This window comes from Cytobacillus firmus, assembly GCF_023715565.1.
Classification (GTDB): domain Bacteria; phylum Bacillota; class Bacilli; order Bacillales; family Cytobacillaceae; genus Cytobacillus; species Cytobacillus firmus_C.
Window position 1 is genome coordinate 1 of the sequence record NZ_JAMBOJ010000028.1, and the last position, 57,671, is coordinate 57,671.

General features: G+C 40.0%; 55 protein-coding genes, 2 pseudogenes and 1 riboswitch (1 of these 58 running past the window's edge). Of the genes and pseudogenes, 19 read left to right on the top strand and 38 right to left on the bottom strand.

Going from position 1 to position 57,671, the window contains the following annotated elements:
* Positions 1-352: 352 nt before the first annotated feature.
* Positions 353-1,570, top strand: a complete 1,218-nt coding sequence (locus M3205_RS12720; RefSeq protein WP_251170258.1) for a NupC/NupG family nucleoside CNT transporter — start codon at positions 353-355, stop codon at positions 1,568-1,570.
* Between the two features lie 47 nt (positions 1,571-1,617).
* On the opposite strand, the gene treC is transcribed toward M3205_RS12720, so the two are convergent.
* The 5 genes from treC to M3205_RS12745 form a co-directional block, all read right to left on the bottom strand.
* Positions 1,618-3,303 carry an alpha,alpha-phosphotrehalase gene (treC, locus tag M3205_RS12725; RefSeq protein ID WP_251170259.1) on the bottom strand — a complete coding sequence of 562 codons (1,686 nt, stop codon included), beginning with the start codon at positions 3,301-3,303 and terminating at the stop codon, positions 1,618-1,620.
* A gap of 45 nt (positions 3,304-3,348) precedes the next feature.
* Entirely contained in the window at positions 3,349-5,025 is a 1,677-nt protein-coding gene (locus tag M3205_RS12730) for a glycoside hydrolase family 13 protein (RefSeq protein ID WP_251170260.1), read from the bottom strand.
* A 90-nt stretch (positions 5,026-5,115) separates the two neighbouring features.
* Positions 5,116-6,519, bottom strand: coding sequence for a PTS system trehalose-specific EIIBC component (gene treP / locus M3205_RS12735; protein ID WP_251170261.1), 1,404 nt, complete (start codon positions 6,517-6,519; stop codon positions 5,116-5,118).
* A gap of 274 nt (positions 6,520-6,793) precedes the next feature.
* On the bottom strand, positions 6,794-6,961 hold the full coding sequence (gene tatA / locus M3205_RS12740) for a twin-arginine translocase TatA/TatE family subunit (protein ID WP_251170262.1): 168 nt from the start codon (positions 6,959-6,961) through the stop codon (positions 6,794-6,796).
* A 102-nt stretch (positions 6,962-7,063) separates the two neighbouring features.
* On the bottom strand, positions 7,064-7,798 hold the full coding sequence (locus M3205_RS12745) for an NAD-dependent deacylase (protein ID WP_251170263.1): 735 nt from the start codon (positions 7,796-7,798) through the stop codon (positions 7,064-7,066).
* A gap of 149 nt (positions 7,799-7,947) precedes the next feature.
* Between M3205_RS12745 and M3205_RS12750 the strand changes: the two genes are divergently transcribed.
* The 6 genes from M3205_RS12750 to M3205_RS12775 all read left to right on the top strand — a co-directional run bounded on the left by M3205_RS12750 (position 7,948) and on the right by M3205_RS12775 (position 12,314).
* Positions 7,948-8,361 (top strand): YkvA family protein, encoded by a 414-nt coding sequence (locus M3205_RS12750; RefSeq protein WP_251170264.1) that lies wholly within the window; start codon positions 7,948-7,950, stop codon positions 8,359-8,361.
* Between the two features lie 77 nt (positions 8,362-8,438).
* A riboswitch (TPP riboswitch) is annotated at positions 8,439-8,547 on the top strand.
* Positions 8,548-8,659: 112 nt separating this feature from the next.
* Positions 8,660-9,658 (top strand): ABC transporter substrate-binding protein, encoded by a 999-nt coding sequence (locus M3205_RS12755; RefSeq protein ID WP_251170265.1) that lies wholly within the window; start codon positions 8,660-8,662, stop codon positions 9,656-9,658.
* Between the two features lie 14 nt (positions 9,659-9,672).
* Positions 9,673-9,966, top strand: coding sequence for a thiamine-binding protein (locus M3205_RS12760; protein ID WP_251170266.1), 294 nt, complete (start codon positions 9,673-9,675; stop codon positions 9,964-9,966).
* Positions 9,963-10,730, top strand: a complete 768-nt coding sequence (locus M3205_RS12765) for an ABC transporter permease (RefSeq protein WP_251170267.1) — start codon at positions 9,963-9,965, stop codon at positions 10,728-10,730. The genes M3205_RS12760 and M3205_RS12765 overlap by 4 nt, the downstream gene beginning before the upstream one ends.
* On the top strand, positions 10,727-11,476 hold the full coding sequence (locus M3205_RS12770) for an ABC transporter ATP-binding protein (RefSeq protein WP_251170268.1): 750 nt from the start codon (positions 10,727-10,729) through the stop codon (positions 11,474-11,476). The genes M3205_RS12765 and M3205_RS12770 overlap by 4 nt, the downstream gene beginning before the upstream one ends.
* Before the next feature lie 97 nt (positions 11,477-11,573).
* Positions 11,574-12,314, top strand: coding sequence for a hypothetical protein (locus M3205_RS12775; protein WP_251170269.1), 741 nt, complete (start codon positions 11,574-11,576; stop codon positions 12,312-12,314).
* 35 nt (positions 12,315-12,349) lie between these two features.
* On the opposite strand, the gene M3205_RS12780 is transcribed toward M3205_RS12775, so the two are convergent.
* The 5 genes from M3205_RS12780 to M3205_RS12800 all read right to left on the bottom strand — a co-directional run bounded on the left by M3205_RS12780 (position 12,350) and on the right by M3205_RS12800 (position 16,877).
* Positions 12,350-13,219, bottom strand: a complete 870-nt coding sequence (locus M3205_RS12780) for a carbohydrate ABC transporter permease (RefSeq protein ID WP_251170270.1) — start codon at positions 13,217-13,219, stop codon at positions 12,350-12,352.
* Positions 13,216-14,193 (bottom strand): carbohydrate ABC transporter permease, encoded by a 978-nt coding sequence (locus M3205_RS12785; protein ID WP_285886302.1) that lies wholly within the window; start codon positions 14,191-14,193, stop codon positions 13,216-13,218. The genes M3205_RS12780 and M3205_RS12785 overlap by 4 nt, the downstream gene beginning before the upstream one ends.
* A gap of 61 nt (positions 14,194-14,254) precedes the next feature.
* A complete protein-coding gene (locus M3205_RS12790) occupies positions 14,255-15,547 on the bottom strand; it encodes an ABC transporter substrate-binding protein (protein WP_251170271.1) in 1,293 nt (430 codons plus the stop codon).
* A 210-nt stretch (positions 15,548-15,757) separates the two neighbouring features.
* Complete coding sequence (locus M3205_RS12795; RefSeq protein WP_251170272.1) at positions 15,758-16,366, bottom strand: hypothetical protein; 609 nt, start codon at positions 16,364-16,366, stop codon at positions 15,758-15,760.
* Positions 16,341-16,877, bottom strand: a complete 537-nt coding sequence (locus M3205_RS12800) for an RNA polymerase sigma factor (RefSeq protein ID WP_251170273.1) — start codon at positions 16,875-16,877, stop codon at positions 16,341-16,343. The genes M3205_RS12795 and M3205_RS12800 overlap by 26 nt, the downstream gene beginning before the upstream one ends.
* A gap of 689 nt (positions 16,878-17,566) precedes the next feature.
* On the opposite strand from M3205_RS12800, the gene M3205_RS12805 reads away from it, so the two are divergent.
* Positions 17,567-21,865, top strand: coding sequence for a S8 family peptidase (locus tag M3205_RS12805; protein WP_251170313.1), 4,299 nt, complete (start codon positions 17,567-17,569; stop codon positions 21,863-21,865).
* A gap of 50 nt (positions 21,866-21,915) precedes the next feature.
* Here the strand turns inward: M3205_RS12805 and abc-f are convergent, their stop codons facing one another.
* The 6 genes from abc-f to M3205_RS12835 form a co-directional block, all read right to left on the bottom strand.
* Positions 21,916-23,679 (bottom strand): ribosomal protection-like ABC-F family protein, encoded by a 1,764-nt coding sequence (gene abc-f, locus M3205_RS12810; protein ID WP_251170274.1) that lies wholly within the window; start codon positions 23,677-23,679, stop codon positions 21,916-21,918.
* Positions 23,680-24,013: 334 nt separating this feature from the next.
* A complete protein-coding gene (locus M3205_RS12815; RefSeq protein WP_251170275.1) occupies positions 24,014-24,214 on the bottom strand; it encodes a hypothetical protein in 201 nt (66 codons plus the stop codon).
* Between the two features lie 128 nt (positions 24,215-24,342).
* A complete protein-coding gene (locus M3205_RS12820) occupies positions 24,343-24,465 on the bottom strand; it encodes a YjcZ family sporulation protein (protein ID WP_076256871.1) in 123 nt (40 codons plus the stop codon).
* A 45-nt stretch (positions 24,466-24,510) separates the two neighbouring features.
* Positions 24,511-24,615: a YjcZ family sporulation protein gene (locus tag M3205_RS12825; RefSeq protein ID WP_076256869.1), complete on the bottom strand. Its 105-nt coding sequence runs from the start codon at positions 24,613-24,615 to the stop codon at positions 24,511-24,513.
* A 176-nt stretch (positions 24,616-24,791) separates the two neighbouring features.
* Positions 24,792-26,348 carry a flotillin family protein gene (locus M3205_RS12830; protein ID WP_251170276.1) on the bottom strand — a complete coding sequence of 519 codons (1,557 nt, stop codon included), beginning with the start codon at positions 26,346-26,348 and terminating at the stop codon, positions 24,792-24,794.
* Between the two features lie 15 nt (positions 26,349-26,363).
* Positions 26,364-26,885: a hypothetical protein gene (locus M3205_RS12835; RefSeq protein WP_251170314.1), complete on the bottom strand. Its 522-nt coding sequence runs from the start codon at positions 26,883-26,885 to the stop codon at positions 26,364-26,366.
* A 292-nt stretch (positions 26,886-27,177) separates the two neighbouring features.
* Here M3205_RS12835 and M3205_RS12840 point away from each other — a divergent pair, with 292 nt between their 5' ends.
* Together M3205_RS12840 and M3205_RS12845 are read left to right on the top strand one after the other, a co-directional pair.
* Positions 27,178-27,480 carry a hypothetical protein gene (locus M3205_RS12840; protein ID WP_251170277.1) on the top strand — a complete coding sequence of 101 codons (303 nt, stop codon included), beginning with the start codon at positions 27,178-27,180 and terminating at the stop codon, positions 27,478-27,480.
* A gap of 82 nt (positions 27,481-27,562) precedes the next feature.
* Entirely contained in the window at positions 27,563-28,369 is an 807-nt protein-coding gene (locus M3205_RS12845) for a glycerophosphodiester phosphodiesterase (RefSeq protein ID WP_251170278.1), read from the top strand.
* A gap of 40 nt (positions 28,370-28,409) precedes the next feature.
* On the opposite strand, the gene M3205_RS12850 is transcribed toward M3205_RS12845, so the two are convergent.
* Together M3205_RS12850 and M3205_RS12855 are read right to left on the bottom strand one after the other, a co-directional pair.
* Positions 28,410-29,870, bottom strand: coding sequence for a UDP-N-acetylmuramoyl-L-alanyl-D-glutamate--2,6-diaminopimelate ligase (locus tag M3205_RS12850; RefSeq protein WP_251170279.1), 1,461 nt, complete (start codon positions 29,868-29,870; stop codon positions 28,410-28,412).
* 224 nt (positions 29,871-30,094) lie between these two features.
* Positions 30,095-30,835, bottom strand: coding sequence for a protein-glutamine gamma-glutamyltransferase (locus tag M3205_RS12855; protein WP_251170280.1), 741 nt, complete (start codon positions 30,833-30,835; stop codon positions 30,095-30,097).
* Positions 30,836-31,063: 228 nt separating this feature from the next.
* Here M3205_RS12855 and M3205_RS12860 point away from each other — a divergent pair, with 228 nt between their 5' ends.
* From M3205_RS12860 to M3205_RS12870, 3 genes are all read left to right on the top strand, one after another.
* Positions 31,064-32,500, top strand: coding sequence for a carbon starvation CstA family protein (locus M3205_RS12860; protein ID WP_251170281.1), 1,437 nt, complete (start codon positions 31,064-31,066; stop codon positions 32,498-32,500).
* Positions 32,501-32,660: 160 nt separating this feature from the next.
* The gene (locus M3205_RS12865) at positions 32,661-32,783 is read left to right on the top strand and encodes a 3-methyladenine DNA glycosylase (RefSeq protein ID WP_251170282.1); all 123 of its coding nucleotides are present in this window, start codon (positions 32,661-32,663) and stop codon (positions 32,781-32,783) included.
* A gap of 14 nt (positions 32,784-32,797) precedes the next feature.
* On the top strand, positions 32,798-33,064 hold the full coding sequence (locus tag M3205_RS12870; protein WP_251170283.1) for a hypothetical protein: 267 nt from the start codon (positions 32,798-32,800) through the stop codon (positions 33,062-33,064).
* A 66-nt stretch (positions 33,065-33,130) separates the two neighbouring features.
* Here the strand turns inward: M3205_RS12870 and M3205_RS12875 are convergent, their stop codons facing one another.
* On the bottom strand, positions 33,131-33,700 hold the full coding sequence (locus M3205_RS12875) for an HAD-IA family hydrolase (protein WP_251170284.1): 570 nt from the start codon (positions 33,698-33,700) through the stop codon (positions 33,131-33,133).
* A 192-nt stretch (positions 33,701-33,892) separates the two neighbouring features.
* Between M3205_RS12875 and M3205_RS12880 the strand changes: the two genes are divergently transcribed.
* Entirely contained in the window at positions 33,893-34,126 is a 234-nt protein-coding gene (locus M3205_RS12880; RefSeq protein ID WP_251170285.1) for a helix-turn-helix domain-containing protein, read from the top strand.
* Between the two features lie 154 nt (positions 34,127-34,280).
* Entirely contained in the window at positions 34,281-34,613 is a 333-nt protein-coding gene (locus M3205_RS12885) for a hypothetical protein (RefSeq protein ID WP_251170286.1), read from the top strand.
* Between the two features lie 298 nt (positions 34,614-34,911).
* Here the strand turns inward: M3205_RS12885 and M3205_RS12890 are convergent, their stop codons facing one another.
* From M3205_RS12890 to M3205_RS12900, 3 genes are read right to left on the bottom strand one after another with little or no spacing between them, the layout of a single operon-like run.
* A complete protein-coding gene (locus M3205_RS12890; protein WP_251170287.1) occupies positions 34,912-35,640 on the bottom strand; it encodes an exonuclease domain-containing protein in 729 nt (242 codons plus the stop codon).
* The gene (locus M3205_RS12895) at positions 35,640-36,620 is read right to left on the bottom strand and encodes a DUF294 nucleotidyltransferase-like domain-containing protein (protein WP_251170288.1); all 981 of its coding nucleotides are present in this window, start codon (positions 36,618-36,620) and stop codon (positions 35,640-35,642) included. Before M3205_RS12895 ends, M3205_RS12890 begins: the two co-directional genes overlap by 1 nt.
* Positions 36,621-36,654: 34 nt before the next feature.
* Positions 36,655-37,923, bottom strand: a complete 1,269-nt coding sequence (locus tag M3205_RS12900; protein ID WP_251170289.1) for an ammonium transporter — start codon at positions 37,921-37,923, stop codon at positions 36,655-36,657.
* A 266-nt stretch (positions 37,924-38,189) separates the two neighbouring features.
* On the opposite strand from M3205_RS12900, the gene M3205_RS12905 reads away from it, so the two are divergent.
* A complete protein-coding gene (locus M3205_RS12905) occupies positions 38,190-38,381 on the top strand; it encodes an alpha/beta-type small acid-soluble spore protein (protein WP_251170290.1) in 192 nt (63 codons plus the stop codon).
* A 157-nt stretch (positions 38,382-38,538) separates the two neighbouring features.
* On the opposite strand, the gene M3205_RS12910 is transcribed toward M3205_RS12905, so the two are convergent.
* From M3205_RS12910 to pobA, 10 genes and pseudogenes are all read right to left on the bottom strand, one after another.
* Positions 38,539-39,552: a COX15/CtaA family protein gene (locus M3205_RS12910; RefSeq protein ID WP_251170291.1), complete on the bottom strand. Its 1,014-nt coding sequence runs from the start codon at positions 39,550-39,552 to the stop codon at positions 38,539-38,541.
* 160 nt (positions 39,553-39,712) lie between these two features.
* A pseudogene (gene menC / locus M3205_RS12915) lies at positions 39,713-40,795 on the bottom strand (o-succinylbenzoate synthase).
* 18 nt (positions 40,796-40,813) lie between these two features.
* Positions 40,814-41,620 (bottom strand): GNAT family N-acetyltransferase, encoded by an 807-nt coding sequence (locus tag M3205_RS12920; protein WP_251170292.1) that lies wholly within the window; start codon positions 41,618-41,620, stop codon positions 40,814-40,816.
* Between the two features lie 565 nt (positions 41,621-42,185).
* A pseudogene (locus tag M3205_RS12925) lies at positions 42,186-43,337 on the bottom strand (IS3 family transposase).
* A gap of 108 nt (positions 43,338-43,445) precedes the next feature.
* Entirely contained in the window at positions 43,446-43,970 is a 525-nt protein-coding gene (locus tag M3205_RS12930) for an aromatic-ring-hydroxylating dioxygenase subunit beta (RefSeq protein WP_251170293.1), read from the bottom strand.
* The gene (locus M3205_RS12935; RefSeq protein ID WP_251170294.1) at positions 43,967-45,319 is read right to left on the bottom strand and encodes an aromatic ring-hydroxylating oxygenase subunit alpha; all 1,353 of its coding nucleotides are present in this window, start codon (positions 45,317-45,319) and stop codon (positions 43,967-43,969) included. The genes M3205_RS12930 and M3205_RS12935 overlap by 4 nt, the downstream gene beginning before the upstream one ends.
* Positions 45,320-45,377: 58 nt before the next feature.
* Positions 45,378-46,682: a TRAP transporter large permease gene (locus tag M3205_RS12940; protein ID WP_251170295.1), complete on the bottom strand. Its 1,305-nt coding sequence runs from the start codon at positions 46,680-46,682 to the stop codon at positions 45,378-45,380.
* Positions 46,672-47,244 carry a TRAP transporter small permease gene (locus tag M3205_RS12945; protein WP_251170296.1) on the bottom strand — a complete coding sequence of 191 codons (573 nt, stop codon included), beginning with the start codon at positions 47,242-47,244 and terminating at the stop codon, positions 46,672-46,674. Before M3205_RS12945 ends, M3205_RS12940 begins: the two co-directional genes overlap by 11 nt.
* Before the next feature lie 20 nt (positions 47,245-47,264).
* Positions 47,265-48,320 carry a TRAP transporter substrate-binding protein gene (locus M3205_RS12950; protein WP_251170297.1) on the bottom strand — a complete coding sequence of 352 codons (1,056 nt, stop codon included), beginning with the start codon at positions 48,318-48,320 and terminating at the stop codon, positions 47,265-47,267.
* A gap of 288 nt (positions 48,321-48,608) precedes the next feature.
* A complete protein-coding gene (pobA, locus tag M3205_RS12955; RefSeq protein ID WP_251170315.1) occupies positions 48,609-49,829 on the bottom strand; it encodes a 4-hydroxybenzoate 3-monooxygenase in 1,221 nt (406 codons plus the stop codon).
* A gap of 131 nt (positions 49,830-49,960) precedes the next feature.
* Here pobA and M3205_RS12960 point away from each other — a divergent pair, with 131 nt between their 5' ends.
* Positions 49,961-50,737: an IclR family transcriptional regulator gene (locus tag M3205_RS12960; protein ID WP_251170298.1), complete on the top strand. Its 777-nt coding sequence runs from the start codon at positions 49,961-49,963 to the stop codon at positions 50,735-50,737.
* Positions 50,738-50,762: 25 nt separating this feature from the next.
* Positions 50,763-51,542, top strand: a complete 780-nt coding sequence (locus M3205_RS12965) for an IclR family transcriptional regulator (RefSeq protein WP_251170299.1) — start codon at positions 50,763-50,765, stop codon at positions 51,540-51,542.
* Between the two features lie 56 nt (positions 51,543-51,598).
* Here M3205_RS12965 and M3205_RS12970 read toward each other — a convergent pair whose 3' ends face one another.
* Positions 51,599-52,651: a TRAP transporter substrate-binding protein gene (locus tag M3205_RS12970; protein WP_251170300.1), complete on the bottom strand. Its 1,053-nt coding sequence runs from the start codon at positions 52,649-52,651 to the stop codon at positions 51,599-51,601.
* A gap of 97 nt (positions 52,652-52,748) precedes the next feature.
* Entirely contained in the window at positions 52,749-54,524 is a 1,776-nt protein-coding gene (locus tag M3205_RS12975; protein ID WP_251170301.1) for a thiamine pyrophosphate-requiring protein, read from the bottom strand.
* Positions 54,525-54,682: 158 nt separating this feature from the next.
* Between M3205_RS12975 and M3205_RS12980 the strand changes: the two genes are divergently transcribed.
* On the top strand, positions 54,683-55,594 hold the full coding sequence (locus M3205_RS12980) for a LysR family transcriptional regulator (RefSeq protein WP_251170302.1): 912 nt from the start codon (positions 54,683-54,685) through the stop codon (positions 55,592-55,594).
* Between the two features lie 70 nt (positions 55,595-55,664).
* On the opposite strand, the gene M3205_RS12985 is transcribed toward M3205_RS12980, so the two are convergent.
* The 4 genes in view from M3205_RS12985 to dmpG are tightly spaced (at most 51 nt apart) and all read right to left on the bottom strand, a layout consistent with a single transcriptional unit that may run on beyond the window.
* Positions 55,665-56,513, bottom strand: coding sequence for a DODA-type extradiol aromatic ring-opening family dioxygenase (locus M3205_RS12985; RefSeq protein WP_251170303.1), 849 nt, complete (start codon positions 56,511-56,513; stop codon positions 55,665-55,667).
* Between the two features lie 38 nt (positions 56,514-56,551).
* Positions 56,552-56,737, bottom strand: coding sequence for a 4-oxalocrotonate tautomerase (locus M3205_RS12990; RefSeq protein WP_251170304.1), 186 nt, complete (start codon positions 56,735-56,737; stop codon positions 56,552-56,554).
* Positions 56,738-56,788: 51 nt separating this feature from the next.
* Entirely contained in the window at positions 56,789-57,577 is a 789-nt protein-coding gene (locus M3205_RS12995; protein WP_251170305.1) for a 2-keto-4-pentenoate hydratase, read from the bottom strand.
* Positions 57,578-57,592: 15 nt separating this feature from the next.
* Positions 57,593-57,671, bottom strand: partial view of a 4-hydroxy-2-oxovalerate aldolase gene (dmpG, locus tag M3205_RS13000; protein WP_251170306.1) — the final stretch only. Its footprint extends 947 nt past the window's final position; the window shows 79 of its 1,026 coding nt (coding positions 948-1,026); its start codon lies off the right edge, out of view — the gene reads right to left on this strand; its stop codon occupies positions 57,593-57,595.

Below are 57,671 nucleotides of genomic sequence, written 5' to 3' on the forward strand. Positions count from 1 at the left end.
TGATCCGCTGGTACAAGTTCGTCTAGTGCAATCATTTCAATTTGATCTCGTTGAATTGGATTATGTTTAGAAAGCATATTAATCACCTCAAGCATTGTATTACTTCTATTTTAAATCAAAAAAGACTCCCGACAAGTACGATTTTCATCGAGTTTGTCGACAGTCTGAGATGAGCACTGTGCTCATCTTTTTTCGTTTATCCCCCTCATTTATTTCATGCATAGTTTTTCATGAATTTATTCCTTTTGCACATAATACAACTATTGTATTTACAAACAGTTTCACAAGGGAATAGGATTACTGATGTTGGTTAATGCCGGGAAAAACTACTACATAGTGAAGAGGTGTAAACATGAATTTTATTTGGGGGATATTCGGAATCATTGTCGTTTTAGGAATAGCCTTCCTGTTTTCCAGCAATAGAAGAGCGATAAGTGTAAGAACAGTTGCGGGAGGGCTTGCCATTCAACTGATCTTCGCCTTTCTCGTTTTAAAGTGGGAAGGCGGCAGAAAGGGATTGGAATGGCTCACAATGAAGGTAAACGATATAATCAATTATGCCAACCAGGGAATAAATTTCTTATTTGGCGGTCTTTTTACAGATGAATCGGGAATTACCTTCGTTTTCGCTCTTCAGGTTTTGCCTGTTGTAATCTTTTTTTCATCACTGATTTCCGTCCTCTATTACTTAAGGATTATGCAATTTTTCATTAAAATCCTCGGCGGGGGACTGGCTAAGCTTCTTGGTACTAGAAAAGCGGAATCCATGTCGGCAGCAGCCAATATATTCGTAGGCCAGACTGAGGCTCCGCTTGTAATCCGCCCATTTATCGCCAATATGACAAAATCCGAGTTGTTTGCAGTCATGACAGGAGGCCTTGCTTCTGTGGCAGGATCAGTTTTGATCGGGTATTCCTTATTGGGTGTGCCTCTTGAATATCTGCTGGCAGCAAGCTTTATGGCTGCACCTGCCGGTTTGGTCCTGGCCAAAGTTATGCTTCCGGAAACGGAAGATAAAGAAGAGCCTAAAGAATTTGAGATGGAAGTGGATAGCGATTCTGCAAATGTCATTGATGCAGCGGCAAAAGGAGCAAGTGTCGGACTAGAGCTCGCTTTAAATATCGGCGCAATGCTGCTGGCCTTTATTGCTTTGGTTGCTTTAATTAATGGTCTTCTTGGATGGGTTGGAGGGTTATTCGGGCTGGAAGGCTTGACGCTCGAAATCATACTTGGATATGTGTTCTCTCCGCTCGCGTTTGCTATAGGAGTTCCATGGTCAGAAGCCGTACAGGCAGGAAATTATATTGGTCAGAAGTTAATTTTAAATGAGTTTGTTGCTTATTCTGCTTTTGCACCGGATATCCCGACTTTATCTGATAAAACGGTGGCAATCGTAAGCTTCGCCCTTTGCGGATTTGCAAACATTTCCTCATTGGGCATCCTGCTGGGAGGACTTGGCGGATTGGCCCCGAACCGGAGGCAGGACATTGCTCGGCTTGGTTTAAAGGCAGTTGCTGCGGGTGCCCTGGCATCTATGCTAAGTGCCGCCATAGCCGGAATGCTGTTTTAATGAACTATGAAATATGGAAAATCCCCCCGCAGGCCGGGAGGATTTTTTTATTTCTTTAAATAATAGATAACCGATTCATATGGCCTTAACTGGATAGTCTCCGCAGCAGTAGGTGACTGCTTGTAATTGGCAAGTAAAATATCTGCTTTATATTTATCTGCTTGAATGTGTTCAGGAAGGGTAAAGGATGTTTCTTTCCCATAAAAATTATTTACGACCAACAATTTTTCATTATCACCATTTCGAACATAAGCAAATACATCAGGATGATCCTCTGAAATCAGTTCATAGTCGCCATAGGTGATAATATCGTACTGCTTGCGAAGCTGGATCAGCTTTTTATAATGATAAAATATAGAATTCTCGTCCTTCAATGCTTTTTCGGCGTTGATTTCCCTGTAATTGGATGCAACATGAATCCATGGCGTCCCTTCGGTGAATCCGGCATTTTCAGAGCTATCCCACTGAACCGGTGTCCGGGAGTTATCGCGCGATTTGCTTTTGAGAATATTAATAATTTCTTTTTCTGCCATTCCCTTTTCCTTAAGGATAGAATAAACATTCAATGATTCCACATCTCGATATTCATCTATACTATCAAAGCCCGGGTTCGTCATGCCAAACTCTTCACCCTGATAAATATATGGAGTCCCCTGCATCATATGAATGGCTGTCGCCAGCATTTTTGCAGATTCGCGGTGATATTTTTTGTCATCACCATATCTTGATACAATCCGGGGCTGGTCATGATTGCACCAAAATAAAGCATTCCAGCCTCCGCCCTTGTGCATTTCTTTTTGCCATTTCGATAATATCTGCTTTAAGGCCTTAAAATCAAATTCAGCGAGTGCCCATTTCTCCCCATTTGGGTAATCCACTTTCAAATGATGGAAATTGAACGTCATGCTTAATTCTTCCCGCTCAGGGTTGGAATATTTTATACAATGATCAATTGTAGTGGATGACATTTCCCCGACTGTCATACTGTCGTACTTTGAGAAGACTTTTTCATTCATTTCATGGATGAATTCATGAACACGCGGGCCGTCTGTATAGAACTTCCTGCCATCCCCCGGAGGTACAGTACCATCATCATCCGGAAAATCCTGATCTTTAGAAATAAGATTGATTACGTCAAGTCTAAAGCCATCCACACCTTTTTTAAACCAGAATTCCATCATGTCATACACTTTGCTGCGCAGTTCTTCATTTTCCCAATTGAGATCTGCCTGTGTAACATCAAATAGGTGAAGATAGTATTGTCCGGTTGCTTCATCATATTCCCATGCATTCCCGCCGAATTTGGATTCCCAGTTTGTCGGCTCGCTTCCATCTTCCTTTGGGTCTTTCCATATATAAAAATCCCGATACGGATTGTTTTTGGATTTTTTTGCTTCCTGAAACCATTCATGTTCAGTGGATGTATGGTTCACAACAATGTCCATAATGATTTTTATGTCACGATTATGGGCTTCTTCAAGAAGCTTATCAAAGTCTGCCATTGTTCCATATTCCTCATGGATGCTGAAATAGTCGCTGATGTCATATCCGTTATCACGCTGCGGAGATTTATAAATGGGTGTCAGCCAGACGACGTCCACACCTAATTCCTTTATGTAATCAAGCTTGGCAATAATTCCAGGAATGTCTCCAATTCCATTTCCTGTCGTGTCGTTAAAGCTTTTCGGGTAAATTTGATAGACTACTGCTTTTTTCCACCATGGTTGTTTCATTTAGAATCACCCTGTTTCAGTTTATTTAGAATAATACTTTTCTTTTTAGCTGTTAAAGAGAACCACCTGAGTTTCGTATGGACGAAGTTTTATGGTTCTGTCAATTTGTATTTCATTGTAATTCCCAATCAGCTGTTCAAATTTCTTCTCCCGGAGGTTTGCAGGGAGTTCTGCTTCGGTGTTTCCTCCATAGAAGTTGCACATGACGAGAAGAGTCTGATTGCCCAGTGATCTTGTATAGGCGTAGACTTCAGGATGCTGATCAAGTATAAGATTATACTTTCCGTATATAATAATTTCATTTTTCTTCCTGAGTTCAATAAGCTTTTTATAATAATGAAAAATAGAGTCAGGGTTTTTCATGGCCTTTTCGACATTAATGTCTTTAAAGTTAGGATTTACTTTTATCCATGGAGTTCCTTCCGTAAATCCACCGTGCCTGGAAGAATCCCATTGCATGGGAGTTCTTGCATTGTCACGCCCTTTTGCATAGATGGCCTTCAGTGCTTTTTCCTCTGTCCAGCCATCGTTAAGAGCTTCTTTATAAAAGTTGAGTGTTTCTATATCTCTGTAATCATCAATGCTTGAGAAACGGACATTCGTCATTCCAATTTCTTCGCCCTGATAAATATATGGAGTTCCCTTCATCATATGCAGCAAAGTTGCCAGCATCTTTGCTGACTTATCCCAATACTCTCCATCATTCCCGAATCTTGAAACAGAGCGTGGCTGATCATGGTTATTAAAATAAAGACTGTTCCAGCCAACCTCATCCAATTCATTTTGCCATTTGGTCAGATTTGTTTTTAAATCAAATAGATCAAGGGGTTTAAGATCCCATTTGCCATTTGGCCCGTTATCAAGACTGACATGTTCAAACTGGAATACCATATTTAACTCATTGCGTGATTCATCTGTATACTGCCGAGCCCACTCCGGATTCACACCAGGCATTTCACCGACTGTCATTACATCATACTTCGAAAGAGCCTTTTCATTCATCTCCTGAAGGTATTCATGAATTTTGGGGCCGTTTCGATAATACTTGCTTCCAGAAGCATATTTCTTCCCTGGCTTTGGTTCATCATCTGGTAGTCCCTCCACTTTGGAGATAAAGTTGACTACATCCATTCTGAACCCATCAATCCCTTTTTCAAGCCACCAGGTCATCATGTCGTAAATTTCATTTCTCAGTTTCGGGTTCTCCCAGTTGAGGTCAGGCTGTTTTTTTGAAAACAGATGCAAATAATATTCTCCAGTACTTTCGTCAAGCTCCCAGGCAGATCCGCCGAAATTGCTGCCCCAGTTATTCGGCTCCTTTCCATTTTTCCCTTCACGCCATATATAGTAGTCCCTGTATGGATTATTTTTCGATTTCCTTGCTTCGGAAAACCAGATATGCTCGTCTGAACTATGATTCACTACCAGATCCATAATGAGTTTGATGCCTCTTGTATGCAGCTCCGCAAGAAGCTCTTCCCAATCCTCCATTGTTCCAAACTCACGCATAATATCCTGATAATCACTGATATCATAGCCATTATCATCATTGGGTGATTTGTATACTGGAGAAAGCCACACCACATCAATTCCAAGATCTTTCAAATAATCAAGTCTTGAGATAATTCCATTTAAATCTCCTATTCCATCTCCATTGCTATCCATGAAGCTTCGAGGATAGATCTGGTAAACTACACTCTCTTTCCACCATTGTTTCTTCATAATGCAACCTCCGGTATATAAAAATATTGAGCATGCCTAAAAATGGCGATACCATGGAATCCTAGAAATCCATGGCATCAATCATTCTATTTAAGCTTTTTTAAATTTCGAGAAAGCTAAAGTTAATACAAACGGCACAACTAGAGCAATCCCCATTCCGATAAAGAATGCACCCCAGTTTTCCGCAAAGATGGAGAAGAATGCCGGTAATCCGCCTACACCAATTGACGGTGCCTTAACTCCATTAATAGTTATAAATATGCCTGCTGCAGCTGACCCAATAATCGCTGCAAAGAACGGATACTTAAAGCGAAGATTAACCCCAAACATCGCCGGCTCCGTTACACCCAGCCAAGCTGAAATAGAAGAAGTGAGCGCTAGCCCTTTCAGCTTTTCGTTCCCTTTGCTTAACAGCATGATGGCAAAAGCAGCTGAACCCTGTGCAATATTGGATAGTGCCACCATCGGCCACAAAAACGTGCCGCCAATGCTGCCGATTAGCTGAAGATCGACTGCCAGGAATGTATGATGCATGCCAGTGATAACAAGAGGTGCATATAATCCTCCGTAAATCAAGCCTCCAAGGGCCGGAACAGCATCAAAGATTCCGACAACCCCATTTGTAATCCAGCTGCCGATCGTGAATGTAATTGGTCCGATGGCAATAAAAGAAAGAAATCCGGTAATAAGCAAAGCGATTGGTGCGACAGTCAGAAGCTGAACCGCATCAGGGATTCTTTTTCGCAGAAATACTTCTATCTTAGCCAAAACATATGAAGCAAATAATACAGGCAACACTTGGCCCTGGTAACCTACTTTTTCAATTTCAAGACCAAATAAATTCCACTTCGGAACTTCTTCTGCTGCACCATAGCCCCATGCATTTAATAGATCAGGATGCACCAGCATCAAACCAAGCACCATACCAAGAAGCGGACTGCCGCCAAACCGGTTTACAGCACTCCATCCAATCAGCCCTGGAAGAAATACGAAAGCCGTGTTGGCAATCAGGTTAATGATGCTCGCCAGATCAGCCCAGTTTGTATAAACATCAACAAACGACTTATCATTGAAGAAAATATCAGGTGCTGTCATAATGTTGTTGATTCCCATCAGCAAACCAGCTGTTACGATAGCCGGGAGGATAGGAATAAAAATATCAGCCAGTGTTTTTATTCCACGCTGCAAGGGATTTAAGCTTTCGGCAGCTGCACTTTTTGTCTCTTCTTTTGACGATTCACCAATACCGGTTGTATCTGTCATTTCTTTATATATTTTATCAACGAGACCTTGTCCAATCACAACCTGGAATTGTCCATTGGTGGAAAATGAACCTTTTACAATATCAATATCTTCGAGCTTTTCTTTATTGACTTTACCTTCATCTTTTAATGCAAAACGCAGCCTTGTTACACAATGAGTGGCCGCAGCGATATTATCCCTGCCCCCGATAGCTTCTACGATTTGCTCTGCTGACTCTTTATTTGTGGCCATTCTACGCTCTCCTCCTGTTACCGTTTTCATAATAATGAAAAAAACAGTTATAAGGTTCTTATTTATCGTTCTCGATTTTTATAAATCTATCCATTACACACAAATTAACTTGTATATACATGAACTGTTTACGCTTTCATTCTATCCTGTATATACATGTTAGTCAACTATTTTTTCTTTCCCTTCTTTTATATACCCATTCACTCGGTTCGAAAGCCTAAAAAAAACCGGCTTAGAGACTAATCGTCTACAAAGCCGGTTCTAAACCAGTAGGTTATTTTCTTTTATCATCATCTTCAGTGAGATCACGGGTAGATTTCTTAAATTCTTTTAAGGTCTCCCCGAATGCTCTCCCTATTTCAGGAAGTTTTTTAGGACCAAAAATAATAAGAGCAAGAACCAGGATGAGAATTAAGCCTGGAATACCGATGTTTGATAACATGCTGAACACTCCTTATATATCATATCGCTTGAAACAGCAGTAATCATGTTCATTGTCCATTATAGGGGATTGGCTCATAAAATCATAGTATGAGAGTTATTTTTATAATTTCTCATTCTCCCGTTGATTAATCGCACGATCAAGCTCTTCGAGAACATCACCAATTTTGCGCTCATGGATCACTTCATCAGCATAAAAGTCAAAATCAGTAGGTTTCATATTAATAATCACCAATTTTGCTCCGTTTTGTTTCGCAATCAGCGGAAACTGGTTGGCTGGTGTCACCGTCAGGGATGATCCCAGAACTATAAATAGTTCTGCCTTTTCTGATTCTACCGCTGCAAAATCTAAAGCCTGCTCAGGCAGCATTTCCCCAAACAAAACTACTGAAGGACGAAGCAGCCCCCCGCAATTACATTGAACGTGTCCATGCAAATATCCCTCGCTCGGGAACTCTTTCTTACATTCCTGGCAATGGAGTGTCTGCAGATTCCCATGAAGTTCTGATACATTTTCACTCCCCGCCAACCGATGAAATCCATCCACATTCTGGGTGATAATACTCTTTAAAATGCCTCTCTTTTCCCAATCAGAAAGTATATAGTGGCCTTTATGAGGGCTGCACTCTTTGAGTCCGATTACCCGGTGCCGATAAAATTCTATAAAACCCTTCACATTTTCATTCAATGCTTCAGTACTCGCAATTTTCCCAGGGTCTTCCCCATTCCATAAGCCATTATTGGCTGACCTGAAATCAGGCAGTCCGCTTTCCGTTGACATTCCTGCTCCAGAGAATATTACTGTATAATTTGATTCTTTCAGCCATTTCTCAAGCATATATATATCAGCTCCCACTAAAATAATGTTACAGCGTTGAAGGCTATTTCCATTTTTTTCTCCAGGTTAAATGTTTATGTCATGTCAGGTATGCGGTAAATAATAGATTATAACTGTTTTTACGAATTATCAATATAGGAGTGATGGCTATGCCTGAAATAGAAACGAAAGATTATAAGGACGGCTATAAAAAATTTTCTTCCAGGGCAAAGCGTTATGCGGAGGATCCTGAAAAAACAAAAGGTCTGCTAAAAAAGGCTACACTTAAAGCTGAGAAAAACAAATCTTCGTTAAGTGATATATGGGAAAAGTTTCAGCTGCTGATCGATTTAGTTAAGGCATGGTCAAAAGGGGATTACCGGCATATCTCCAAAAAATCAATTATCTTTATTATTGCATCCATACTGTACTTTGTCTCTCCTATCGACCTGGTTCCAGACTTTTTAATTGGAATAGGGCTTCTTGATGATGCAGCAGTACTTGGTTTTGCCGTCAGCCAGATTACAGGTGAACTTGAGAAATTCAAAACCTGGAAAGAAAGCCGGACTATTGAAATGAAATAATTTCAAATGGTGTCCATTTTGATATTGTCTGCTATAATAAATCAAGGAAAGTATTCATGCCTGTTAAAATTAAATAGCAAGAAATGTAGGGGAACCGGTGTGCCGGTTGAGACTTCATCCTTAAGATGCTGACCCTTTGAACCTGATCTGGCTAATACCGGCGTAGGGAACATATTCTTAAACATAATAAAATGTTTTTATATGCGTCCCGGTTATATGCCGGGGCGTTTTTTATTTTTTAAGGGCAGACTAATACCAGCTTTCCTTACTACATAAAGCTTTTTGGGGAGGTTTCTATATGAAAAAGTGTATAACAGCTATTACTGCGGTGCTGCTGTTATCCGGCTGTGCCGGCAGCGGCCAGGATGCTAAGACTGAAGGTCCAGGCAGCAAACAAGAATTGAAAGAAGTTACTGTCGTACTGGATTGGACGCCAAATACCAATCATACCGGCTTATATGCCGCAAAAGAAAAAGGCTATTTTAAAGAAGAAGGGCTCGATGTCGAGATTATCACGCCAGGCGAAGCAGGTGCAGATCAATTGACGGCATCAGGCAAGGCCGATTTCGGTGTCAGCTATCAGGAAAGCATTACAGAAGCCCGTGTACAGGGTGTGCCGCTGGTATCAATAGCGGCTGTCATTCAACACAATACTTCCGGTTTTGCATCCCCTGCTGAAAAAAACATTAAATCACCGAAAGATTTTGAAGGAAAAACGTATGGCGGTTGGGGAGCTCCTGTAGAAAAATCAGTAATTGACTCCCTAATGAAGAAGGAAAATGCCGATGCTGAAAAAGTGTCAATTGTGAACATAGGAGATGCAGATTTTTTTACAGCGGTTAAAAGAGATATAGACTTCGCATGGATTTATTACGGGTGGACAGGTGTAGAAGCTGAGCTTCGCGGGGAAAAGATTAATATGGTCTACCTCACAGACTACTCAGAAAAACTGGATTACTACACGCCTGTTCTGGCTACGAGTGAAAAATTGATTAAAGATGATCCGGATACTGTCAAAGCATTTGTAAATGCTGTAGCCAAAGGATATGAATTTGCAATCCAACAGCCGGAGAAAGCAGCAGATATTTTGTTAAAGAATGCTCCTGACCTGAACAGCGAATTAGTTAAAAAGAGCCAGGAGTGGCTATCCCCGCGTTATCAGGACGATGCTCCCAGATGGGGAGAACAAAAGATTGAGGTCTGGGAAAACTATGCAGACTGGATGTATGAAAATGGTCTATTAGATAAAGAATTAGATGCCGGCAAAGCATTTACAAATGATTTCCTGCCGGAATAAGGAGAGTTTATGAAATGGCAAACGCACTTGTAAGCATTCAAATCATTCCAAAAACTAAAGATGGGGAAAATGTTATCCCATACGTTGATGAAGCAATCAGTGTCATTCAGCAATCCGGTGTAAAGTTCGAAGTGCATCCGCTCGAAACAACGATGGAAGGCGATTTAGAATATTTATTGAAAATAATTGCTGATATGAACAGAAAAATGATTGAAAAAGGAAGCAGCAATGTAATCTCACAGGTTAAGATTCTCTATCAGCCCGATGGAATTGAAATGAGTCATTTAACGGAGAAGTACCGTCGATGATCAATGTATTTAGAAAAGGGTGGAGGCCGGCTGCGGTTCTCCTCCTTTTATTCATTCTTTGGGAATTATCAGTAAATCTGGCAGAAGTCCCTGCCTGGCTCCTGCCTCCCCCGACTGATATCATTCATGAGGCAGTTTTTGGCTGGGATGGCTTCCGCCCGCACCTTCAATCGACAGTCCTGCTTTCATTAAGGGGATTTGCCATTGGCACTTTCATCGGATTGCTTACAGCTGTAATATTGCACTTATTGCCTTTTATTAGGGAATCTGTTTACCCGCTTCTCATCCTTTCACAGAATGTGCCAATTATTGTTCTGGCTCCTTTACTAGTTGTATGGTTTGGATTTGGCATACTTCCAAAACTTATTGTCATTACACTGGTATGCTTCTTTCCCATTACTGTTGCAGCATTGGATGGTTTTCGGCAAACTCCAGCAGATCTCAGGCATTATATGCTGATGGCTGGAGCTCGCAGAGGACAGCTGTTTTGGAAGCTGGAGCTTCCCCATTCCCTTCCATCTTTATTTTCCGGTCTAAAGATCTCTGCAACCTATAGTGTTATGGGTGCTGTAATATCTGAATGGCTCGGAGCTAAAGCCGGAATTGGGGTTTATATGACTCTAGCCTCTTCTTCCTTTCGGACAGACCGTGTTTTTGTAGCCATACTTGCGATTATGCTGTTAAGTTTGCTGCTTTTTGGAGGTATTTTACTGTCAGAACGTTTGCTTATTAAATGGAAGTCCAGGGAGAGTGGCAGAAAATGATACAATTATCGGTTAATTCTCTATCGAAAAGTTTTGATTCAATTCAGGTTTTAAGCAGTTTGAGTTTTCATGTAAACAAAGGAGAGTTTGTTTCGGTTATAGGTCCATCAGGCAGCGGAAAGAGCACTATCTTTAACCTGATTGGCGGAATGCTCCTGCCTGATGAAGGATCCATAATGCTTGGGGAAGCCGAAATTAGCGGCAAACGCGGTTCAATCAGCTATATGCCCCAGACACCTTCCCTGATGCCATGGAGAACCATCCTTCAGAATGTTCTGCTTGGACAGGAAATTATGGGAAAAACGGAACCGGAAACAGCCAGAAAAATGCTTCAAAAGGCCGGACTCGGTGGCTATGAAAATGCATTTCCGCATGAATTATCTGGAGGCATGAAGCAAAGGACAGCCTTTATCCGGGCACTCTTAAGCCCACAGCCAATCATATTGCTGGATGAACCTTTTTCAGCTTTGGATGAGCTTACGCGTCATGATATGCAAAAATGGCTTCTCGATATTTGGAATGAACATAAGCCGACGATTCTGTTTGTCACTCACAATATCGAAGAAGCCATTTACCTCTCTGACCGAATATTAATACTCGGCAGCAAGCCTGCTAAAGTGGTTCAGGAATATACAGTGCCTTTTGCGCGACCGCGAATGGAGGAAATTTTCCTGGATGAAAAATTCCTTGAATGCAAAAGAAGCATCCATCATGCACTGAAAGAGCTGTCATTTAAGTCAGACTAGTCAAAATATACCAGGCGAATATAATCACATCGCACCATTCCTAATTATGGAAATATAGGTTAATCTTATATTGGACAATACTTTTAGGAGGTATGTGATGAAAAAGTATATTTTCTTATTCTTGACTATTTTACTAGTTTTCGCAGGCAATGTTTCTGCACAGCCCAAAAGTAATTCGGCAGGTTTAACTGAGAAAGATTTCATGAAAGCCGTGTTAAAATCTGATAAGTTTAAGGAATTCAATTCATCTATATTAAAAGATGCCTCCCCCCAGCCAAAAGCTCTTATTGATGAAAAAGGAAAACAATATGGCTGGACAGTGCAATATGAAATTGAATTCAACGAAAAAAACATTTCCTTAGATGAAAATGCTCTCGTAAATTTTTCGTCCCTTCTATCATTCTCATTTGAGTCAGGGAAGGAATTAAAAGTGCGGCTGGTTGATTACAGCAGGCTTATTGAGGATCAGGCTTTTTATGTAAAAGACCTGAAGTCTGGGAAAGAGAGTAAAATTGATATATCAAAAGACGACACCTTTACTGATTATTTAGCAGAAGTTGAAACAAAAAAAACTCAGCTGATTAAAGAAGTGGCCAAAGTCAGTCTTGCTTCTTCCGATAAAGCTGCAGCATCAGGCCAGTTATGCTACTATTGCACAAAATATGAATGGCGCGGAGGTACTCCATGTTCATCCGCTAATACAGTGTCTGAAGCTTCAGTATCAACCCAGCTTGAACAAAACGGAATTAATCCGGATTCAGTGGTAGTTGATTGCTATGTTCCCCGCCATAAGGTGTGTGTTGACGGAGAATGGAGAACCTATTGCCCTATACAATGAAAAAACCGGCTAAGCGAATTGCTTAGCCGGTTTTGTTATCCTTTCGTACCGGATGCTATATTCGAGCCTTCTATAAAATGCTTCTGGAAGAAGAAAAATAACAGTACTACAGGCAATAATACCATTACTGACATGGCCATCAGGTAATGCCATTGTGTCTGTACAGTTCCTTTAAAGGTTTGAAGGCCAATTTGCAAAGTGTAAAGACTTTCATCATTTAAATATAATAACGGGCCAAGAAGGTCATTCCATGCGCCATTAAATGAGAAAATCGCTACAGCAATAAGGGCGGGCTTCGTCAGCGGAAGCATAATATGCCACCATATCTGAATATGATTTGCGCCGTCCAGAACAGCTGCTTCAATCAGTTCATTCGGAATTGTCATCATAAACTGGCGAAGCAGGAAAATGAAAAAGGCACTACCCAAAAAAGCCGGAACAATGAGAGGCAGATATGTATTTACCCAGCCAAGCTTGGAGAATAAAATGTACTGAGGCACCATAGTGACAAACCCTGGTATCAGCATGGTTGATAACACAACCATAAACAAGAAACTTCTTCCTTTGAAGCGTATTTTCGCAAATGCATAAGCAACCAGCGAATTGACAATAACACTTCCCACCATTCCGCAAAAGGCAATAAAGAACGTATTCATAGCCCAGCGGGTAAACGGTGCTGTTTGCCACGCTTTCACATAATTTGAAAAATGGATTTCTTTAGGCACAAAGGTCGGCGGATATTGAGCTATTTCAGCAGGAGATTTCAGGGAAGTTGAAATCATCCACCACAGCGGAGAGATTACCAGCACACTTCCTGCTAATAAAACAATGAAAACTAACATCTGCTTTAATCTATCTTTGAATTTCTTCGTTTCATAAAACTTCGGGGCGGCGGCCGTTCTCATTTATTATCTCCCCCCTCATAATAAACCCATTTTTTACCGATTTTCATATTAATGATGGTCAGTATCATAACGACAATAAACAATAGCCAGGCCATTGCAGAAGCGTAGCCCATGTCAAACACCTCAAACGCATTATTCCACATATGAAGATTATAGAACAGGAGTGAATTTCCAGGTCCCCCGCTTCCATTCTCCGTCATGACATAAGCTTCCTGGAAGATTTGAAATGAACCGATAGTACTTGTCAGTACATCAAAGAATATGATTGGTGAAATCATCGGCAATGTGATATGAAAAAATTTCTGAATTACATCGGCTCCATCCAGATCCGCTGCTTCATAAAGGGAGTTTGATACTCCCTGCAGACTTGCCAGATAGAGAAGCATCCCTCCGCCCACACTCCACATTTTCATCAAAAGCAAAGCTGGCTTTGTCCACTCAGGGTCAAACAGCCACGCTGGCCCCTCAATCCCGAACCATGCCAGGAACGTATTTACCAGACCAGTTGACGGACTCAGCAGCTGCATCCATAAAAAGTAAACCGCTACACCTGAGAGGATAGCAGGCAGATAATAAAGTGTGCGAAAAAATTTCATGCCTTTTACCTTCTGATTCAAAAGAACCGATAGAAATATCGCCCCTGCAGTAGTAAGCGGGACAGAGAATATAACGTAAAAAAGAGTATTCCAAAGGGACGTTTTAAAAAGGTCATCGATTGTAAACATGCGTTTAAAATTATCAAATCCGATAAAATTCATTTTTGAAGTAATATTATAATCTGTAAAACTTGCGAATAAGGAAAATAATAGCGGGCCAAGTGTCAGTCCCAGAAATCCAATTATCCATGGGCTGATAAAGAGATATCCAATGATATTGTCTCTTGTTTTGCGGGATATCCGTCTATTTGATGTCATTCCCTGTTTGTTTGCAAGAGCTGCTCTCCGGCGCTCAATCGGTGTCTCATATGATTTCAACCCTTACACCTTCTTTTGGTATTATTTATAAAGAGAGAAGGATAGCCCTTCTCTCTTTGTTCTAATTTTTCTTTAGTTTTTCAACATCTATTTCTGCTTTTTCCAGCGCTTTTTCTGGCTTGGTTTTACCGAGCAGAACATTATCTATATGCGGATTAATGCGATTCTGGTAATCCGGGTACTCTATCGGAACAGGGAACATTTGCGTCTGATCCAGATTTTTCACGGTAGCCTCATACACATATTGATCAGCACCTTTAAGCTCTTTAACCACGGCTTCTGCAGCTTCTATATTGGCGACATTATCATAATTCTTCATAGCCCAGTATTTTTGGGCCTCAGGGCCTGTAAGGTATTCGATGAACTTCATAGCTTCCTCAGGATGTTTTGCTCCTTTGGGAATTTCAGCTACGAACCCGCCGCCATCACTCCAGTTCCCAGAACCTTCTTCATATGCAGGAATTGGGGCAACACCAAAATTCATATCATCTCCATAATCACGAATTTGTGTGTAAAATGTACCGATATCAATCCACATGGCCACTTTACCTGCAATGAACGGATTGGATTGTTCACTTCCAAACTCAGCTTCAAAAGACTGAACTGTTTTTTCGCCTAGACGCTCCTTCCATCCCAGCAGCCACTGTAACGCTTCCTGTTTTTTAGGTGTATTGATATAAAGTTCTCCATTTTGAATAAATCCTTTTCCGCCGTCAGCACTTGTCATCCAGCTTGCAGCACCAGTACTGCCCCAGAGCGGATAAAAGCCAACTCTCTCATAACGATCCCCGTCTTTAAGATCCAGCTTCTCAGCATACTCCTCAAGTTCATCCCATGTCGCAGGGGGTTTTTCCGGATCAAGGCCAGCTTCTTTGAAGGCATCTTTATTGTAAAATAGCAATCTTGTATCTGTGTTAAATGGAACGGCATAAGGCTTGTCTTCGTACAAAACCGTTTCCCATAAATGCGGATAAAACTGCTCTTTAAACGAATCATCAATATACTTGCCCAAGTCTTCAGATTGTCCATTGTCTGCCCGCTGGGCAACTGTGTTAATATCGTTAATGATAACATCCGCAGGATTGCCGGCAGCAACGGATGCGAGGTTCTTTGTCCAAATGTCACCCCAAGGCAAATATGTATGCTTAACAAAAACTTCATCCTGTGATTTATTAAAATCATCTATGATTTTTTCAATGATTGGCCTTCTGGTTTCTGAACCCCAAAAACTCCAAAAATCAACAACGACCTTTCCATCCTTAGTCTTTTCTGCCTGAGCACTTTCCCCGGAACAGCCTGCTAATATGCCAATAAACAGGAATGCGGAAATAATAAAAAGAAGTCCTTTTTTCATGATGCTCCCCCTAATATTTATATTTTTCAGCTTCATGCTTCAGCCTATTCCCTGCGCACAGGAATAAAATAGCCCGCAAATAAAAGTATTTATAACTAAGTATGTATTACCCTGCTCTTAGGGAATAAAACATTTATTTGAAAAAAATCTCGATATTTGGCAAATCCCTGCCTTTTTTACAAAAAAAAAGACCCCTTACAAGGAGTCAAATTAATGAGTGTTATGAATACTTTGTGTGATTGCTATTAAAGATTCAATAAATATGGCACCTTCTGCGGCAGAAACTGAATAAATTTCTTCACTGTCCATTAACTTGAAATAAGTCTTGCCTTGCTCGTTCCAGACTTTCATCTTTACAGGGTCTTTTCCCTTTAAACTAAATTGAATATCATAGGATGGGCTGGCATCAATAACTGCTTCTGCAGGAATTGCCGAATTGATGGCATTTCTAGCCGTATTTTCCCACTTTGTATCTTTTACAATCGCAGTTTCAGTCGTATATGTTCCATCAGCAGAGAAGGATTTCTCAGTATCTGATAAAGCAATCGTTGTTTGGCTTATTATACTATTTCCGAGAATCTCTGAACTGCTGCTCCCTCTGGACATGGGATCCTCTGAAAATATAATGAAAGCGAACATCACACAAGCAGCCATAACTGCGGCGGCAGATAAAAGCCTAGGGAAAATAGGTTTCTTACTTTGAGGTTTTTCCTCGATGGCGCTTAATATTTTTTGCAAACTTTCCTGCTTTTGCTTTTGCGCCCGCGGAATACGTCTTAATTCTCGAAAGGAATTATCGGATCCGAATGAGCTCTTCATGGATTTCCCCCCTTTTCTGCAATTCTTTTTTTAGCGCTGCGAGTGCCCTGGAAGTGGTGATTTTCACTTTGTTTTCGCTCCAATTCAAAATTTCGGCCGTTTCCTTGATCGAAAACTCCTTTATTTTTCTCAAAATCAGCACTTCTTGGTAGCTTAATTTCAAATGGCGGATTGCTTCATATAAGAGTGTAACTTTCTCCCCCTTAATCATTATCTCTGTAGGAGTATCTTCATCTGATTGAAGCTGGAATTTTTCTATTGAGAAAAATTTGAATCTGCTTTTTTTGCGCAAATAATCAATGGCTACATTTCTTGATATACGGACAAGCCAGGTAAAGATCTGGGACTCCCCATTAAATTGATTCATATATTTGTAAGCTTTTATAAATGTGTCCTGTGTCAGATCTTCAGCCACTTCCTTATCATTTACGAGAAGAAATATGTATCCATAGATTCGATCACTGTACTCGCTGTATATATCTTCAAACACTTCTGCCGATATTCTCTCCATAGTGGCGCCACCTCGCATATTATTAGACGAATAAGAATCAGAAAAGAAACACTTTACCTTGGTTTGCTTAAATCTCTTAAAAGAAAACGATATTTCAAATCCCAATCTTTTATCCTATATTTCGAAACAATCTGATTAATTAGTATTAAATTTTGGGTGAATCTTAAAAAGTGCATTTTTACCTGTAACTTTTTTCACCCTCATTTTATCAGTAAAAATTAGATTAAGTTTCACTCCAGACTACCCATCTTTAAATTTAATTTTTTGAATTTCTGAAATGATATCCTTTAAATGCTTGACCTTATATATTTATTTTATCATTCTGTAAAATTACCGCCTCCCTCCTTTTCCTTATTTTTCCCAAGAAAAATCTCACATTATGTAAAAGCGATACTTTTAATCTATAAATATCCATAAAAAGTTCATTCTTTAAGCCTGTAACCATGAGTGGACTATGAAACCTTTTAGCTATTTTAATAATACTGCTGCAAAAAACTCTGTTTTTCGACAATATCCAGCCATTAATTTAGCTAAAGTACATGGTAACGGCAGGGTTTTCCATTTTTGGAAATACCCACAGGAGGTGATTATGTTCTGAGTTTTTAACAGCATTTTCTATTGAATTACCAAAACAAGGAGGGAATTACTTGAAAAGAAAAAGAAAAACAATTAATCGCTTTCTTTATGTGATGCTGACAGCTTTTCTGATTTTGCCGCTGATGTTGCCAAGCATGGGGTCAGCAGAAGGCAAAAGCTCTCCGCATACTTCAGTTAAGAAAGCTGCACCACAAACTGCAAAAAGCAAAATTAACAGCTCTCTGCTGAAACAATTTGATAAAGAAGATAAGGTAACATTTCTGATAAAATTCAAGGAACAGGCTGATGCTCAAGCAGCAGCCAAGAAGGCTGAAAAAGCGGCTGCAACCCAAAAGTTGACTGCTTCAAAATCAAAATACATGAAACGGTCTGCAGTACTTTCCTCTCTAAGATCTACAGCAATTGAAACTCAAAGCCATGTCACCGATTTCCTTCAAAAACAGGAAAAGGATGGCAAAGCAAAAGATGTTCAATCCTTCTATATTGTAAATGCAATCGCAGTAACAGCTACAAAGGACGTTATGGAGCAAATCGCAGTATTTCCTGAAGTTGAGAAAATTCTTCCAAATGAAACAAGACAGCTTCATAAGCCTGTAAAAGCGGCGGAAAAATCACTTAAAACACAAGCAGAAACCAGCTCGATCGAATGGAACATTGATCGTGTAGGAGCTCCTGCCGTATGGGAAATGGGAATTGACGGATCAGGTACAGTCGTTGCTTCCATTGATACAGGTGTTCAGTGGAACCACCCGGCATTAAAAGAAAAGTACCGGGGCTTTAACCCAGCACAGCCAGATTCCCCATCACATGAATACAACTGGTTTGATGCCACTGCCGGCCAGTCAGTTCCTTATGATGATCAGGGACACGGGACACATGTAACAGGTACAATGGTTGGATCCGAACCAAATGGTGCCAATCAAATCGGAGTTGCACCAGGTGCGAAATGGATCGCAGTAAAAGCCTTTACAGCAAACGGCGGAACTGATGTAGACCTTCTCGAAGCCGGTGAATGGATCCTTGCTCCAAAGGATGCTAATGGAAACCCTCATCCTGAGAAGGCTCCTGATGTGGTCAATAATTCTTGGGGCGGCGGGCCTGGATTGGATGAATGGTATCGCCCAATGGTGCAGGCATGGCGTGCAGCTGAAATTTTCCCTGAGTTCTCCGCAGGAAACACTACTATATTTAACCCAGGCGGACCTGGTTCAGTTGCTACACCAGCAAACTACCCGGAATCATTTGCTACTGGTGCAACTGATATAAACAACGGCTTAGCAAGCTTTTCACTGCAAGGGCCATCTCCATATCAGGAAGTAAAGCCTGATGTATCAGCACCTGGAGTTAACATACGTTCCTCAGTTCCAGGAAGCAATTATGAAGGCGGCTGGAACGGAACCTCTATGGCCGGGCCGCATGTTTCTGCAGTTGCAGCACTGCTTCGTCAAGTTGACTCAAGTCTGACAGTTGAAGAAATGGAGGAAATTCTTCTTACAACCTCTACTCCTTTGACAAATGGTACTTATCCTGAGACACCAAATAATGGTTTTGGTTACGGACTCGTCAATGCCTTCGATGCGGTTTCTTCCGTAATGACCGGCCTTGGTAAAATTAAAGGCCAGGTTGCAAAAGAAGGAGATGACTCCGAAGCTCCTCAAGCCAATCATGAAGCACCTCAGGAAACATATGCGGGAATGGATCTCTCACTTGAATTGACTGCATCCGATAATGTAAGCGTCACAAGAGTGGATCTCGAATACTTAAAAGCTGACGGCAGCTGGGCCGCGGTCGAGGCTACAAGAACAGCCGGAACCTATAAAGATGGTACTTACCAGGCAGTTATTCCTGGAGAAGACATCGCAGAACCAGCTGTAACATATAAATGGAAGGTTAATGATTTTGGCGGTAATCTAATTGAAACGGAATCCTATGAAGTGGCCGTAAAACCTGGAATCAGCATTGGCTATTCTCAGGACTTCGAATCACAGCCGTCCGGCTGGACTTCATATGGACCGGCAAACAGCTGGGAGTGGGGTGTCCCTACCTCAGGTCCCGGCAATGCCGCATCCGGCGAAAAAGTATATGCAACAAAACTTGACGGCAACTATGGAAATAGTGCAAACATGAACCTGCAGATGCCTCCTATTGATCTGCCGGAAGGAAATGCCTTCCTACAGTTCAAACAATGGCATGAACTGGAAAATAACTATGATTACGGTCATGTATTCGTTTCCACAGACATGGAAAACTGGGATCAGGTTCTTCGCGTTAACGGTACTACAACAAACTGGGTTAATGCAGAAGTTGATTTAAGTACTTATGCGGGACAAAGAATTTATGTAGCATTCAATGTGACTACAGATGGTTCTGTTCAAAAGCAAGGCTGGTATATCGATGATGTCCAATTATCTGATACTCCTGCTCAACCTGCAGGAAAAGCCACGCTTGGCATCAGCAAAGAAAAACCTTCCACAGAACTTAAGAAAGATAAAGTGAATCCTGATAAGATTGCTCCAAAGAAAGATGTCCCTGCAAAAGAGGATGATAAACAGCAGCAGCCAGCTCCAGTATTATTACCGCTTACAGCTGAAGTAAGTGTATTGGAATCTGGCAGGTCAGTATTCACAAATCCTCAAAACGGATCTTTTGAAATGACGCATGCTTCTGGTGATTTCACTGTCAAAGCAGAAGCATACGGATATCGTTCTCAAACACAAAATGTAAATATTCCACAGGATGGAGAAGCGACTGCTAACTTTGTCCTAGAAGAAATAGAAAAAGGAACTGTTACAGGTACTGTGACTAACGAAGCAACGGGTGAGCCTGTTGCGAATACTACTCTTCTTTTAGTAGAAGATGCAGCAGTACAGCCGGTAACAACTAATGAAGACGGTGAATATACACTTACAGCATATGAAGGAACGTACACTCTAAAAGCAATGGCACCTTCATACTATAGCGCCGAGAAGAGCATCACAATTGAAGGCGGTTCTTCTATAGAGCAAAATATTGAACTGAAGCCATTTATCGGATATCCGGGTGAAATTGGATACGATGATGGTACTGCTGAAAATGCACGTGCATTCTACGATGCCGGCAATGGCTGGGCAGTTAAGATGTCTCTGGCATCGGGCCATGACAGCGCAATGGTTACAGGCGGCTTATTCCGCTTCTGGGATACCAGCTGGCCGACTCCGGGCGGTACAGACTTCAAAGTGGAAGTATATGATGCAAGCGGACCGGATGGATCCCCAGGCAAGAAACTTGCAGGTCCATTTGAAGCTACAGCATTAAGAAACGGTGAATGGACACATGTAGATCTCAGTGACGAAGGAATCGTTGCAAACGGTGACTTCTATATGGTCTATATCCAATCTGCACCAAATCCTAATGCCCCTGGCCTTGGCACAGATGAGGATGGAAAGTATGCAGGGCGCAGTTGGCAGCTTGTAGGTGGAGCATGGTCACCGTCGCCTGAAGATGAAGGAAACTATATGATCCGCGCGACAGTGAACTATGAAGTTACAGCACCTGTCATTACTTCACCGGCGGATGGAACATTTACGAACCAGGGGAAAGTTACAATTGAAGGTACTTCCGCTCCAACAACGACTGTAAAAGTATTTAATAATGGAGATGAAGTTGCATCGGCTGAGAGCACAGACGAAGGCACATTCTCAGCAGAAGTTTCCCTAACTGAAGGGGAAAACACTCTTACTGCCAAAGCATCAACCGAGTCAGGGTCCACCGATGCCTCTGAGCCTGTAAAAGTAATATATGACAAAACAAAACCGGAACTGTCGATAACAAGCCCTGCAGACAAATCCAAAACAAATAAAGAAACAGTTACTGTTAAAGGAACCGTTTCTGACGATAACCTAGATTGGGTAAAAGTTAACGGTCAGGCAGCAAAGGTTACAGACGGTGAATACTCACTTCGCATCCTGCTGGATGAAGGGGAAAACACTATTACGGTAACTGCACAGGATAAAGCGAAAAACAGTGAAGAAAAAACAGTCACAGTCGATGCTAAATATACCGCTCCGTCCTTAGAAAATCTTCTACCTGCAGAAGATAAGGAGCTTAAAAAAGGCGAATCCGTAAAAATTGAATTTGATAGTGAACCAGGTTTAAAAGCGACGTTTGCCATCAGAATGCCTTTAACAAATGCTGGCGTCCTGCTAAATAACGCTACTGAGCTTCCAATGATGGAAACATCCCCTGGTCATTACGTCGGCTACTATACTGCCACTTCAAATGTAAAAGCACCTGGTGCCGAAATTGAAGTGAAAGTGACCGATGACTACGGCAATGAAACCCGTAAGACTGCAGAAGGCAAACTATGGATTAATGAAAAAAAGAAGGATAACAGCAGCACTAAAAAGAAGTAAATACCTGATGGAAAGGCAGGCCCATTTAATTGGGGCCTGCCTTTTTGCGATTATTTATTTAATAATGTTCTTTTTTCCTTTAATAAGGCATTAAACTCCTTATCTAATTGAGCATATTTGCTGTCACCCGGAGCTAGCAGACTGAGTTCACCAAGTACCGCATTGATGCGGTTATCAATAACCAGGATTTGCTCGTTTACAGAATCATGATCCTTTTCCTTTTCGGACCGTTCGGATTTCATAAGATACTCCTTTAGATTCATTTCAAATCTGGTAATTTTTTTATTTTCAAAAACAAGCAATCTTGTGCTCAGTTTCTCCAAAAAGTATAAGTCATGCGAAATAATAATGAGTGTTCCTGAAAATTCCTTGAGTGTTTTTTCCAATTGCTCCCTGCTCGGCAAATCCAAGTGATTAGTCGGTTCATCTAATATTAGGACGTCATATTCCTTTAAAAGCATGTCTGTGAGCTTTACCCTGATTCGTTCACCCATGCTAAGCTGTCCAATCGGCTGCTTCAGCTTCGCTTCCTTCATGCCCAGATTGGCTAAAAGAGTTCTTGCCTTGTAAATCTGCTCACGTTCGCTGAGGTCAAGTACTTCCATCGCGTTATTTGTTAACGGTAAATCATTAATATCCTGACTTAAATAGGCCATCTTTAAGGTGCTGCTGATCCAGAGTTCCCCATCAGAAGGTGATACCTCTTCGAACAGCATTCGGATTAATGTTGTCTTGCCAGACCCATCGGATCCAAGAATTCCTATTTTTTCCCCATGCTTTATATAAAACTGGCTATCCTTAAAAAGAGTCCGGTCTCCAAACCTTTTTGAGAGGTTTTTTGCTTCGATGATCCTCTTCCCTCTTTTCCCCGAGGAATCAAATTGAAAGTGAACTTTCGCCTCTTCTGCCGGCTTCTCTATTTTATTTTTATCCAACTCCTGCTGAAGCCTTTTCATTTTTGACTTAACCTGTTGATCCATCTTTTTGGCTTTCACCCTGTGATATTCTTTAAAGCCCATCTGCCTGTTCTCGGATGGGCTTCCGCCTTTAGTTGATTCCCTGTGAGCCTTTTCCGACCATTTCTTTAAATTGGCCATCTGATGTTCGATCCGCTCGATTTCTCTTTGCTGTACATTATATTGATGAAGCTGATCCTCATATTTTTTCTGTTTTTGCTCCCGATAGGCTGTGTAATTCCCGTTATACATGGTTAATATGCCATCCTGGAGCTCAAACATCCTGCCGACAGCCCTATCAAGGAAGTGACGGTCATGGGAAATGATCATGACAGGACCGCTGAATTGGCCAATTTCTCCAATTAGCCATTCGATTCCCTGTAAATCCAAATGATTGGTTGGTTCATCCAAAATCAGCATATCCGGTTTTGATGACCAAACCTTTGCTAATGAGAGCTTCAACCTTTCTCCCCCGCTTAAAGAATCAAGCCTTTCCGTTTTCCATTCATGGAGTTTTAAAAGTCCTAATCTGCTTGCCTGGCGGAAAAATTCTCCTTCCGGGCTTTGGTCTGGGGCATGAAGATCGCTCACAGAATAATCTGCTGACTGGTGAAGATAGGCAATTCTGTATGGCTCCTTCACTCGCTCGATACTTCCTTTGTCCGCCTGAATACTGCAAAATAAAATATTGGCCAATGTCGTTTTACCTGTGCCATTTAAGCCAACAAGACCAATGCGATCCTGCTGATAAATATCGAATTCCACATTCGAAAAAACCATTTTATCTCCGAATGACTTTTGCAGATCCCTGGCCATGATAACCGGTATATTATGATTACTGATTTTATTTGCACACATAAAAAAACCTCCCCATACCCGGAGAGGAATGTGCACCCATTATTGTAAATGGTGCAAACACAATAAAAAACGCGCGCCTAAATAAGATTCAATCTGCTTACAGACAAATAAGCAGAAACCAATTCCGATAAGGGATAACTATAAAAGGGCACACTAATCCTATGTTCTCCGGGATAAGCTTTTTAAATATAAAAAGATACCAGAAAAAATAAGATTATAACTTCATGCCCCTAAATCATCCTTTCAACCTGTTTAATTGTAGTATATAAGGTTCTGGCTTTTATTGTCAATAGGCTCATCTCAAGCAGCGAATACGCTTTTGCCCCGGAGACCTTTAATCAATTCGGATATGCTTATTGGTAAGCTCCTTGAGCATATTTAAAACCGTTGCTCTTTCCTCCAGATTAAAACCGCTTACCCATTCCGAAACAAGCCTATACTCATCTTGATGCATTTTCCGCTGAAGTCCGCCCTCCAATATGGAGTAAATTTCCCTCATAGTGTTTTCCCGATCCTGTGTTTTTAGTTCATCCATTTTGAAACCTCCCATTTCTTTTGCTGATTCTTTTATGCTAATTCCTTTCCCCATCTGGGATCTTTGGAAACACTGTTATGTATGCAGACAAAAGAAAAGCAGGTTCCCCTGCTTTTCTTTGTAATCTATTACCACTTAAAGCAAGAAGCACCTACGATGATCAATAGGATGAATAGAACCACAATTAGCGCAAATCCCCCGCCATATCCAGCACCACCGTATCCGCAGCCGCCATATCCGTAGCCATACATTATAAAATCCCCTCCCTTGCCAATTAAATCTGTCTGCTTATTTTATTAGTAGAATCCACCGTAACCCCAAGAAGCACCGATAATAATCAGTAAAATAAACAATACAACTAAGAGGGCGAAACCGCCGCCGTATCCACAACCGTCTGACATAGTCAATTACCTCCTTTGTTTGATTCAATATATCCTATTCATTTCACCCAGATTGTGCGATAGACGAATACACAGTTTTCTTCATAAAAAAGAAGCCTTCGGTGTGAAGGCTTCGAATTACCGTTGATATAAAGGCATTTTGCGGTTATTTCTCCAGATAAAAATAGGCAATTTTATTACTTCTTATGAGCGAGAGTGGCCTGGATGCCTTTAGCGGGCTGGATGGGTTCTTTTTCTTTGATTTCCTCAGTCAGCTGCTCCATGCTTTGACGTACGTTTCCTTTGCCTGAAAAGTTTTGGAGAAGCTCTTTCACGTCTATACCGGATGAAGCTTTCAGACTTTCCTGCATCGTGGACATCAGATTGGTGGCATAGCCAGTAACTTTATTGACACCGCCATTAGTGCTGTCACTCCCTGTATCAACCACAGTAATCTTATCAATATTCGATAACGGGCTTGCAAGCTGTTTGGCATATTCCGGAAGCATGTTAATGACCATATCCATCATAGCCGCCTGGCCATACTGTTCAAATGCCTCTGCGATTTTTCTCTTTGCCTCTGCTTCTGCCAAACCTTTTAGGCGAATGATTTCGGATTCAGATTCACCCTGAGCACGCTGAGAATCAGCCTTTGCCATCCCATCTGCCCTCACCCTTTCAGCTTCTGCACGTGCCTGTGATTCAATACGGTATTGGTTTGCATCTGCTTCGGCAATTTGCTTTTTCTTTTCCGCCTCTGCTGCCTGTTCAACAGCATACCTGTCTGCGTCTGCTTTTTTCTTCACTTCGGAATCATATTGACGTTCTCTTCTTAAGATTTCTTTTTCTTCCAGCTCAATTTGCTTTTCGCGTTCTATAATCCTGATTTGCATTTCATGCTCCGTAACTTCCTGCTTTGCTCTGGCTGTCTCAAGGTCATATGCCTGGTCTGCCCGAGCTTTGGCAATATCCTGTTCCCTTCGATAGTCAGCCATTTTCATTTGATTTTCTTTCTCGGCTTCAGCTATTTCAGTCGCCCTTTCAAGCTCTGCCTTTTGAGCATCCTTAGCTGCTTCTGCCCGTTTAATCCTGGTTTCCTTTTCTGCTTCAGCCGTGGCAATATCCGCATCCCTTTTAACCTGGGCTATTCTTGGCTTTCCCAGTGAATCAAGATATCCATTTTTGTCACGGACATCTTTAATTGTAAATGAAACGATGATCAAACCCATTTTGGCCAGATCCTGTGATGCTACCCTTTGTACCTCCTGAGAAAATTTATCCCTGTTTTTATAGATTTCTTCGACCGTCATAGATCCCAGAATCGACCGCAAATGTCCTTCAAGAACCTCTTTTGCTTCATTTTCCCGATCTTCCTTTGATTTTCCAAGGAACTGTTCCGCAGCAGTGGCAATTTCCCCAATACTCCCGCCGATTTTAATAATTGCAGTTCCATCTGCCATAACAGGAACTCCCTGTTCGGTGTATACTTCCGGAGTGGTAACCTCCAGTTTGCTTGACAGTAGGCTCAATGGCTCTGCCTGCTGAAAGACAGGAAGTACAAATGTTCCTCCGCCTCTGATTATTTTTATCTTATTTCCTGATTCGTCTACATGGACATTTTTACTTCCCAAATAACTGCCTGTTACGATTAATGCTTCATCCGGCCCGGCAGTCCGATATTTTGTAATAAACACACCAAGCAGAGCAATGAGCATAAATACTGAAATTCCAATAACAATCCAAACCATTAACATACTTTGTCCCCCTGTCTATAATCCTTTATAATCAATCACTCTAACAACTCCATTTGCCACTTCAACAATCAGCACTTTGCTTCCTTCTGCTATGACCGTATTTTCAAAGCTTGAAGCAGGCTTGGATATTCTTCCGCTTATATTTTCAATTAAAATCTCACCGAAACCATTTTCCGGTATAGATATTAATACTGTACCTACTCTCCCTCTTAAGGATTCATCTGTGTAAACGAGAGATTCTTCAGCAGAAGATAACGGAATAAGAACAAAGATATTCAGCAATATATCCAGCAAAACCGCAATAACAGCCGCTATCAATAGAATAACTGCATTATTAAGAGAGGTTGTCATTTCTAAGATATAGCCCGCAGCGGAGAGAAAAGTAATAAACGCCAGAATCAGTACTGGATTTAGAAAGCTTCCCTCTCCCATTCCGTCTGCCACATCCCCAAAAAACACATAAAAAATAATTAAAATACCTGAAAAGATGAGTGTGCTGAGATAAATTGTCTGAATAGGAAAACCAAATAGTTCCATAACATGCACCCTATCCATTTTTATAGTCAGGCTATCAATCCTTAGCCTCCTTCCTTTTTACTATTACAACTTAATACATATACGGACAAAGAACTGAATTTGTTTCATTTTTCTAGTATTTTCCCAAATTAATACTGTTGCTTCTTCAGCTTGTCTTATTTTCATCCTGTTTTAGTCATTTTCATTATTATTTCCGCATACCATATTTGAGGATTTAAAATCCTATTTAGGATTATATGGTGAAAAATGGTGGAATAAACTTATATATCTGGTTAGCGGAGGGATAGGAATTATGACAAGATCTGAATTGCATATGGAGAAGCCCAAGAGTAAATTTATGCTGGTGTCAATTGTCCTATTGGGATGTATAACTGCTACCTTTACAGCTTTATATTTTTATTCTCAAAGTCTCATAATTATTGAAGCCCCCAAAAAAGATCTGGGTGAGAAAATTATCATTCAGCTTCCTTCCGGAAAGAGTGTATTTACATATGAAAACCTTATTGTTGAAGAAGAAGGAAAACTATTTTATAAAGGAGAAAGAAATACCCTGGATTTGACTGGCGGTAAAATTGTTTATGAGGATTGGAAATGAACAGGGATCAAAACCCGGTAATCCACTGCAGTTGACAAAATGTTTTCACATCCTTTAAGATGAGCAAAAATGGCGAGGAGAAATGACTTTGAAGGTTATGAAGAATGTTTTTTTTACAGCTTTAGCTACAGTTATTTCATTTTTCGGCATTAAGAAAATAGCAAATAATGCACATAAGATAAAAAGAATTGGCCATCGGGGAGTTGCCGGCTACTGCCCGGAAAATACTTTTCCCTCGTATGACCGTGCAATCGAAATGGGAGCAGATTATCTGGAGATTGATGTACAATTAAGCAAGGATGGAAGGCTGGTGGTGATTCACGATTCCCTTGTAGACCGCACAACCGACCATAAAGGAAAAGTCTCTGACTTTACCTTTGATGAACTCAGAAAAATGGATGCCGGCAGCTGGTTTTCTACAAAATTCAGCGGTGCATGTATCCCTTCATTTGAAGAGGTCTTGGACAGATATGCGGATCGTGTCGGCCTTTTAGTTGAGTTGAAAAAACCATCCCTATATCCGGGCATTGAAAAGATGATCGCCGAGGAACTAAAAAAAAGAAAACTTGATTCAAAAGGTCAAGACCATATTATTGTGCAGTCATTTGATACAGCTTCAATGAAATTATTTCATGAACTGATGCCGGAAATCCCTGTCGCCATCTTAATCAACTATCCTCCTGACAAAATGGAGATCAAAAACATTGCCGAATATGCAAGCTACCTGAATCCTAAGTGGACCGTGGTTAATAAGCGCGTGATCGATCAAATTCATGCGAATGGTTTGAAAGCAATTGCCTGGACTGTGCGCTCAAAAAAAGAAGCAGATAAATTAAAGCATTATCCACTGGACGGAGTTGTAGCTGATTATTTAGACCTTATTGAATAGACAAAAAGGGTGCAGTCCGAGTCTGGTCTGTACCCCGTTTTTATAAAACTGCCTGTTTTCTTCCGGTATTTAGCAGTTTTAAGGTTTCCAAATCATTATCTGCCGGTAAAGCAAATGACTGTTGATAAGCTTCCGGGCCCTTTCCTGTAATAAAGATCCAATCATTCTTTTTAGCTTCAGTCCAAGCTTTCCGGATAGCCATTGTCCGGTCGGGGATCACTTCACCTTTACCATCTCCAAATTCTTCATTTAGAGAAATTAATTGGCTTAGCATTTCATTTTCACACTCATCGTTCAGGTCATCAGCGGTCAAATAGAATTTGTGGCAGTATTTTGCCGAGACTTTAATCATATCCACACGTTTTGATTGATCTCTTCCGCCCCTGAATCCATAAATTTGAATGATCCTTTCAGCCCCCTGCTGCTTCGCTGTGTCAAGGCAATATTCAAACGCATCCACTGTATGAGCATAATCCACGACAAATTTAGCTCCTGATGGATGGATAATCATTTCAAAACGCCCAGGTATACCCGGGAATGAAGCCAAAGCCTTAATAATATCTTCCGGGTCTATCCCCAAATCAATACCTGTCAAAAAAGCCATTGCTGCATTATAAACATTATGGTGGCCCGGAAGAGGAAATTCAACTTCAAAAGATTTCCCTCTCACCTTCAGAATAAAAACAGTCTTTCCATTTACAGCAATGTCTATTATTGAACAGCATTTCTCATCACCCAGCTTAATCAAAGGGATCTTTTCATTTTGCAAATGCTCTGCCATTTTTTCTCCCCATGAATTATAGAGGTTGACGACTCCTTTACCGTCTTTTTTTAACAAAGAAAAGATTTTCCTTTTGTCATAAAAATACTGATCCATGCTGTCATGATAATCCAGATGGTCATGGGCCAGATTAGTAAAAAGCCCGTAGTCTAATTCCAGACCTTCAGTTCTTGACTGTTCGAGCGCATGAGAAGAAATCTCCATAACGACAAACTCATCAAGACTTTTACTCAGCATTTTTTGAATTTGCAGGGCATCCGGTGTCGTGTTGCAGGTCTTATATTCCTTGTTATTAATAATGTTTGTTACTGTACCCAAGAGTGAGCAGGTCCTGCCTGCAGTCTCCAGTATATGCTTTAAAATATAGGCAGTGGTCGTTTTCCCATTAGTTCCTGTAATACCTATTATTTTATGCTTTCTTGATGGTCGATCATAGAAGCAGTTCGCCAGTTTCCCTAGACTGGTTCTGCTATCCTTTACTTTTATGTAAGGCACATTTAACTCAATTGCTTCTTCCCCCACTACAGCAGACGCTCCATTTTCAACGGCTTGTCCAATAAAATCATGTCCGTCTGCCTGAAAACCTTTAATTGCAACAAAAAGGCTTCCTTTCCCCACTTTGCGTGAATCCATTTCAATCCTTGTAATATCAGGATCGTTTGGCAGTTCACCCAACTCCCCGCTATCCTTTAGGCAATTAATAACCTTGGATAATTTCATATTTCTGTCTCCTTTAATGTTTAAACATCAAGTTATTTGGTGTATATATCTATATTCATTATCTTTTGTTTTCCCACATATACAGGAAATATGCCTACTTAAGGATAGAAATATCGGGGTAAACAGAATATCATCTAAATATACTAGAATTTAGGATAAATCTGGGTGAATAGCTTCTGAAAAATAAGCGATTCACCCTATTGAAATGTCAGCTTTATTGCGTTTCAAACTATAGATAACGGCCGCTTGGCAAATTGGGAAAGATACTGCACGTTCAATCGGCTATGCTGTGAAATGAGATAAGCATCCCTTGTAGCACCTGGCTTTCTAAGCGTGTTAAGCGCTCTTATCATCCCTGCTTCGCTTTCCATGCCTACTCCATGCCCAAAGAACATACCCCCGCCCAAATAAACAGAATTCTCACCTGTCCAAACTGGATGATCATAATCAGGGTTGTAAAAGTAAACTACATCACCAGGTATGAAATTTCGCCCTCTTTTTGTAACAATCGACAGATCATGATCATAGTTCCAATCCCATACAAGCAATCCCTGAAAAAGTGTATTGAAGCGGCTGACAGAAATGGAGTCCAATACAGCTTTATAAAAAATCAGCACAATGGCTGTTGTACATTCAAAAGCATATTCCCAGCTGTTCGTGAACACATCCATGATTGCATCGGAAGGTAAAACAGATGGATCAAGCAGGTATCCATATTTTGTCCTTCTCCATATGCGCGGATTGAAGCGTGATGTGTTAAAGGGTGCAAACTCCACACGGCTTCCATGAAGCTGCCTGGCTGCTTTGATAATATTCTCTCTCAAAAGAATATCAAATAGCAGTTCATGCAATGAATCATATTGATGAGTCTCAGGACTGCCGTCAAGTGCCTGATAAATTTCACGCTGAACTCCAAAAAAGCTGGATGGACCCGGTTTTTTTTGACTATTCGAAAGGATAATCATTGTCTTCCCCCCTTCAAATGAACTTATAGTAGCTTATGGTTTCTTTTGCTGGAGGGTTCCTCCGTTATTTTTCTTCCTGATTTGTCACAAGTATGTTATTTATTATCGGAAAATATCTTTTTTTCTGAAATATGCTTGCATTTCGATCTGGATTACTTGTACAATATTCCACATATTCTTAAGTTTCAGACTATACTTATTATTATTTTACATCAGGGGGATTTTTTCATGGCTACTTTTTTAGGTTCAATTGTGTTGCTCATTGTAGGTTATGCCGTTTATTCCAAAGTAGTAGAGCGTATCTTTGGCATAAATGACAGCAGTCCTACACCAGCATATACAGAGAAAGATGGGATGGATTATGTTCCGATGAGCTGGTGGAAAGGCAGCTTAATTCAACTCTTAAATATTGCAGGATTAGGTCCCATTTTCGGAGCAATTATGGGCGCATTATACGGACCGACAGCTTTTATCTGGATTGTAGTTGGCTGCATTTTTGCCGGGGGTGTTCATGATTATTTTTCCGGAATGCTTTCATTAAGGCATAAAGGGGAGCAGTTTCCAAACATTGTCGGCAGATATTTAGGAAAACCAGCCAAAACTTTCATAAATATATTTTCAATTCTTTTAATGATTTTAGTTGCCGCAGCATTTACTGCCGGTCCGGCACAGCTGATTTCAAGCATATCTCCATTAAGTTTTATGGCCTCATTGTTCATTATTTTTGGCTACTTTATCCTTGCAGCTGTACTGCCTGTAAACCGTATTATCGGAAAGATTTATCCTTTATTTGGAGCAATATTAATTTTTATGGCAGTCTCCATTGCATTCGCACTGCTTTTCAGTGAAAAATCCATACCGAATTTTACGTTGGCCAATCTTCATCCCGGTGAACTTCCAATCTGGCCATTACTGATGGTCACCGTTTCATGTGGAGCAATTTCAGGTTTTCATTCAACACAAAGTCCAATTATCTCACGCACATTAAAAAAGGAAAGTGACGGAAGAAAGGTTTTCTATGGCGCCATGATTGGCGAAGGAATTATTGCCTTAATCTGGGCCGCAGCTGGCATGACATTTTTCGGAGGGACTGGAGGGCTTCAAGATGCATTAGCTGCTGGCGGTCCAGCAGGAGTAGTTAATGAAATTTCCGGCAGCCTCCTTGGAACGTTAGGAGGAATCCTTGCTATACTAGGAGTAATCATCCTTCCGATTACCACCGGAGATACGGCCCTTCGTTCCTCAAGAATGATGCTTGCAGAATCGCTTTCATCAATATTGAAAATGGATGGGAAATGGAAGGTTGTCATCACCACTTTACCCGTGGCTATTCCAACTTTTTATCTCGCGACAATCGATTACTCATTTCTTTGGAGATATGTCGGATGGACAAACCAGGTTACAGCGGCGTTTATGCTTTGGACAGCCACTATGTATCTGTTGAAAAATAACAAATTCCATTGGATTTGCGGTGTTCCTGCATTGTTTATGACCGGTGTAGTTTCCACCTATATCTTCTATGCCCCTGAGGGCTTTCAAATGGACTATCAACTATCACTGACGATCGGATCAGTGATCACAGTCTTTATTACAAGCTGGTATGTTTATCAAATCGTCAAACAAAGGCAGCTGAGCAAGAATAACTCCAAACTAAAAGCTGCTTAAAACATAAAAATGCACCTCACACACGCGTGAAGGTGCATTTTTATATGCCTGATCCATATTGGTCCATTCTCTCTTCACTGCTCAGCTAATCCATATCTCAGAAGGTTTTGCTCTAATTTAAGAGGGTAATGAATATTAACAATTAAAGGAGGGTTTAACTATGGCGGATAAAAATAATTCAGAAAAAAATAATTCGATAGAACAAGAAAAAAAGAAAGAAAATAATAGAGATATCGAACCCCAAAGAGAGCCTGAAAAACCTCAGGAAGAAAACCGGAAATAAGGAGGATGACCAATATGGCTGACAAAAACATTCAGGATGGAAAGATGGATAACCCCGAACAATATAAAACCGAAAAAGAAAGTTTATTTGACAAGTATGAAAGCGAAAAGAATGTTGATCCTATTCCAATGGAAGACTTAAAAGAGGAGCAGGGAGAAGAAAAAAACGGATCAAACATAAAGAGCAGTTCATCCACAGAGGAAAAGTACAAAGCAGACTTTGAAACAATAAAAAAGAAAAAGCTGTTTGGCGATAAATATGACGATGGAACAAGAACATAAGAGATACACGGTGCTATGAAGGACCATGTATTACCCCCTGGCACCCAGAAGTGCCAGGTTTTTTTTTTAATATAGCTTTATTTTCTTATTAAAGTCTCTATAGTGGTTCAGATAATAATCTGCACCAGGCGTTTCATTCTGAAAAAGGCAGGTTCTGATTCCAAGTTTCTTTGCAGGCAGAATGTCTATTTCCCTGTCCCCTATTGCTAAATCAAGCTTATGCTTTTCATGCAAGTATTCATAAGAAGCTGTGTGAGGCTTACGAGGATAGCCATCGTCCCCTGCTACCATATCAGTAAAGTATCCATCTAATTTATGGAAGGCTAATATAGAAAGAACATCATCTCTCTCCTTGTGAGTCATGATCACATTCTTTTCAGCCTGTTTTAAAACTTCATACACACCAGGAAAAGGATTTAATTCATTTGGACGCAATTGTCTCGCACTCATCCTGATTGTTCTTATTTGTTCCTCATTTAATTTGAAGTGATGAAAGGCATGACTGAAAGATTCCTTTAGATGACAAAAAATCTCTTCATCGGAAACCTTTTTATCACCCATAACTTCTCTTACGATCGCTGTATAAGCAGGATATGTATCAATTAAAGTGCCATCAAAATCCCATAGTATATTCACAAGGCAAAGCTCCCTTCTTTTTTATTTTTATCCCCTAATATTAGTTAATATACGTCCTGCCAATCTATTAAACTGCTTTTCCATTGTAATTAAATAACTTTGACAAACATATAGCACAATGCTAATTTAATAGCTATAAGACAAAAAACATAGCCCTGAGAATAAGGGGAAAATGTTAAAGGATGAATAAGAATGAACAAAGAAATTATTAAGTTAATCAGAAAGAGCTATAACATGACACAGCGTGATTTCGCAAGAGTTGTCAGCTGCAGCTTCTCTTTGATCGCTCTGGTTGAAGTGGGTAAGAGAAGGGTAACATCTGATTTGGAGAACAAGATCAAAATTGCTTTTGACCTCGATGAACAGCAGATGCAGTCACTTTCTTCCCTTGTATCGGAAATCAGCAAAGTACCCCCTTTCATGTAAAACAGAGTGCGGCTGTTTTAAAACCTCTCTTCTAAGAAATGCCGACTACAAAGCAGCAGCCCGCAATTAATATAGGCATATGCCGTGTCTCTCCGCCCATTTGTGCATACATTATACGGAGTTATTGGATTTTTGCATAAAAGGAGAGTGCCCAATGTACCCATATGGCTATTATCAAGGTTATCTTCCTCAGCCAGCAGCCCACTTCACCCCAGAATATGAAATTCAGCAGTACGAACAATATGATACAGACAGACAGCCCCAGCAGCTCGAAAGAAGGGTTACTGCTTTGGAAAGACAAAATCAGGATCAATCCAGAGAGATTACCCGCCTTAACAGGCAGCTGGTCAATTTGACTGACCAGGTCAGGATGCTTAATCAGACCGTTGACCGCCATACACGAAGGCTTAATCGTTTGAACCAAAGACTAAGAACTGTTGAAAATAGACTTAACATCCCTTTTACTCCATTTGATGGGGAATTCTAAGGAAGTATTTTGCCTCGGAGTATTGAATGCCAAATTTGCCCCAATCTCATATTGATTGGGGCTTTGATTTGTATAATAAGTTTTATCGAGAGGGTTTTCATATCTTTTAGGGTCAAAGGTTTGGACAACATTAGAGAACATTGGGATATAGGAGACTTCAGGGTCAGAATCAAACTGCCATATTCACAGATTTTCTGTCTGAAGTTCCTCAAGCTTCAAACTCAAACCTCCTTATCTACAGGATTTCTGACCGAAGTACCTCAGCAGGCTTAATCTTCACCGTTCAAAGCGGCCTTTTTCACTTTAACCTGGCCAGGCGCTCGTACACTTCTTTTAAATTTGAGCATCCTAAATTGTGAACTTTCTCGATCAGGCAGCACCAAAGGAGAGCTGTCAGCTTTGCATCTCCCAGCGCGTGATGGCGGTCCTTTACAGGGATGTTATAAAACTCACACATATCTTCTAATTTCCATATTACTTTATTGTGATCAGTTATCCTATAAAGGAAGGAAGTATCTAATATCCTGTGCTTGAATGGCGTACGAAAAAGCTTCCAGCTGCTATACTGCATAAAGTTTTTCTCGTGATTCGCATGATGGGCAACAAGCGGCATCCCTTTTACAAATTCAAGAAAGCTAATAAATACTTCCGGAAGGGGTGGAGCTTTTTCTAATTCAGCCTCTGTTAAACCTGTCAGCTCCTTTATATCACCAGGAAGAGCCTTATCAAGCTGAACAAGTGAATAAAAGCTGTCTTCACTGATTTTCCCGCTACTAATTTTCACTGCACCAATTGAAATAATTTGATCCCCTTTATCCGGATAAAATCCAGTTGTCTCAATATCAAACACAGCCACATTCAAATTTCTTAAGGGAACAGACATTGAATCAGCATACTGCAGCTCCCTCTGCATTTGTCTGATAAATGCTACATGATTCGGATTTTGGCCATTTATTCCACCTAACACACTAGTCTGAAGTTTGCCCTGTATACCCCGGACAAATTGGATAAAAGGATTGAATCTCATTAGCCTGCACCCTTTTTAATGGACTTAATCACCAAGAGATGCAGTTTTTTGGCATCCTTTAAGATATCTTTCAGTTCATTACGTTCTGATATTGTTAACGTTTTAGGCTGAATGTAATGAGTATCTTCATAAGTATCTGATTCCCTGTATGAGCGAAGTCTCCATTTTAACAAAACTGCAAAATTCTTTTGATATTTCCAAATTCCCTCATAGCCACTAATTTTCATAATTTTATTCAGCCGGGCAATAGTTGAAGTGTCCTGGATTCCTTCCTTTAGAGCAAGAATTCTAACAGCATTTACATAAGGAATAAATGCAGAATATTTTAGATCCAACTCCCCTTGATGCCTTCCCTTTTCTTCAGCCAGAAGCTGCCCAAATGGACCTACTGATTTTTTCAAATGCATGCTGGTCTCTACCATTCTGGTCAGCAGATGAGGGGTTTTTTTGAAATTCCCGTAAATAATGGATTTCAATTCAGCTATATACTTTTCCTCGCCTGCCAACACTCTGCTGTCATAAAAAATATGGAGATTCCTCATCGTCTGGAGACTCTCCTCATTCATCCATGAATGGATTTGTTCTTTCCATTGAGAAAGTGATTTGCACCATAGCGGATTAGAACTCATGACATTTCCTTGGCAATATGGATAGCCCACCGCCTGTAAACCTTTGGAAATTTCCTTCCCAAGTTCTAAAAAATATGCTTCAGCTTCAGCAGCCCCTGGTTCAAACACCAATCCATGATCCTGGTCACTCAGAAAGCCCAGCTCCCTTCTTCCTGAACTTCCCATTGTGAACCAGGCAAATTTCCATGAGGATGGCCTTGCAGTTTTGATTCTCTCCTGAGCAATGCGAACAACAGATTTCATAATCATGTCGTGAAATTCATTCAAATCGCTGACATTTGAACGGTATGTTAAAATCTTCTCCTCTTTCCACTTTTTTAGGGATTGGTATGAATTCAATGATGTTTCCATCCTGGCACTTCCTTTAAGAATGCTCGAGCCTTTCTTACGAGCTTAACTTTTTGTTTTCTTCAGCCATGAAAACTTCCGGGTATCCATAGCTTCCATGTTCACTTAAATCCAATCCCATAATTTCTTCTTCTTCAGTTACTCGAAGTCCTCCCAATACATTCTTGGCAGCTGCCAAAATAATAAAGGATGCCGCAAAAGCATAAAGGCCTGATACTGCTACTCCCATGAACTGAACTCCCAGTTGTTCAAAACCTCCCCCATAAAACAATCCGGGTTTTCCAACTGATGCCAATTCAGGTGTTGCAAAGAAACCAGTGGATAATGTTCCCCACACCCCAGCTGCCCCATGAACAGATAGTGCAAAGATGGGATCATCGATTTTTCTCTTCTCAAAGAAACGAACACTGTAAAAGACGAGGATTCCTGCTACAAACCCTATGACTACAGCCGCCCATGTATCCACAAATGCACAGGAAGCTGTAATAGCAACCAGTCCCGCAAGAGCACCATTGAGCATTGTCGGCACATCGGATTTTCCCATTACCACCCATGAAATAATCAATGCAGATACCGCACCTGCTCCGGCAGCAAGATTTGTGTTAAGAGCTACAAATCCAAAGAACCCATCTTCCACAGACAATGTACTGCCGGCGTTAAACCCAAACCAGCCAACCCACAGGATGAGCACACCCAATGCTGTATACACTTGGTTATGGCCATAGATATTGTTAGCGGAACCGTCTTTATTAAATTTTCCAATTCGGGGTTTAAGCAAGATAGTAGCCGCCAAGGCTGCCATCGCACCTGTTAAGTGTACAACTGTGGAACCGGCAAAGTCCTGCTTGCCATGTTCTGCAAGCCATCCCCCTCCCCAAATCCAATGTGCTACGACAGGATAAACAATGGCGGAAAATAATACGGTGAAGATGAGGTAAACGGATAGTTTTGCACGTTCAGCAAATCCGCCAAGTGCAATTGTGATAGCTATACCGGCAAATGCCAGCTGAAATACGTAGAATACCGAAGAAGATAAACCCATCCCTTCAAGCTCAGCACCTGAGTAGAAGAAATTTGAAAGCCCAACCATGATATTTGCATTATCTCCAAATATGAAGCCAAAGCCCATCGCCCAAAACATCAATGATGATAAACCAAAAGTAAAAATAGTTTTTCCTGCAATATGCCCGGCATTTTTCATTCTGGTTGAACCGGCTTCAAGCATAATAAATCCGCCAAGCATAAAAATAACTAAAATAGCTCCCAGCATAACCCACAGACTGTTCATTAAATATGTGGCGTCCATCTGTAATTCCCCCTGTTTTTTATTTTGATGTAAGATAAATGTTGTTTCGTATGTTATATTATCTAACACCAATTTATTTAATCCTTATTTTACTCAGTTTTTGGCAGAAGTCAATCTGTTTTTTGAAAATTTATAATTATTATGTTAGATAATCTAACATTGTGTTTTTGATTGGCAATTTTATTGTTGCATCTGCCTTTACTTAATCGGTTAAGTTAAAAAAGAGCATACTATTTTGCTCAAATAATCGTCGGGAGTGATGTATCATGGCAAGAAACAAACTTTTGGTACCCGGTGCAGGAAATGTATTGGATCAAATGAAGCAGGAAATAGCCAATGAGTTTGGAGTTCAGCTTGGTGCTGATACGACCGCACGAGCAAACGGTTCTGTCGGCGGGGAAATGACAAAGCGCCTTGTCGCAATGGCAGAGCAGCAGCTTAAAAACCAGCAAAACTAATAATAATGTTTGCTGGCCTACCGGTCCTAAATAGGACCGGTCTTCCTTTCATTTTTCAGTACACTTACCTAACGGAGGCAGACTTATGACCAACAAAAACGACAACCGCGAAAGAAAGAACAAGTATCCGAACAATAAAAAACAGGAAGCTGAATTCTCAAGAGACGCAGAAATCAGAAGTGAAATTACTAAAAAAGATCTGCAAAAATAAACTGAAGCAAAACAAAAAAGGCATGTCACCTGACTGCCTTTTTTGAGTATTGTTATTATCCGTAATAAGGATTACCGCTCTTCCCCCCATCCTCTTGACCCTGCAAGAATATGAGGCAAATACTCCAGCCTCACAAACAATTGCAAATAATGCTGTTCCAAAAGCAAGATGCAGAACTGCCCAGGATATTTCAATGTAGCTTATAATTGTGAGAAAACCTATTATGATTTGACCTAAAACCAGCAGAGAGGCACCCATAAGCCGATTCTGCAATCCAGCCTCCCATCTGTTTTTGAATGAAAGATATGTAAGAAAAAAAATGTAAAGGGCCAAAACTCCCGCCAAAAGCCTATGTCCAGTCTGGATCATTTCCGAAAAAAATACTGGCATAAAGCCATTTGTACATTCAAGCCAACTGCAGGCCAATCCGAATGATTCATGCTTAGTATAAGCACCTAGAAATAAAGTAACAAACAGAAGTAACAAAACTGCTTTAATATTGTTTTGCACACCCTGTTCTCTTCTTGTTTTAACCCATGGCTGTTCATCAGCACGCCGCCAGATCCAGATTAGTGCAGCAAGGAAAACCATCGCTACCATCAGGTGGACAGACACAATTACAGCAGGCAAGTCCAGCCAAACCACAGCCGCCCCCAGTAAAATTTGAATTATTAACAGCAGCATCAATACCTTAGAAGCTTTATCAAGTTCCCGCACCTGATTTGATTTTTGAATTATAAAGTACAATATAGCCGTCATTACTCCAAGTACTGCTCCAATAGCTCTGTGAGTAAATTCAATTAATGTATCTCCTTCCAAAACAGGGATCACCAGCCCATTACATAAAGGCCATTCAGGTCCGCAACCCATCCCTGATTCCGAAGATGCCACATAACCGCCAAACACAATTAAAATATAGGTAAGAATAATGGTCGAAAATGCCAGTCGTTTAACCTTCAAACTACACACTCCTTATATTGCAAAATTCTAAATTTTGCAATCGGTTTATCAAAACCCCGACAAACTTTCGGTGATTTGTATCACAATACAAAAATATAGGGAGCGAGCTGCAATTCACACAGTAAAACGCCAGAGCTGTCTCTGGCACTGACTATCATTGTTATTTTTTCGAAAAAATACAGGTATAAAGAGTTACATCCTCTATTTTACAGCGATTAGGCTCATAGCCAATTCACGGGCCCTGAGGCAAGAATAAAAAACCGTCGTCCATATTGACTTCAGGTTCAATAATATCTCCTTTCCAGTAATGGGAAGACGGGGCCGTATCACCAGGATGTGTAAAATTGGACAGGGAAGTTATAGCTAATTATGTGCACTTCCTATTCCAGCTTCAAGCACTCCGCCGCACCACATCGGAACGTTATGATCTCTTCAAAGGTCGTGAATTTTTCTTGCCTCGTAAGCCCGCCAACCCGGTCAACTTTCAAGTTTATGATTCTGCAGCTTCTGAGCTCAATGGCCTTTCAGGCATCCTCAAAGGTATGTATACTTTCATCCAGGCAAGTTGGTGTGTTCAAATAACTTTGAAGCTTGGCATGGTAAATACTATCAACATGATCCAAAGGCTGTTCAACCATCCTATTAAGATGACTAATATCATTAAGTGTATAGGCGCAATTAGCATCAGACATAAGCTTAATATCAGAAAACTGGGCACGGATGGATTTTAAGATATGCACATCCCAGCCTGGCTTAATTTTCACTTTAATCCGATGATAGCCCTCATTTACATATCCTTCAATTTGCTTAAACATCTTTATTTTTGACTCTTGAATGCCGACACTAACACCCACTTCTATTTTATCCTTTTCCCCGCCCAAGCTTTTGAGAGCGATATCCCCACTCTCGCATAAAGGTCCAAAACAGAACCCTCCAGTGCTGCTTTAGCATTAAAATTACCCCTGGTTGGCCTGAATACTTCTGAAACTTCATTAGAATGCCCAATCTCTGATGCAAAAAGGATCGGTATTAAATGATCACTCATTATATGCCAATTAGTTTTAACTGTTTCCTCATTGTATATTGGCTCAATAATGGAAACCGACTCCTCCCAGCCTGATTATCCGCCTTTTGATTTTAGTTCCGCCAAAACAAATTCCTTATCCTCTGTTCCGACACTTGTTGTAAAAGGATTCAGCAGCTTCATTTTCACGTGCCTTAAAATGATGCTATTAATTTCCATATTCCCATTCTCCCGACTTCATCTCTTTTCTAAGAGATATAAGTATTGGTTTTCCGCAGTTTCGTCCTTTATAAGATCTGTTACAATCCAGCCTTTGCTGAGATAATGAGCAAACGCTTCTTTCGTGCTCTTTCTCCATTTTAGAGCCAATTCAAATTCCCTCTTTTTAATGTCCTGAAAATTTCCTGGGACCGGAATAAGAATCTTTTCATTTTCATATTCCAAATTCACACCTTCAGGGGTACTCAATCCATCAGCAACCTCAATTTCTATTGCCCTTGGCAGAACTTCAGCAGACAATTGGCGCACAGGGCTTTCATCTAGAATTCGCCACTCCACCAAAAATCGGTCAGATGGTATGCCGGCATTCATCTGATCTGACATTTCGCCATATGCATTCTCAGTATATTGAGTGCATACAGCCCTGAGCTTATGAAGATTGAGATTGGCATTTACAGTTTCTAGAGGGTCGTATGTCCAGGAAATGAGATCATAGCCTTTTTCAAGAGCGGTCTGTTTTTGAGCATATTTCAGCTTTTCCCCAATTCCCAATGCGCGGTACTCCTGGTGAATCCCCAGGCTGTGGGAGCAAAGATATGCCTTTGTGCCGTCATAACCGGGAAAACTGTATTGAAATCCGATCAGCTTCTCTCCCACGAACGCACCTAACACAAACCCGCCATTTTTCACCGTCGCCACTGTATGATTAACTGGCACAGCTTCTTCTACACTCCATATTCCAGCTTCAAGTTCGTATACAGCTTCAAGATCCTTAACTGTGTGAAGGTTTTTAATGACCAGTGATGCTAATGCCTCTTGCTTCATTACCTACCCATCTCCTTAAAATCGATAAAATTTAGTTTATTACTATTTTAGTATAAAAGTCTTTTTTTAGGCTGTTCTCGTAAAAATTGTTGTTTTTTACTTATATATTTTGCCCGTTGATTGCAGCACCAGGATGCTCAGCGAATCGCGGGCGGGCGCTGAGCATCCTCGACGCTACGCGCCTGTGGGGTCTCACCTGTCCCGCTACTCCCGCAGGATGTTGATAAACTTCCTTGAGTAAACACCGCACGAATAAAATGCGATTGCGTTTTCGAGGATCTCGCACCTTCTGCTACAATCAACTCAGTAAATATAATTCAAATAGCAACAAACTTTGCGAAAAGAGCCTTTTTTAATTAAGGCAATCCTTCTTCAAGAAAATATTAAAAGATGAATTACTTATTAAACAATAGGAAATTGTATTTTTAATAAAAATAATTAATTTTTATGCAATATAAATACTAAAATAACTATAATTTTACTTGTGCAATATAATTGAAAAAACCACTAAAGAGTTGGACTGACCCGCGGTTTTGAGACTTAGAAAAAACACCTATGCTGCCTGTCATCTATATTCAATAGGGGACAGGTAGTTTAATTTTGCCTGAATGCGTATCTCGGTATAATAACTCATATATTGATTTACGATATTTACTAACTTACAATGAGAAAGAGAAGATCTTTTTTGATCTTTGAATCCTTCCGACTTTAGCGAGGAGTGAAAGGATTCGATGACGGCATTATCATGGCAGTTTCCCTTTCGGGACATGCTTGTGATCAAGCCGTTTTCTTTTGCCATATTCTGAAACGCATAGGAGGTATACACAGCCCCCTGATCCGTATGAATCAAGATTCCTTCAGCTGGTTTTCTTTTTCTAGAGCTTCCCGAAGGGTGCTTAAAACCAATTGAGTTTCCCGGCTTGTGCTCACCTTAAACGCTACAATTTCATTGTTGTATCAATCCATAATTGTCGACAGATAGACCATTGATGGACCATAAGGCAGATATGTAATATCTGTGACCCACTTCTCATTCGGCTTATCTGCTCTAAATTGCCGATTTAATAAGTTTTCAACAATAATATTGGTTTCTCCATTTAAGTACTTAGGTCGCTTCACCTTTATCTGGATTGCACTTTGTATTTTTGCATAATTCTTTGGACTGTCTTCCGATTAACTTCAACCCGATGATTTCGTTTGAGAAGAGCTTTACTTTTCCGGTGACCATAACGAAAATGATTTTCCTCGCAAAGATGTACTATAAGCTTTTCTAATGGACTCATTATGGTGTGAATATACTTTTTCTTCCACCGATAATACGTAGCTTTTGGTACTTCCAAGGTACCTAAAATATTGATTATAGAATACACAGAAGACAGCTCCTCTACGACTTTTAATACGACTTACGGCTCCAGCTCCTTTCTATCTCTTGGTACTTTTTTAAAATATCCATCTGCATCTCCAATTGTTTATTCTTCCTTCTTAGTTCATCTACTTCACTTAATTCGTCTGGCCCCTTACCATACGTGTATTGTTTGCCTACGGGCTGAGAAAACCGATGAACCTGACCTTCTCTATGCCATTTCATCCAAGCTTTGATTTGTGAAACATTTCTAATTCCCAGCTGTTCCATAATTGCCTGATTGCTTAATCCCTTTTGCTTTAACTTAATCGCTTCCCACTTTATTTCTTCTGGATAATGAACTCTTGTCCCCATAAGAAAAACACCTCCAAAAATCGTATAGATATTAAATACGATTCAGGGGGTGTTTATTCCTTGTCTCATTTTACTGGGTCACTCTAGAGTGTCTTGAGTGGCTTTTTATTATAAAAACATGCTCATATTCATTGTCGTAATTACAGATTGATCTGGAATAATTGTTCTAGATACAATTTTCCACTGGTCACCCTCTTTCCTTACAATATCATTTCTCTCGCCAAACATCTGTTCAATATCATGGGTTGACCCTCTGCTCCTTTTAAATAAAAAGTAACTTCTCACTTTAAATTCAGAAGTATTTTCCATGCTTTCAACCATAATATTTGATATAAAATGACGCTGCCTGGTGGCCGGATTCTCAACCCATGCGGACTTTGTATATAGACGATTTACCCTTGTGGTTAGCGACTTCTTAGTTTCCTCAAAGAATGAAGCATCTTTGGAAACATTATCTGCTCTTACTCCTTCGAGTGTCTCCCTGAGCGGCATTCTATATATGAGATCATCTGACAATAGGTCTAGCCACTCTTTATATTTTCCATTATCCAAATAATAGGCTTCCATGTTAAGGAGACTGATTATCTCCATTTGCAATTGGGCAGTTATTGGTATTGATAAACCTGAATTCATTTTACCGCCTCCTTTAAAAGGAGGTCTTTTGAAATTAACTTAAACCAATTTTCATGCATACTTCTCGATATAGCATCTATATAAGTGGTAGGATAGGCGATTCCCGGCCCTGGATAGGTTTCATCTGGCTCTACCCTATCAAATCCCATTAAATAATTGCTGACATTATTATAATTTAATTGTTTATCCCTCATCATAAGCCCTTTGCTGACTTCAACAATCCGGGCCCACGTTTCTGTATCATCTTGCTCAAGCGTGCCAGTAGGTCCAAAGGAACCTAAATATCCCCTATAAGCAGCTTCCTTATATTCTTCAGGAGCTGCCTTGTCTATAAGAAACCAGCACCAGACCTCCACTTTTTCTGGACCAATAGGTCTCCACATTCTAAAATTCAAATAATTATGCAGATGTCCTTCAGTTCCATGTATTGGGCTGACAAATGAAAGATTTGGATATACTCCTCCAACAAAAACGGTCACTTTTGAAAGAATATCATCCTGCTCAGGTGTCAGGTTCTTTTTAAACATCGGCCACATTGATTCTGGAGTACCCTGATACGGAACTCTAGCCTTACCTGTTTTAGAAGTTATGACATTTATGCCATGTCCATTTTCTGTAACTACCTGATGACCATAACCCGCATAAAGGGGATCTTCCGGGCTAATTCCAAGTTCGACTGTCGACCTGTGAGTTGTCTGAACATGGTAGGGGTCTGCAGCAAAATTTTCAGCAGTTGCTTTCCAGTTTGCCTTTGCAACCCAGCGCTGCGGTAGACCTCTTACCTCCATTCCTCCATCACTTCTGCCTAACAATATATCAAAATACCATTTCATATCACCTAAGTATTCTTCCAATGGCATTGCAGCAGGGTCCAGACACCCAAAGATCATTCCCTGATAACTTGCCACTTGGGGAATTTCTCTTAAACCCCACTCCGATTTATCCATTTCTTCTCCATAAACCTTATTACCTGCTACAATTCCAATTAATTCACCATCTAAGTTATAGCTCCAGCCATGATAAGGGCACGTGAAGGTCTTTTTATTTCCATGATCAGCCGTGCAAAGCTGTGTCCCCCGATGGGTGCAAGAGTTTAAGTAACCTTTTATCTCACCTTGCCTGTTCTTCACAAGCAGGATGGGATCATTAACCATCCATCTGGTTACATAACTTCCTGGATCCTCAAGCTCTGTTTCATGAGCAAGAAACTGCCAAGTGCGTCCAAAAATCTTATCAATTTCCAGTTCATAAATATCTGGATCTGTAAGAACCCATTGCGGAAACAAGCCCTGGTCCATTTTTTCCTTTAATAACTGAAATGCCTTTTCGTCCAATGTTTTTTTTATCATTTCACAGGATCCCCCCTCATCCAGGTATATTAATATTTACTTATCACTTTTACTGAATTTACTTAATCATATTTGGCAAGAATGTTACTATTTCTGGAAAAATTATTAGGATAATAGTTAACACTACCATTGTACAAATTGCTGGGATTACTCCTCTGAAAATCTTTTCAATCGGAACATCCTTCACTACCCCGCTAATTATATAAACACTTAACCCAAGAGGCGGAGTTAATACGCCAATGTTAATAAGCATTATCATAATGATGCCAAACCACAAACCATCAAAGCCCAATTGAGAAATAATTGGATATACAATAGGCAGAGTTAGTGTCATTATGGCAATACCTTCAAGAAACATCCCTAATATGAAATAAACAACCAGGATTAAAGCCAAGACTACGTAAGGAGATACATCAAGTCCTCCTACCAGCGTAGTTAAATACATTGGAATTTGGCTTAAGGCTAAAAATTTCCCAAATAAAGCTGCCCCAATTAATATCAAAAATAGCATAACTGTCAATCTCAGAGTTTCATCCAAAGAGGATAACAAGCCTTTGAATTTCAAACGTTTAGTTAGAATAGTAAGCACAAATGCTCCTAGTGCACCAATACCCCCTGCTTCACTTGGAGTAAATACTCCGAAATAAATACCGCCGATACTTATTGCAAAAATTAGCAGAAACGGCCAGATGCCTTTTAAAGAAGATAATTTTTCTTTTGTGGTAGAAACGACCTGTTTCGTTGGAGCTATTTCAGGATTTAAACGCACTTGTATATTAATCATCAGCATAAACAAAAGGGTCATTAAGATACCAGGCACAAGACCACCTATTAATAATGGCCCAATGGGTTCAGAGGTAAGTGCACCGTAAATTATCAACAGTACGCTCGGAGGTATGAGAACTCCTAATGTACCGCCTGCAGCTACTGCAGCAGTAGAAAAAGTTTTCTTATATTGATATTCATTCATTTCTGGAATACATATTTTCGATAATGTTGCTGTTGTGGCATTCGATGAGCCAGAAATTGCAGAAAATATGGAAGCTGCACCAACTGTTGCAATTGCCAGCCCGCCTCGAAAATGGCCAATCCACTTATCAACGGCAACGAAAAGATCTTTTCCTAAACCTGTATTTGACATAAACATTCCCATCAAAATAAAGAGTGGGATCACACTTAAACCATAATTATTGGCAGATCCAAATGCAGAAGAACCTAATTGCGACAAACCCACACTCCAATCAGACAACCATGAAACACCTAAAAAACCAACAAGGAATAGTGAAAGGCCTACTGATACCCTTAAAAGAATCAGAGTGAGCAATAACAAAATACCAATGAGACCAATTGTCTCAGGACTCATGTTTATTCACCGCCTTTATGAATGACTGAAAAGCATCCAATAGAAAAGTCAGGGTAAAAGAAATAGCACCAATTACTGTTAAACCTATAAAAATATACAGCGGTAATCCTAAATCTCCACTTAACTCATTTCCTTGCCAGGTTCTTTTGGTGTATTCGAATAATTGCCAGGTTGTCAGTGACATTAGGATGAACAGAATAAGAGAAGCAGCTCCTCTCAATAGCTCCTGAACCTTATTAGGCATTTTACTTGTCAAAAAATCAATCTCAATATGATCCTTGAATATCTGACCCGAGCCAAGACTGAAGAAAATCATTAATGCAAGTGCCAGACCGGTTAATTCATATGTTCCTGTTATCGGACTATTAAAGAAGTATCTTCCTATTACGTCTGCTGCAGTTAGAAACATTAAGGCGAAAAGCAATATGCTGGAGACTGTATGCAAGATGCTGTTTGTAATAAGAGTTAGTTTTTCTAGTAAAAGTGTCAATTTTTGAAAAAAAGAAAGCTCGCTGGGAATTACCTTGCCCACCGAGATATTTTTTTGTATTGGTTGTTCCATTGATACCACCTCCCGGTTTGTTACTGCTTACTCTCTATTAACTTAATCGTCTCATCATAGATTTTTTGACCATCGATATCTTTTTTCTTCATTTCTGATATCCAATTTCCCGATACACCTTTTGATGCATCTTTAAATTTCTGTAAATCCTCATCAGATAAGGAAATGAACTCCGTTCCTCCTTCTTTCGCTTCTTTCTCTGCCAGTTCTTTTTGTTTATCGAATGCAGCACCGGCTTTTTCTGCCATTGGAACGCCAATTAGTTCATCAATTTTTTCTTGATCTTCTTTAAGAATCTTATCCCAGCTGCTCTTATTCATTGCAACGTAATAAATGCTTGTATTAAAATCCCCAAGTGTAACATAATCAACTACATCAAATAAGTTAAAATCTTTAATGGCTGCAACTGGCAAAACGCCACCATCAATTACTCCCTTTTGCATAGCATCATAAATCTCCGGAGCAGGAAGTGAAACTGGTGTTGCTCCCCATGACTCAATCATTTTTCCAGCTTCAACGGAGGGTGTTCTTAACTTTAAGCCCTTAGCATCTTCAAAACTTCGTACAGCTTTTCCATTTGTAATAATTGCATACGGATCAGCAGCATGTACCCATAACAGTTTTACATCTTCATACTCTTTCTGAATTTCCGGGAATGTGTCATACAGTTTTTGGGCTACAACACTTAATTCAGCACCATTTCCCCCAGTAAGGAATGGAAGCTGAAGAACTGAATGAATTGGAAATTTTCCTGCATTATACCCCTGTAGTCCCCAACCGGCATCCATGATCCCTGTAACTATATTGTCATAAGTATCTTTAGGACCTCCTAAGGCTCCACCAGGGTATATTTTAAATTTCACCCTATTTTCTGTAACCTTAGCAACCTCTTCACTAAAAGGTGTCATAGCTAATTTATCTTGAACATGATCCGGTGAATTCATATGCCCCATTTTCAATTCCACCACTGTCCCATTAGCATCAGCCTCATTGCTTGAACTGCTTGAACATGCAGCAAAAACCAGTAACAGTAACATCAATAAAATCGCAAGTGAAAACTTTTTATATATTTTCATATCTATTCTCCTTTCTAACTATTAAAATTTTATAAAAATAGATTTTTATAAATAAAACGCTTTCATTCCAATCATTAAAATAACCTCTATATTACTGATTATGCCCCCTTTTCTGGTTTTTGAATATTCCAAATTATTTATATCTTCTTATTTTTATGTTATTTCAATGTTTATCTATCAACAAGACTCTAGTTGCTCTATGTGAAACGAAATGAAAAAATATTATTTTATTAAACAAAAAACTCATAACGAGTGTGATATACCCTCGTTATGAGCGAAAAAATATCCTTAAACTAATAAACTTTCAGAAAAAATTATACTATTATTATCCGGAATTTCTAAAGGAAGACCAACATAGTTTTCAGCCAGGCTAGTGGAAGCAGCATTAGAAGATGTTACATAATCAAGCTCAGCAAGCTGAACTTGATACTCATAGGATGAATGATTTACATCACGATGAAGAATAGTTGTCATCCAATTAGAAAATCTTTGTGCTTTCCAGATTCTCCTCAGACAAATCTCAGAATATCTGCAAAGAATCTCCTTTTTACCCGATTGGTAAAATTGCACTAGACCATTTGAAAGCACATATACATCAGAGATTGCAAGATTTAGTCCCTTTGCACCTGTAGGCGGTACAATATGTGCTGCATCTCCGGCAATAAATAATCGCCCATATTGCATAGTTTCACAAACAAAACTTCTCATTGCTACAATATTTTTTTGTATGATTGGTCCTTCCTTCACTTTAAATCCATCTTCACTATCAACCCTAGCATGAAGTTCCGTCCAAATGCGATCACCTGACCAATTTTTTAAATCATCATTCGGATCAACCTGAAGATAATGACGCTGCACTTCGGGTGAACGCGTACTAATTAGAGCAAATCCCCTTTCGTGGTTTGTGTAAATTAATTCTGGATTTACCGGCGGGGTTTGAGTCAAAATACCAAGCCATCCAAAAGGATAAACTTTCTGCTTTTCATTCCGGAGAATTTTGGGAATTGCCTGTCGACTTGGCCCATGAAAGCCATCACAGCCAGCTATAAAATCACAAGCTACCTCATAATTCATTCCTTCCTTTCTAAAACGAATCTTAGGTTCTCCTGTGTCGATATCATGTAAACTTACGTGTTCAGCATTAAAAATTATTTTTCCTCCTGCCTGAAGCCTTGCACCCACTAAATCCTTAATGACCTCATGCTGGGCATAGACAGTTACCTTTTTGCCGTTAGTCAATTCTTGCATGTTGATCCGATGCCTTTTTCCTTTGAACTGCAACTCTATCCCCTGATGAATATCACCCTCTTTCATCATTCTTTCTCCTACTCCAGATGCATTCAGTAAATCAACTGTCCCCTGTTCCAGAACCCCTGCACGAATTGTGCTTTCAATCTCTTCCCTTGACCTCTTCTCAATAACAATTGTTTCAATACCCTGCAGATGTAGTAAATGAGACAACATTAATCCTGCAGGTCCAGCTCCTATGATTCCTATTTGTGTGCGCAAATTATCAATCTCCTTTATTTTCAATTTAAATGGTAACGCTTTCAAATCCTATGTTATAATAAGAATATTCTGAATAGAAGAAACTTTTTCTTCTATATGGAACAACGCAGATTTTTTTGGAGATGATTCATTTGGCTTCAAGCAAGTCGAAGAAGTTATTGTATTCAGTACAGAATGGACTGGCCATTATTAAATTATTTACGAAGGAAAAGCCTATTTGGGGTATAACTGAGATATCCCGTGAATTAAACTTACCCAAAAGTTCAGTAAGCCGCTTAACTTCTGATTTGGCCGATGAAGGATTTCTGAAAAAATCCGGCAGACAATATCATTTGGGGCTATCCCTTTTACGATTAGCTGGTCTCCTTACTACCCATCTTGAAATTACCAGGGAAGCTGCTGAACCATTAAATTCACTTGTAAACAAAATTCAAGAGACAGCTCACGTCTCGATTATGGAAGATGACAAAATCGTCTATTTACTAAAACACGACTGCAAGCACCCAGTAAGACTCCATTCTTATATAGGCAAAGACAACCCCGCTGTCTGCACTAGTTCTGGTCTGATTATATTAGCTTACCAGTCTATTGAACAAATTACAGAAGTAATTGGAAAAGGTCTTCCGCAAAGGGGACCTAATAGTTTTATTAACAAAGACGACCTTTTAAGAGAACTTAAATACATAAAAGAAAATGGGTATGCAATATGTATAGATGTCCTTCATATAGATGCAGTGAGCATCGCTGCACCTATTCGAGACTATACCGGTAATGTAATGGCAGCAGTTACCGTGGCAGGTCCAAGGCAAAGAATTACGGAAAGTAAGATAATAGAAATCACTTCGGAAATTATTAAGACAGCTGAGGTCATTTCTGACAAATTGGGGTATTTGGGAACAGGTATCTGACAATGCATAAGGGGGTAGCAAATCAATGGAAAGTGTGCCTTCTAAAAGAGTTTCCTCTTTAAAAAATGCACTAAGGCTATTAAATCTCTTCACAATGGAGGAGCCAGAACTAAGTTTAAGTGACCTTAGCAGAAAAATGGGTCTAGGCAGCAGCACCATTTTTCGCTTAACATATACACTTATGCTAGAAGGTTTCCTAGCGAGAGATCCTGTTTCTAAAAACTTTCGGCTCGGATCATCACTTCTAGCTAAAGGAGCCGCTATACAGTCCCAATATGATATATGCAGGTTTTCTTCTCCCATTCTAAAGCAGCTGGTCAAAGAGTCGGGAGAAACAGCACATCTATCTACCTTAACAGGTAATAAAGTTATCTATCTGCAGAAAATGGATGCTGTAAACTACGTACACCTTCTTTCACATGCCGGCAAGCAAAATTACATCCACTGTACAAGCTCAGGACAAGCGATACTTGCTTTCCAGCCTGAAGAAGTGATTGAAAGATTAATTGAAAATGGATTGACAAAGTTAACTGCTAACACGATCACAAATCCACAAGAATTTATATTATTACTTTCTCATATTAGAAAGAAGGGCTACGCTTTTAGCAGAGAAGAAATGCACGAAGGTGTTTCATCTATTGCATCTCCTGTTTTTTCACAACCTGGAAAAGCATATTATTCAATAAGCATTGCAGGTCCATCCTCCAGAATTAATCCACAAAGGGCACATGAACTAGCGAAAATTGTAAAGAAAGCTGCAAATGTGCTTTCTGAAACAATAAAAAATCTGACCTTAAATATATAACAGAACGATATATGCACCTGCCCTATGCTGGACAGGTGCATATATAAGGATAATCTTTATTGATTTTTCAAACGTATAGCTTCATCATAGACTTCCTTTCCAGGAAGCCCTTTGGCTTCCATTTCATCAATCCACTTGCTATAAATCGGCTGCAGAGCTTTTTCCCATTCAGCTTTTTCATCATCAGAAAGCTCATAAACTTCTATACCCGCTTCCTTTGCTTGCTTCCACCCGAGCTCACCGTCTTCATCATAGGATTCGCCTGCCTTCATTGCCATTGATTCCCCCATTAATTTCTCTATAGCTTCCTGATCCTGAGAGGAAATACTTTCCCATGTTTTCCTGTTCATAACCATGAATAAGCTGCTCGTATAAAAATCCCCTTTGGTAATATACTTTGTGACATCAGATAGTTGAAAGTTTGTTATCACCGATGCAGGTGCTAAAGCACCATCAACGACTCCTTTCTGCATAGCTTCATATACCCCATCCATCGGGATGGATACAGGGGTCGCTCCAAATTTTTCAAGAATAGCAGTTCCAGCAGGAGAAGGGGTTCGAATCTTTAGCCCTTTTAAGTCTTCCATTTTCTTTATAGGTTTTTTTGCAGTGAAAATTTGAGCTGCATCATTTTTAAATAACCAGGCGATTTTAGTTTCTTCATGTTCTTTAGCTATTTCCGGGAACTTTTCAAACAATGACCAGAAAATACGGGTACCATCTACAGCATTTTCTCCCATAAAAGGCAATTCTGTGACACTAGTTAAAGGGAACTTTCCTGGGGTATTAGCATGAAGTGCCATTGACATAGATGCGGTACCGGTTACAGCCAAATCATATTGTTCATTTGCCTTACCCAGGGCACTTCCTGAATAAACTGTCCCTTTGACTCTTCCCTCAGTTGCTTTTTCAACCTCTTTCAAAAATGGCTCAACTACATCCGTATGCTGCGGATGCTGGCTTGGCATAAAACTGGACACAGCCAGATCAATAGACTTCTCTTCTCCTCTTGTTACGGAAGAACCGCCGCAAGCTGTTAATACAATAGTCAATACACTTGCAACTCCTAAGATACTAATACCTCTAATCATTTGCTTCTTTTTTCCCACTGCATTCCACCCCTTTTTATGGCTGGTAAAGCCTTTCAAACTGGACAACAATTCTGTTGATGCCACACCAGTACAAGACTTGTCCTTAATTTCGAAGTCAGCCTTGTGGCAGTCTGACATCCACCACCGCTGACTTTCCTTCATGCTTAACAGTATTAATTGCTTTTAGCAGGGTATCTTTTACTTCTTCAGGCTTTTTTACAGTATAGGCAAATGTCCCGCCTGCAGCTTTAGCTATATCAGCGTATTTTGCAGCAGGATTGAATTTAACAAAAAATTCATCTGTTTGCTGTGCAACGCCATTTGGGTGCACTCCTAAAGTAGAGTATTTAGGAGCTGTCCAGCCCTCATTATTATAAATAATCGTTAAAAATGGAACTTCATATCTTCCTGACATCCAGTGCAAAGGAGTTGGATTACTAAACATAAAACTTCCATCACCTGTCAAAGCAACAACCAATTTGTCAGGTTCAGCAAGTTTTGCACCAAATGCTGCTCCCCCGCTCCAGCCTAAAGAACTTGCTCCCGGACTAAAATAAGTGCCAGGTTTATTTCTGGGAAGGTGTCTGGTAACTGTAGAAAAATTTGTAATAGCCTCACAAATGACTATATCTTCATCATTAAGTACCTCCCTTAAGCACCCTGTCAGCATTTCAGGTGTAATGATTGATTCCTTGAATGAATACTCAGCAGCTTTCCATTCCCGCCTTTGCCCCTGATGAATTTTTAAAATAGTTTTATATCTTTTTGAAACAGATGATTCATCGATTATTCTTTCATGTTGATTAAGATAGGAATTTATTTGAGAAAGGGCAGTGAAAGAATCTGCTTTATAGAACCCCTCAGCCTGAATATACCAAAGTGGAATATCTTCTTTTAATGGATCAATGTCAATTATTACAACATCGCATTTCTCTGAGGGTTTATTTTTAAAAGGTATCCAGGGAACATCGCTGTCTAGTACAAGAATAAAATCAGCTTCTGCTAAATGCTCATTTTGATCCTGTTCATTCCATGTATAACCGATATGCATTGGATTATCAGATGGAAAATTCATATAGCTTGGTACTGATTCAAGTACAGGTATTGCCAGCCTTTCAGATAACTTAATTAATTCCTGTACGCTTCTTTGGTTCCTTCCTAAATACGAAGTAACAATTAAAGGTTTATCCGCCTTCAGCAGCCTGCCCGCTATTCCTTGTATTCTATCATCAGGGATAGCCGCAGCAGATATGCTTCCCCATCTTTTTAAGTCAATTTTGTAAGTTTCTACTTCATCTTCCATCACTTCACGTGCAGCCATTAAATATGCCGGCCCTTTTGGATCACTCTTCGCAATTTGCATTGCGCGAGTTACCATCTGTTTAATATTTTTGCCAGTTCGTATTTCATTATCGTATTTTGCATATCCTCTTACGATTCCCCGTTGATCAAACGAATCCTGCAGCCAATGAATATACTCATTTCTGCTTCCTTTTAGTTCCCCCTCCTGGGTAGCAGGCGAAGTTCCGGCAAAAATCAAAATTGGTATTCTTGCCTTTGCAGCATTATGGATAGCCCCTCCCAGATTCTGTGTCCCACAGTCAACATGAACAATAACCGCCTGCGGCTCTCCAGTCAGCATGGCATATCCATGTGCAGCACTCATAGCAACAAATTCATGAGGACAAGTAATAACTTGAGGTGTGTCCTTATTTTCATATTTAGCTTTCGCAAAGCTTTCAATGATGGCAGGATGGTCACTTCCTAAATTGGCAAAGATATATTTCACGCCATTTTCCTGTAATGTTTCCAGCATAGCGTCTGCTGTTGTATGTATTGTCTTATAATCTGAAGGCACGCTTGTCTCTTTTTTCACTCCCTGAACACTCATGGTCATTCCTCCTTTTGTAACAACTTATATGCAATTCTTTTCAAGCGTTTACATTACTGTTTAATCAAATCCTATCACATGATAAAATATATGAAAAATATCAATTTTCTAATAATTATATACTTTAAAAGTATAGATAAAAAAAGGGGGCGGTTTATATGGATTTAAGGCAGCTCAAATATTTCATCACAATTGTAGAAGAAGGACAAATTACACTTGCAGCTAAAAAGTTAAATATGGCTCAGCCCCCCCTAAGCCAACAGTTAATAAATATAGAAAAAGAGCTTGGGACAAAATTGCTTATTCGTAATGGAAGAACACTTGAATTAACTGAAGCAGGGGAAGTTCTTTACAAAAAGGGAAAAAAGCATTTATATAACTTTGATGATATTATCACTGAGGTAAAAGAAACAGGAGGAGGATTGCGTGGAACTCTCAATATCGGAACAGCAATTTCTTGTATATGTTATCTTCCGGAACGAATTCACCACTTTCAGGAACATTACCCTCACATCACATTTAAGATATGGGAAGGAGATCCTTTTCGCTTATCCGATTATATCCTTAATCGGCAAATTGAACTTGCAATTGTTCGTTCCCCAATAGAAAAGAAAAATTTCTCATATATTTCAATCGAAGAAGAACATTTTGTTTGTATAATGCCTAATAAGTGGCCATTAGGAAGAAAATCCAGTTCTGTTACTTTAGAAGAACTCTCTACTTTGCCATTAGTAGCTTTGCATAGAGTAAACGGAGAAGGTATTTATGAAATGCTTCTTGAAGAATTTGTTAAAAGAGGGTTACAGCCTAAAATTGTTGCAGAGTCTCCAAATATAACCATCCTATTATCATTAGTAGAGTCTGGAGTAGGTGCAGCAATACTTCCTTTATCCGCTTCAACATCCTACTCCCGGGATAACCTTAAAGTTCTTTCTATTAATGATTGCCATCTCACTACAGGTACTTATGCAATATGGCTTAAAAACGGCTATTTATCACAAATCGCCAAATGTTTCCTGGAGACATTCAATAGGAATAACCCAAACTTCTCAAATAACTTAATTGACTAAAAGATTAAAAGCTGAATACATGCATTATTGAAGCTGTGTAAACCGCATATTCACAGCTTTTTTTCATTAGTTAGTTTACATATTCCCGTTCTGCAATCTCCCCATTGAATGATACATTTGCCTTTTCAAATGTTATAAGAGCATTCCAGCTTCCTGAAGATTGACCATCTGCCAAATAAGATGGGGTCCAATTATCTTCCAGCATACTTAAAAGCATCGCCAAATGGCGTCCACCCGATTCGACTTTTGCCATTCTTGCATATTCAGGAAGCATCTGGTAAGCAGATTTATAGTCACGATTCATTACAAACTCTATAAACTGCTTATCAAGAGCATGTTCTGCAATAGTTGGCTTGTTATGCCTTCCTCTAACTAGATTATGAGATAGGGCACCACTCGAAACAAATACAATCCGCTTTTGGCTTTTACTCAGTACTTTTGCAATAACCTGCCCCCATTGATAGGTTTCCTCAATACTTGCAGCCAAGGTAACTGAAAGGTTAATGACTGGGATATCCTCTTTCGGAACAAGGTATCTTAGAGGCACCACACTTCCATAATCCCATATATAATATGGATCATTCACACATTGCACCTGAAGACCAGCATCTTTTCCAGCACTCACCAATTCATTCGCCAGCACTTCATCGCCTGGATATGAATAGGGAACATCTTTTATTAAGTCAGGTGCTTCTATTGCAGTTAAAGTCCCCTTATGAACTGGTGTGCCATCAACATAGTGAAAAAATGTTGACGGCCAGTGACATGAGACCAGCACAATCACATCCGGTTTAATTTGTTCAATATCTTTAGCCACTTCCTTCATTGCACTTACCATTGGCTGCTGGAAGTCGGGAGCCTGGTCTTCATGGCACATACTTGGAACATGGGGTACGAGTAAACTTAGTTCAATGGTCATCTATCTCATCCTCCTTAGTAAAGGGTCTTTCATCTTTTTTATTGTTCTGACATGGGCTTACCTGCTTTTCCCCAATGCGTTTTAGGAATTTCTGTCACTATCACTCTTACAGTTTCTTTTGATGCACCCAATGTTTCTGAAGTTGTATTTGTAATATTCTGAATTAGTTCTGAGACCACTTCCTTTGGTCTGCCTTCAATGATTTGAATATTGATAATCGGCATAACTTCCATCTTCCTTCTAAATATATTTTGCTTAAAAAATTGGCAGGTTTCCTATTCCTTTACTGTGAATGTCACTTCACCGAGACCGTCAAATTTGCCGCTGACAAAATCGCCTACTGTCAGCATACTTGCCCCGGTTAGTGCCCCAGTTAGAATTACATCACCTTTTCTCACTTTTTCTCCCTTTCTTGCAAGCATATTTGCAAGCATGGCAATTGAATTTGCAGGATGACCCAGAACCGCAGCTCCTGCACCCAGATCTTTTATTTCACCATTGATTGATAAAGTGGCACCTATCAAATCCAGTTCTAATTGTTCAGGTTTCTTTAATGAAGTACCGAATACGACACGTGATGTTGAGGCATTATCAGCGATTACATCAGGGAGGGTAAAATTAAAGTTCTCATAACGGCTATCAATAATTTCCAGTGCCGGGAGTACATACTCTGTCTTAGCCAGAACATGGGCACCAGTTACTCCAGGACCCGTTATATCTTCCCCAATCAAAAATGCGATTTCAGCTTCCACTTTCGGATGTATCAGTTCATGGAGAGGTAAACTTCCTCCATCCTCAATGAGCATATAATCAAATACATAACCATAAATCGGTTCATCGACCTTCATTTGTTTCATCTTCGCCTGACTCGTTAACCCCATTTTAGGTCCTACTATCCTTCTTCCTTCAGCCAGCTTAATACCTACCAGCTCCTTTTGAACTAAATAACCCTCCTCAACTGTAAGATCCGGCTTAATTTCAGCCGTGACCTTTATTACTTCACGCTTTCCCACTTCAGCATCTACTAAATATTCAGCAATCTTCTTATATTCTTGATTAGGCATTAAGTTTCCTCCTTTTCAGACGCTGGCACCAAGGGTTCGCTTTGATATTTCAGCTGCTACATCAATTATCATGTCTTCCTGGCCACCGACCACA

What these genes read in the sequence shown, in the direction of transcription:
- M3205_RS12720 (WP_251170258.1), top strand. Translation starts at nt 353, where the DNA reads ATGAATTTTATTTGGGGGATATTCGGAATCATTGTCGTTTTAGGAATA.
- treC (WP_251170259.1), bottom strand. Translation starts at nt 3,303, where the DNA reads ATGAAACAACCATGGTGGAAAAAAGCAGTAGTCTATCAAATTTACCCG.
- M3205_RS12730 (WP_251170260.1), bottom strand. Translation starts at nt 5,025, where the DNA reads ATGAAGAAACAATGGTGGAAAGAGAGTGTAGTTTACCAGATCTATCCT.
- treP (WP_251170261.1), bottom strand. Translation starts at nt 6,519, where the DNA reads ATGGCCACAAATAAAGAGTCAGCAGAGCAAATCGTAGAAGCTATCGGG.
- tatA (WP_251170262.1), bottom strand. Translation starts at nt 6,961, where the DNA reads ATGTTATCAAACATCGGTATTCCAGGCTTAATTCTCATCCTGGTTCTT.
- M3205_RS12745 (WP_251170263.1), bottom strand. Translation starts at nt 7,798, where the DNA reads ATGCTTGAGAAATGGCTGAAAGAATCAAATTATACAGTAATATTCTCT.
- M3205_RS12750 (WP_251170264.1), top strand. Translation starts at nt 7,948, where the DNA reads ATGCCTGAAATAGAAACGAAAGATTATAAGGACGGCTATAAAAAATTT.
- M3205_RS12755 (WP_251170265.1), top strand. Translation starts at nt 8,660, where the DNA reads ATGAAAAAGTGTATAACAGCTATTACTGCGGTGCTGCTGTTATCCGGC.
- M3205_RS12760 (WP_251170266.1), top strand. Translation starts at nt 9,673, where the DNA reads ATGGCAAACGCACTTGTAAGCATTCAAATCATTCCAAAAACTAAAGAT.
- M3205_RS12765 (WP_251170267.1), top strand. Translation starts at nt 9,963, where the DNA reads ATGATCAATGTATTTAGAAAAGGGTGGAGGCCGGCTGCGGTTCTCCTC.
- M3205_RS12770 (WP_251170268.1), top strand. Translation starts at nt 10,727, where the DNA reads ATGATACAATTATCGGTTAATTCTCTATCGAAAAGTTTTGATTCAATT.
- M3205_RS12775 (WP_251170269.1), top strand. Translation starts at nt 11,574, where the DNA reads ATGAAAAAGTATATTTTCTTATTCTTGACTATTTTACTAGTTTTCGCA.
- M3205_RS12780 (WP_251170270.1), bottom strand. Translation starts at nt 13,219, where the DNA reads ATGAGAACGGCCGCCGCCCCGAAGTTTTATGAAACGAAGAAATTCAAA.
- M3205_RS12790 (WP_251170271.1), bottom strand. Translation starts at nt 15,547, where the DNA reads ATGAAAAAAGGACTTCTTTTTATTATTTCCGCATTCCTGTTTATTGGC.
- M3205_RS12795 (WP_251170272.1), bottom strand. Translation starts at nt 16,366, where the DNA reads ATGAAGAGCTCATTCGGATCCGATAATTCCTTTCGAGAATTAAGACGT.
- M3205_RS12800 (WP_251170273.1), bottom strand. Translation starts at nt 16,877, where the DNA reads ATGGAGAGAATATCGGCAGAAGTGTTTGAAGATATATACAGCGAGTAC.
- M3205_RS12805 (WP_251170313.1), top strand. Translation starts at nt 17,567, where the DNA reads ATGCTGACAGCTTTTCTGATTTTGCCGCTGATGTTGCCAAGCATGGGG.
- abc-f (WP_251170274.1), bottom strand. Translation starts at nt 23,679, where the DNA reads ATGTGTGCAAATAAAATCAGTAATCATAATATACCGGTTATCATGGCC.
- M3205_RS12815 (WP_251170275.1), bottom strand. Translation starts at nt 24,214, where the DNA reads ATGGATGAACTAAAAACACAGGATCGGGAAAACACTATGAGGGAAATT.
- M3205_RS12820 (WP_076256871.1), bottom strand. Translation starts at nt 24,465, where the DNA reads ATGTATGGCTACGGATATGGCGGCTGCGGATACGGTGGTGCTGGATAT.
- M3205_RS12825 (WP_076256869.1), bottom strand. Translation starts at nt 24,615, where the DNA reads ATGTCAGACGGTTGTGGATACGGCGGCGGTTTCGCCCTCTTAGTTGTA.
- M3205_RS12830 (WP_251170276.1), bottom strand. Translation starts at nt 26,348, where the DNA reads ATGTTAATGGTTTGGATTGTTATTGGAATTTCAGTATTTATGCTCATT.
- M3205_RS12835 (WP_251170314.1), bottom strand. Translation starts at nt 26,885, where the DNA reads ATGGAACTATTTGGTTTTCCTATTCAGACAATTTATCTCAGCACACTC.
- M3205_RS12840 (WP_251170277.1), top strand. Translation starts at nt 27,178, where the DNA reads ATGACAAGATCTGAATTGCATATGGAGAAGCCCAAGAGTAAATTTATG.
- M3205_RS12845 (WP_251170278.1), top strand. Translation starts at nt 27,563, where the DNA reads ATGACTTTGAAGGTTATGAAGAATGTTTTTTTTACAGCTTTAGCTACA.
- M3205_RS12850 (WP_251170279.1), bottom strand. Translation starts at nt 29,870, where the DNA reads ATGAAATTATCCAAGGTTATTAATTGCCTAAAGGATAGCGGGGAGTTG.
- M3205_RS12855 (WP_251170280.1), bottom strand. Translation starts at nt 30,835, where the DNA reads ATGATTATCCTTTCGAATAGTCAAAAAAAACCGGGTCCATCCAGCTTT.
- M3205_RS12860 (WP_251170281.1), top strand. Translation starts at nt 31,064, where the DNA reads ATGGCTACTTTTTTAGGTTCAATTGTGTTGCTCATTGTAGGTTATGCC.
- M3205_RS12865 (WP_251170282.1), top strand. Translation starts at nt 32,661, where the DNA reads ATGGCGGATAAAAATAATTCAGAAAAAAATAATTCGATAGAACAAGAA.
- M3205_RS12870 (WP_251170283.1), top strand. Translation starts at nt 32,798, where the DNA reads ATGGCTGACAAAAACATTCAGGATGGAAAGATGGATAACCCCGAACAA.
- M3205_RS12880 (WP_251170285.1), top strand. Translation starts at nt 33,893, where the DNA reads ATGAACAAAGAAATTATTAAGTTAATCAGAAAGAGCTATAACATGACA.
- M3205_RS12885 (WP_251170286.1), top strand. Translation starts at nt 34,281, where the DNA reads ATGTACCCATATGGCTATTATCAAGGTTATCTTCCTCAGCCAGCAGCC.
- M3205_RS12890 (WP_251170287.1), bottom strand. Translation starts at nt 35,640, where the DNA reads ATGAGATTCAATCCTTTTATCCAATTTGTCCGGGGTATACAGGGCAAA.
- M3205_RS12895 (WP_251170288.1), bottom strand. Translation starts at nt 36,620, where the DNA reads ATGGAAACATCATTGAATTCATACCAATCCCTAAAAAAGTGGAAAGAG.
- M3205_RS12900 (WP_251170289.1), bottom strand. Translation starts at nt 37,923, where the DNA reads ATGGACGCCACATATTTAATGAACAGTCTGTGGGTTATGCTGGGAGCT.
- M3205_RS12905 (WP_251170290.1), top strand. Translation starts at nt 38,190, where the DNA reads ATGGCAAGAAACAAACTTTTGGTACCCGGTGCAGGAAATGTATTGGAT.
- M3205_RS12920 (WP_251170292.1), bottom strand. Translation starts at nt 41,620, where the DNA reads ATGAAGCAAGAGGCATTAGCATCACTGGTCATTAAAAACCTTCACACA.
- M3205_RS12930 (WP_251170293.1), bottom strand. Translation starts at nt 43,970, where the DNA reads ATGAATTCAGGTTTATCAATACCAATAACTGCCCAATTGCAAATGGAG.
- M3205_RS12935 (WP_251170294.1), bottom strand. Translation starts at nt 45,319, where the DNA reads ATGATAAAAAAAACATTGGACGAAAAGGCATTTCAGTTATTAAAGGAA.
- M3205_RS12940 (WP_251170295.1), bottom strand. Translation starts at nt 46,682, where the DNA reads ATGAGTCCTGAGACAATTGGTCTCATTGGTATTTTGTTATTGCTCACT.
- M3205_RS12945 (WP_251170296.1), bottom strand. Translation starts at nt 47,244, where the DNA reads ATGGAACAACCAATACAAAAAAATATCTCGGTGGGCAAGGTAATTCCC.
- M3205_RS12950 (WP_251170297.1), bottom strand. Translation starts at nt 48,320, where the DNA reads ATGAAAATATATAAAAAGTTTTCACTTGCGATTTTATTGATGTTACTG.
- M3205_RS12965 (WP_251170299.1), top strand. Translation starts at nt 50,763, where the DNA reads ATGGAAAGTGTGCCTTCTAAAAGAGTTTCCTCTTTAAAAAATGCACTA.
- M3205_RS12975 (WP_251170301.1), bottom strand. Translation starts at nt 54,524, where the DNA reads ATGAGTGTTCAGGGAGTGAAAAAAGAGACAAGCGTGCCTTCAGATTAT.
- M3205_RS12980 (WP_251170302.1), top strand. Translation starts at nt 54,683, where the DNA reads ATGGATTTAAGGCAGCTCAAATATTTCATCACAATTGTAGAAGAAGGA.
- M3205_RS12985 (WP_251170303.1), bottom strand. Translation starts at nt 56,513, where the DNA reads ATGACCATTGAACTAAGTTTACTCGTACCCCATGTTCCAAGTATGTGC.
- M3205_RS12990 (WP_251170304.1), bottom strand. Translation starts at nt 56,737, where the DNA reads ATGCCGATTATCAATATTCAAATCATTGAAGGCAGACCAAAGGAAGTG.
- M3205_RS12995 (WP_251170305.1), bottom strand. Translation starts at nt 57,577, where the DNA reads ATGCCTAATCAAGAATATAAGAAGATTGCTGAATATTTAGTAGATGCT.